The organism is Streptomyces sp. NPDC002623 (assembly GCF_053592635.1).
Window position 1 is genome coordinate 57285 of the sequence record NZ_JBSFWB010000023.1, and the last position, 56651, is coordinate 113935.

The window sequence follows — 56651 nt, forward strand, 5'->3', positions numbered from 1 at the left end:
CGCACGCCGTCGAAGTGGACCTGGGCGGTGGGTGAGCCCTTCAGCCCCATCTTCCGCTCGGGGGCCGCGGCGCTCAGGCCCTCGGCGTCGGCGGGCACCAGGAACGCCGTGATCCCCCGCGCGCCCTCGCCGCCGGTGCGGGCCATGACGGTGTAGAAGTCGGCGATCCCGCCGTGGGTGATCCAGGCCTTGGTGCCGGTGATCACCCAGTCTCCCCGGCCCTCCCGCACGGCCCGGGTCCGCAGCGAGGCCGCGTCCGAGCCGGCGGACGGCTCCGACAGGCAGTACGCGCCGAGCAGCCCGCCGCCGAGCACGGCCGGCAGCTGCGCGGCCCGCTGCTCCCGCGTGCCGTGGGCGGCCAGCGGATAGGCGGCCAGGGTGTGCACGCTCACCCCGAGTCCGACGGTGAGCCGGGCCGCGGCCAGCTCTTCGAGGACCTGGAGATAGACCTCGTAGGGCTGGTCGCCGCCGCCGTGCGCGGAGTCGTACGGGAGACCGAGCAGCCCCGATTCGGACAGGAGGGTGAACAACTCGCGCGGGAAGCGTCCGGCGTCCTCCTCCGCGGCGGCGGCCGGCGCGATCTCGCGGCGGGCGATGTCGCGGACCAACGTCATGAGGTGCCGGGCCTCGGCCGTGGGCAGGACGCGGTCCACCGGCGTCGGCGGGCGGTCGGGCATGGCGGCTTCCTCCTCCCTGACCGACTCGCGGCTTCGCGCTGTGAGTATGCGCGCGGAGCGCCGCCACTGCACGACTGATTGGTCCGAACCATTGACCTAACTGGTCTAGTCCACCTACCGTTTCGGTCCAACGCTTCCCCGCGTTCATGCCAATCGGCGTGCGATCCCCTCCCTGTCCCCTGCGAGGAGACACCCGATGCACAACCCGCTCCGCCCCCGCGCCCGGTTCCGGACGCTCCTGTCAGCCGCCTGTTGCGCCGCTCTCGGCGCCGCCCTGCTCGTCGGCGCGAGCACCGCCAGCGCCGGCGAGCCCGGCCCCGCCAAGGGGCACACCACCGGCGCGACCGGCTCGAACGTGGTCGGCTACTTCACCGACTGGGGCATCTACGACCGCCAGTACTACGTCAAGAACATCGAGACGTCCGGCTCCGCGAAGAAGCTGACCCACATCAACTACGCCTTCGGCAACGTCACCGACGGCAAGTGCGCCCTCGGCGACTCCTGGGCGGACACCGACAAGCCGTTCACCGCCGCGGAGTCCGTGGACGGCGTGGCCGACACCGCGGACCAGCCGCTCAGCGGCAACTTCAACCAGCTGCGCAAGCTGAAGAAGCTGCACCCGAACCTCAAGGTCATCTGGTCGTTCGGCGGCTGGAGCTGGTCGGGCGGCTTCGGCGAGGCGGCCAAGGACCCGGCGGCCTTCGCCAAGTCCTGCCACGACCTCGTCGAGAACCCCAAGTGGGCCGACGTCTTCGACGGCATCGACATCGACTGGGAGTACCCGAACGCCTGCGGCCTCACCTGCGACACCAGCGGTCGCGAGGCGTTCCGGGACGTCATGAAGGCGCTGCGCGCCAAATTCGGCAAGCGGGAGCTGATCACCGCGGCGATCACCGCGGACGCCACCGGCGGCGGCAAGATCGACGCGGCGGACTACGGCGGCGCGGCACGGTACGTCGACTGGTACAACCCGATGACGTACGACTACTTCGGCGCCTGGGCGGCCACCGGTCCGACGGCGCCGCACTCGCCGCTGACCTCGTACCCCGGCATTCCGCAGCAGGGCTACGACTCCGCCGCCACGATCGCCAAGCTGAAGAGCCTGGGCATCCCGGCCCGCAAACTGCTGCTCGGCATCGGCTTCTACGGGCGCGGCTGGACCGGTGTCACCCAGGCGAAGCCGGGCGGCACGGCCACCGGGCCGGCGGCGGGCACGTACGAGGCCGGCAACGAGGACTACAAGGTGCTCAAGACCAAGTGCCCGGCGACCGGCACGGTCGGCGGCACCGCCTACGCCAAGTGCGGGAACGACTGGTGGAGTTACGACACCCCGGCGACCATCGCCACGAAGATGAAATACAAGTCGCAAGCGGGCCTGGGCGGCACGTTCTTCTGGGAGCTGAGCGGGGACACCGCGAACGGTGAGCTGATCAGAGCGATCAAGTAGCCCACCGGGTAGGCCACTTGGGGCGAGGGACCACGAGCCTTCGCCCCAAGTCCCTTTGCCCGGTGGGTCAGTCCTCTTTGCCCGGCGGGTCAGTCCTCGCGCTGGGCCGGCTTCGGCGCGGGGAAGGCGGGGTCGATCTCCTCGATGGCGCGCATGGAGCCGCCCAGGGTCTTCACCAGCAGGTCGCCCATGACCTCGCGGGAGAGTTCGGGGCGGTCGATCCATGCCAGGGTGGCGCCCTCGACGCTGCACACCCAGGCCAGCAGGCCCATACGGGGCAGCGGCGGGATGTCGGCACTGCCGTACGCGCCCTCGGCGATGGTCGAGACGATGGCCGCGCGCACCCCGTCCCGGATGGCGTGCACCTCGGTGTCGAAGCCGACGCCGCCGCTGACGATCGTCCGGTAGGCGGCCTGGTTGTGCTCGGCGTAGCGCAGGTAGCTGTCGATGGTGCGGTGCACCCGGTCCACCTGGGGCAGTTCATGACCGCTCGCCGCGAAGGTGACCAGGTCGGCGACGGAGTCCTGGATGATCGCCAGGTAGTAGCCGCGCTTGGACTGGAAGTAGTAGTAGATCAGCCCTTTGGCGACATGCGCCTGCCGGGCGATGTCGTCCATCGAGAGCGCGTCGTAGGACGTGTCGGCGAACAACTTCCGCCCGATGGAGATGAGTTCGGCGCGACGCGCCAGTGAGCGCTCGGTGCCGCGTGCCCGGGGACGGGCGACTTCGCGCTGTTCACTGATATTCAATTTCGACCCTGGTCTCGGGCAGTCTGCGGGACATCCGCAGTATGTCAGGTCAACCGTGCGTCAGGTCCCACCCGTCACAGCAGTCCGAGCTGGGTGATCAGCATCGCGACGACCGCGACGAGTACCCAGCCCAGGACGTGTTCCAGGAGCTTCGGGCCGTCGGTCTCGGGACCGCCGGTGCGGGTGCGGGCGGCGGTGGCTGTCTGTGCGGTCATACGTCCACCTTGCCACCTGACGAGGCATTTGCGGCAGAGACCTTACTCACACGGGCTCACACGGGGACGCCCACCGCGGTGAGGGCCTGGCGCTGGCGCGCGGTCGGACGCGCCGGGAAGTAGAGGTAGCAGACGCCTCCGGTGCCGGAGACGACGTTGCCGCTCGCGTTGTGGCGCCTGGTCCTGAGCCAGATGTTCTCGAACTCCCGCCGCCGGTACACGCGCCGTACCGCCAAGTCGTCGGCCGAGAACGGATCGTTGGCGATCACATCGCCCGCGGCCGTGAAGCCGATCACGGCCATCAGATGCCCGGCGGTGCCGTAGCCCGCTCCGGTGAGCTCCTCCTTGAGGAAGGACTGGGACGTCATGGCCGGGATCCCGGCGGCGATCAGCGTCTCGAGGTCGGTGAGCGAGCCGAGCCGGGTGACCACGCCCTGCAGGCCGGCGAAGGTGGCCGCGTAGGCGGCGTTGAACGGCCAGTTGCCGCAGCCGCCGTACTGGTGGTCGTAGGTGAAGCGGGCCGCGTGGCACACCTGCGGGTCGGCGTAGGCGGGGTCGACCCACGCCAGCTGCTGGGCGCTGAGCCGGCCGCCCCAGTACTCGACGATCATCTGCGAGGAGGTCGGGCTGCACCAGGCCTCGCCGCCGCTGTCGTACTCGGGGTACTGGCCCTGGTGGATCTCCTGCGAATAGCGCGGGACGTCCAGCTCGTGCGCGAGGCCGGGCACGGAGGCCGGCACGGTGAAGCGGTCCGGTACATCGGAGCCCATCGCGCCCAGCCGCCACACGGTCGGGGTGAGCCGGGTGCCGGGCCGGCGGTACAGGGTGAGCCGCAGGCGGTACGAGACGACGCGCAGGCCTGTCGAGGCGTCGTCGATCGAGAGCGTGTCGGTCCAGACGGTGCTTCTGCCGTCCTTCTGGCCGTCGACAGAGGTCCGTTTGACGTCCTGGTCGCCGGAGGCCCAGCGGCCCATCACGTACCAGGGGGTGTCCGTGCCGTCGGAGTAGGAGCCCTTCAGCTCGACCTGGAGCCAGGTCCCGGCCGGGGTGCTCGCGTTCCAGGAGGCGATCACCTCCGTCGAGGGGACGGCGAGCGTGTGGAGCGGGGAGGTCCAGGTCGCGTGTTCCCAGGCGGCGGTGGTCCTGGTGTGCGGGTCGGTGTAGTCGACGACGCCGAGCGGGGTGGCGACGGCGACGCCCGGACGGTCGCCCGCGACGGCACGGGCGCCCCGGGCGGTGCCGGCGCTCCAGTCGGCGTAGGTGGTCCAGGCGTGGTGGTCGACGGAACGGGCCGGGGCCGTTTCCGCGTCCCCGGCGCCTGCGGAGCTCCCCGTGTCCACCGCGTCGGCGGCCGTCGCGGACGGTGTCGAGCCCCCTGCCAGTGCGGCGGCGACCACGGTGGCGAGGACCGATCTACGGGACGGCTGTTCGACTCTGCTCATGGGCGGGGACCCCCAAGGTGTCTGCACGGCTGTGCGCCCACTATGGACTCGCTCACCGGCACTTTTGCCGGTGCCACGCCCGCGAAGGCAGCGGGCCTGAGCCAGTCGTGTGGGCCGGCGGCCGTAGACTTTCGCGCCGTACCGACGCCTTCCCGCTCCCCCGCCCCCTCCAGGGCCCGCCCGCTCCCCGCTCCCCCGCTCCCCCACCCCAGGACCCGTCATCGACCAGCTCGCCGCCCGGCTCCGCCGCCTGCCCCCGTCCTGCGGGCCGGTGCGGCTGATCGCCGTCGACGGACACGCCGGCTCGGGGAAGTCGACCTTCGCCCGGCGGCTGGCCGAGGCGCTGGGCGGTGCGCCGGTGCTGCGCCTCGACGACATCGCCAGCCACGACGAGCTCTTCGCCTGGACCGACCGCCTGCTCGCCCAGGTGATCGAGCCCTTCGGCCGCGGCGAGAGCGCGCGCTACGCCTCCTACGACTGGCGCGCCCGCCGCTTCGGCCCGGCCGGGGCACTGCCCGCCGCGCCCGTCGTCCTGGTCGAGGGGGTCGGCGCGGGCCGCCGCGCCCTGCGGCCGTTCCTGGCGTGTCTGCTGTGGATGGATGTGCCGGCCGAGGAGGCCTGGGCGCGTGGACGGTCGCGGGACGGGGAGGAGCAGCGGGAGTTCTGGGACGGGTGGGTTCCGGCCGAAGTCGGCCACTTCGCCGAGGATCCCTCGCGACCGTATGCGGATCTGCTGGTGCGGCAGTTGCAGCAGGGGTACGAGGTGCTGCCGGGGCCCGTGGGAGGCATTGGTCCGCACCAGGATGTCACCCACCGTGAGGGGCCACCCGCGATGTGGTGAACCTGTGAAGGCTCCCACATTCGAAGTTCGCCAAGTGCTCCAACTCCGCTTGACCGGTGGCCCGTACAGGACTTACGTTCTGAATGTGCGGCATTCGAAGCCGCCCTCAGACGCGAAGCCCCCGGTTGTTCCCCCGTGATCGGGGGCTTCGTTCTGCCCTCAGCCCGTTCGCCGCCCCTTTTCCGGACGCGACGCGGCATGTTTCGCTCACCCTGGGTCACCGCCCGGTATGCGCCCCGTCCTGCTCCCACCTCGCCAAACGGCCTGTGCGGCACCCTACGGCGGGCCGTGCCGACGCAGGTACGATGCCCTCGGTGCGACCTGGACAGGGCTTACGCGCACCTGGCAACTCCGGTCCGCGGCACAGCGGTTCGACCAAGGCAGCCGGCGAGAGACGGCCCGGCTGTCTACCGACGGGGGCACGGTTCGTGGGGGACGTGATGGACTTCGGAACGCAGGGTCTGGAGGCCCCGGCCGACCTCGCCTGGCTACGCGGCGTGGACGCCTACACCATGGGCGCGTATCCGCAGGCGGAGGAGGAGTTCCGCACCGCGGTGCGGATCGACCCGGGGATGGCCGACGGCTGGCTCGGGCTGCACGCGCTGCGCGTCGACACGACGACCGCGCTGCTGCGGATGTTCCGGCACCGCGAGCGCTTCGGCGAGCAGCGGACCCGGCACCGCCGCACCCTCAACTCCTGGTACTGGCTGGGCTGGTGGGTCCAGCCGGTGCTGGAGAGTCCGCGCGATCTGCTCCTCGCGCACGCCTCGCACTGGCTGGACGGCCGTCATGTGCCCGAGCTGGACCGGGCGCTCGCCGGGCTCCCGCCCGTCGACACCGACCACCAGGTCCGCTTCCTGCACGCCTGCCGCGCCTACCTGGTCAAGGACTGGGAACAGCTGGTCCGGCACACCGACCCGCTGCTCGACGATCCGCTGCTGGGCATCGAGGCCGGGCTGTTCGGCGGGATGGCCCGGGTGCGGCTGGAGATGTACGGACAGGCCGAGCCGCTGCTCTCGGCGGCCCTGATGCGCTGCCGCAGCGAACAGCCGCAGCGCAAGGAGCTGCGGTACTGGCTGGCCCGGGCGCACGAGGGCACCGGCCGTTCGGCGGCCGCGCTCCCGCTGTACCGGGCGGTGCACCGCGTCGACGCCGCCTTCATGGACACCACGGCCCGGCTCGCCGCGATCGCCGAGGGCGACGGGTACGACGACACGGCCGACTTCGCGGCGATCACGCTCACCGGGGTCGGGCAGGACATGGTGGACGGGCCGGACGGCTTCGACCCGCTGTTCGGCACGGAAGGCCGGGACCTGCGGCTCACCGAGCCGGCCGACCTGCCTCCGGTCGTCCCGCTGCCGTCGGTGACCGACCCCGCGGTGCGCGAGAAGAACCTCGTCGCCTCCCCGCTGCCGGCCGGGCCCACCGACCCCGTGTTACTCGAGGAGGCGCTCGCCGAACTGGAACGCATGGTGGGCCTGGAGCCGGTGAAACGCCAGGTCAAGGCCCTGTCGGCACAGCTCAACATGGCCCGGCTGCGGACCGGGCAGGGCCTTCCGGTCCAGCCGCCGAAGCGGCACTTCGTCTTCTCCGGGCCCTCCGGCACCGGCAAGACCACGGTAGCCCGCATCCTCGGCCGCGTCTTCTACGCCCTCGGGCTGCTGGGCGGCGACCATCTCGTGGAGGCCCAGCGGGCCGACCTGGTGGGCGAGTACCTCGGCCAGACGGCCGTGAAGGCCAACGAGCTGATCGACTCCGCGCTGGGCGGGGTGCTCTTCGTGGACGAGGCGTACTCGCTCTCCAACTCCGGCTACGGCAAGGGCGACGCGTACGGCGACGAGGCGTTGCAGGTGCTGCTGAAGCGGGCCGAGGACAACCGGGACCACCTGGTGGTGATCCTGGCCGGCTACCCGGAGGGCATGGACCGGCTGCTGGCCGCGAACCCCGGGCTGTCCTCCCGCTTCACGACCCGCGTCGACTTCCCCTCCTACCGCCCTCTCGAGCTCACCTCCATCGGCGAGGTGCTGGCCGCGGAGAACGGTGACGTGTGGGACGAGGAGGCCCTGGACGAGCTGCGCTCGATCGCCGGGCACGTGGTCGACCAGGGGTGGATCGACGAGCTGGGCAACGGACGGTTCCTTCGGACCCTGTACGAGAAGAGCTGCGCCTACCGGGATCTGCGTCTGTCGACCTACCCGGGCGCACTGACCCGGGACGACTTGTCGACACTGCGGCTTCCGGATCTGATGCAGGCGTACGGCGAGGTCCTCTCGGGGAGGGGCCCACAGGATCCCTCCCCGACGTGACGGCCCGCGGAGCGTCAGCTCGCCAGCGCCTCCTCCGGATCGTCGCTCGCCCTCGGCTCGGTCAGTCGGACCTCCCGAATCTCCCGGTGGGCGGGGTCGGTGACCTCGCCGACCAGCAGCTCCAGCACGTCCTCCAGCGTGACCAGGCCGAGGACCTTGCCGGACGCGTCGGCGACCTGCGCCAGATGGGTCGCCGCCCGGCGCATGACCGTCAGGGCGTCGTCCAGCGGCAGGTCGGAGCGGAGTGTCGTCATCGGACGCCACACCTGCTGCGGCACCGCCCGCTCGGAGTCCTCCACGTCGAGGACGTCCTTCACATGCAGGTAGCCCATGTAGGCGCCGTTCTCCGCGGCGACCGGGAAGCGCGAGTAGCCGGTGCGGGCGGTCAGCTCGACGATCTGGCCCGGGGTGACCGCCGGGCCGACCGTGACCAGGGACTCACGCTTCAACAGCACGTCCGTCACCGGACGGGAGCCCAGCTCCAGCGCGTCCTCCAGCCGCTCCTGCTCCTCGGGGGCGAGCAGACCGGCCTGGCCGGAGTCCTCCAGCAGCCGGTTCAGCTGCTCGCTCGTGACGACGGCCTCCACCTCGTCCCGGGGCTCCACGTGGAAGAGCCGCAGGATGCCCTGGGCGCAGGCGCCGAGGGCCACGGTGATCGGCCGGCACAGCCGGGCGAAGGCGACCAGACCGGGGCCGAGCCACAGCGCGGCCTTCTCGGGGGCCGCCATGGCGAGGTTCTTCGGGACCATCTCGCCGATGACGAGGTGGAAGAAGACCACGGCCGCGAGGGCTATGACATAGCCCAGCGGATGGATCATCCCGTGCGGGAGGTGGATCCACTCGAACAGCGGCTCCAGCAGCTGGGCGACCGTCGGTTCGGCGACCGCGCCCAGGGTGAGGGAGCAGACGGTGATGCCGAACTGGGCCGCCGCCATCATCTGGGGCAGGCGCTCCAGGCCGTGCAGGACCTGGCGGGCCCGCGCGGTGCCCAATGGCTCGATCTGGCTGCGCCGGACGGAGACGAGCGCGAACTCGGCGCCGACGAAGAAGCCGTTGGTGAGCACGAGCAGTGCGGCGAAGACGAGTTGGAGGGCGCTCATCGGGAGACCTCCACGACCTGGCCGGTCCGCACCAGCCGGACCCGTTCGGCCCGGTAGTGGCCGACCCTGCGCACCGAGAGCCGCCAGCCGGGCAGCTCGGCCCGGTCGCCGACGGCCGGGATGCGCCCGAGCAGGTCGGCGACGAGCCCGGCCACCGTCTCGTACGGTCCCTCGGGGACCTCCAGGCCTATGCGCTGGAGGGTGTCGACGCGGCAGCTGCCGTCCACGTCCCAGGCGGGCCTGCCCTCCTCGGGCGGGGCCGCGGCGAGTTCGGGGGTGTCCTGGCCGTCGTGCTCGTCGCGGACCTCGCCGACGATCTCCTCGACGATGTCCTCCAGGGTGACCACGCCGGCCGTGCCGCCGTACTCGTCGACGACGACGGCGATGGGCTGCTCGCTGCGCAGCCGGGCCAGCAGGGGCTGGACGGGCAGGGTCTCGGGGACCAGCAGCGCCGGGCGGGCGATCCGGCCGAGCGGGGTGCGCAGCCGGTCGTGGACGGGGATCGCCAGGGCGTCCTTGAGGTGGACCATGCCGACGATCTCGTCGATCTTCTCGCGGTAGACCGGGAACCGGGACAGGCCGGTGGCCCTGGTCAGGTTGACCACGTCCTCGGCGGTGGCCGACGACTGCAGGGCGCTGACCTTCACCCGCGGGGTCATGACGTGCTGCGCGGTCAGCTCGGCCAGCGACAGGGTCCGCACGAACAGGTCGGCCGTGTCCTGTTCGAGGGCGCCGGCCTGGGCCGAGTGACGGGCCAGGGACACCAGTTCGCCCGGGGTCCGGGCGGAGGCCAGCTCCTCGGTGGGCTCGACGCCCAGCGCGCGCACCAGACGGTTGGCGACGGTGTTGAGAGCCGAGATCACCGGCCGGAACAGGCGTGAGAAGGCGGCCTGCGGGCCCGCGACGAACCGCGCGACCTGCAGGGGCTTGGACACCGCCCAGTTCTTGGGCACGAGCTCGCCGATCACCATCTGCACGGCGGACGCCAGCAGCATGCCGACGACCACGGCGACACCGGAGACGGCGCCCTCGGGGATGCCGATCGCGGTGAACGGGCCGTGCAGCAGCTCCGCGAGCGCCGGTTCGGCCAGCATGCCGACGACGAGGGAGGTGATGGTGATGCCGAGCTGGGTGCCGGAGAGCTGGAAGGACAGTTCCTTCAGCGACTCGACGACCGTACGGGCTCGTTTGTCGCCCTCGGCGGCGGCCTTCTCGGCCTCCGGGCGCTCGACCGTGACGAGGCCGAACTCGGCGGCGACGAAGAAGCCGTTGGCGAGGATGAGCAGGAACGCGGCTGCCAGGAGCAGCAAGGGGGTGGTCATGTTGCCGCCGCCTCCGAGCTATGTCGGATGGGGGCGGCGCAGGTACTACAGGACGAACCGTCCATCGCCGGAGAGGGTCACTCCTCGGGTAGCAGGAACCCCCGTGCGCCCGGCAGGGCACAACAGGGGCGGAGGCGCAAGGGGAACGCCTCCGTCACCAGATTAATCAAGACAGGGGCTTCTGCGGCAGGGTGGACGGCCCCGAGTCAGCCCTGATCTTGCTCGGAGTCCTTCTCGGGGTCCCGGATCGACCTGGCTTCGGCGAGCGCGCGCAGGGCCCGCGCGTCGGCGATGGCCTGCTGCTTGTCGATGCCCGGCTGAATGCCGAGCGCCGGCAGGCTGGTGCCGTCGCTGAGGTCGAGGAACACCCAGGGATCGCCCGGCCGGAGGTTCACCCGGAGGATTTCCGCCCAGGCCAGGCGTCGTTTGGAGGCGATGTTCACGACCGTGACACCGGAGTCGTCGGCGGCGACCCGCACCCGGGCGAGCTGGGCCAGCACCCAGAAGACGAGGGCGCCGGTGAGGATGAAGCTGAGCCGCTCCCCCGGGCCGAGCTGCTCCAGCAGCATCGCCACGGCGGAGATGACGAGCAGGATCGCGACTCCGGCCGTGAGCAGCACCACACGGGTGCGGCCCGGCCGGAACGTGACGGGGAGGGTGGGCAGGTCGCCACCCGGGGTATCGGGCATCTTCGCGTAGGTCTCTCGGGGCCTCAGAGGCGGCAGGCGTGGATGGCCGTGGTCAGGATGGCGCGGGCGCCGATGTCGTACAGGTCGTCCATGATCCGCTGGGCCTCCTTGGCGGGGACCATGGCACGGACGGCGACCCAGCCCTCGTTGTGCAGCGGGGAGACGGTCGGCGACTCCAGGCCCGGGGTCAGCGCGACGGCCTTCTCGAGCTGCTCGACCCGGCAGTCGTAGTCCATCATCACGTACGTCCGGGCGACCAGGACGCCCTGCAGGCGGCGCAGGAACTGCTGGACCTTGGGCTCCTCGACGTCCGCGCCGGTGCGGCGGATCACGACGGCCTCGGACTTCATGATCGGGTCGCCGAAGACCTCGAGACCCGCGTTGCGCAGCGAGGTGCCGGTCTCGACGACGTCCGCGATGACCTCGGCGACGCCCAGCTCGATGGCGGTCTCGACGGCGCCGTCCAGGTGGACGACAGCGGCATCGATGCCGTTGTCGGCGAGGTGCTTGGCGACGATCCCCTCGTACGAGGTGGCGACCGTCTTGCCCTTGAGGTCCTCGACGCCGGCCGCCGCGCCCGGCTTGGAGGCGAAGCGGAAGGTGGAGCGGGCGAAGCCGAGCGGCAGGATCTCCTCGGCGTTGGCGCCGGAGTCGATCAGCAGATCGCGGCCGGTGACGCCGATGTCGAGGCGGCCGGAGGAGACGTAGATCGCGATGTCGCGGGGGCGGAGGTAGAAGAACTCGACCTCGTTGACCGGGTCGACGATCCGCAGTTCCTTGGACTCCCGGCGCTGCTGGTAGCCGGCCTCATGCAGCATCTCCGCCGCAGGGCCTGACAGGGAACCCTTGTTGGGGACGGCGATGCGCAGCATGAGGTCGGCTTCCTTCGCTTGAAAGGGGGTTTGTCTGAAAGCGGTTTTACAGGTGGGCGTACACGTCGTCCAGCGAGATTCCGCGGGCGACCATCATCACCTGGACGTGGTAGAGCAGCTGCGAGATCTCCTCGGCGGCTGCCTCCTTGCCCTCGTACTCGGCCGCCATCCAGACCTCGGCGGCCTCTTCGACGACCTTCTTGCCGATGGCATGGACGCCCTTCCCGACGAGCTCAGCGGTGCGGGAAGTGGCGGGGTCGCCGGTGGCGGCCTTCTGCTGGAGCTCGACGAAGAGCTCCTCGAACGTCTTCTTGGACATGGTGATCCCACCCTAGCCGTTGTGTCGGCCGGCCTAGCGCCAGGGTTCAGATACTGAGCGGAGGGTGGCCGCGGTCGCCACGGCCGCCGTCACCGCCTCGTGTCCCTTGTCCTCGTTCGAGCCCTCGATGCCGGCCCGGTCCAGGGCCTGCTCCTCGGTGTCGCAGGTGAGGACGCCCATGCCGATAGGGACGCCGGTCTCCACGGAGACCTGGGTGAGGCCCTGGGTGACGCCCTGGCACACGTACTCGAAGTGCGGGGTGCCGCCGCGGATGACGACTCCGAGGGCGACGATCGCGTCGTAGCCGCGCCCCGCCAGCACCTTGGCGACGACCGGGAGCTCCCAGCTGCCGGGGACCCGCAGGAGGGTCGGCTCGTCGATGCCGAGGTCGTGCAGGGCGCGCAGCGCGCCGTCGACCAGACCATCCATCACCTTCTCGTGCCACTGTGCCGCGATGACGGCGACCCGCAGGTCACCCACATTGCGTACGGACAGTTCCGGTGCACCCTTGCCGCTCACGTCTCTCCTCAGTGCTGTTCTTACTGGTTGCCGCAGGGGGACACGGGAGCCGTGTCCAGCCAGGGCAGGTCGTGTCCCATCCGGTCCCGCTTGGTGCGCAGGTAGCGGATGTTGTGCTCGCCGGCCTGTACGGGCATCGGCTCGCGTGCGGTGATCTCGAGACCGTGCCGGACGAGGGCGTCGGTCTTCTCGGGGTTGTTCGTCATCAGCCGGACGCTGTGCACGCCGAGATCCTCGAGGATCTGCGCGCCCGCCCCGTAGTCGCGGGCGTCGGCAGGCAGGCCCAGTTCCAGGTTGGCGTCCAGGGTGTCGTGGCCCTGTTCCTGGAGCTCGTACGCCCGCAGCTTGGACAGCAGGCCGATGCCGCGGCCCTCGTGTCCGCGCAGGTAGACCACCACGCCCCGGCCCTCGCTCTGGATGCGCTCCAGGGACGCGTCGAGCTGGGGGCCGCAGTCGCAGCGCAGGGAGGCGAAGACATCGCCGGTGAGGCACTCGGAGTGGACGCGGACCAGGACGTCCTTGCCGTCGCCGATCTCGCCGTGGACCAGGGCGACATGCTCGACGCCGTCGACGGTGGAGCGGTAGCCGTACGCGGTGAACGTGCCGTGGACGGTGGGCAGTCGGGTCTCGGCCTCGCGCCGCACGGTGGGCTCGGCGCTGCGGCGGTAGGCGATCAGGTCCTCGATGGAGATGATCGTCAGGCCGTGCTTGCGGGCGAAGGGGATCAGTTCGGGCAGCCGGAGCATCCGGCCGTCCTCGCCGGCGATCTCGACGATCGCGCCGGCCGGGCGCAGCCCCGCGAGCCGGGCGAGGTCGACGGCGGCCTCGGTGTGGCCGTTGCGGGTCAGGACGCCGCCGGGCTTGGCGCGCAGCGGGAAGATGTGCCCGGGCCGGACGAAGTCCGTGGCCTGCGCCTGGCCGCCGGCCAGCAGCCGGAGCGTGGTGGCGCGGTCGGCGGCCGAGATGCCGGTGGTGACGCCATGGGCACTGGAGGCGTCGACGGAGACCGTGAACGCCGTCTGCATCGACTCGGTGTTGTCCGCGACCATCTGCGGGAGCTCCAGGCGCTCCAGCTCTTCGCTCTCCATGGGGGCGCAGATCAGACCGCGGCACTCGCTCATCATGAAGGCGATGATCTCGGGGGTGGCCTTCTCGGCGGCGACCACGAGATCGCCCTCGTTCTCGCGGTCCTCGTCGTCGACGACCACGATGGGGCGGCCGGCGGCGATGTCGGCGATGGCCTGCTCGACGGGGTCCAGCGCGAAGTCCTCGATGCCGTCCGTGCTGTAGAGGATCGGTGCGGTGCTCATGCCGGCGCTCCTTCCAGAGCGGGGTGCGAAGCCTTGCGGGAGCGCAGCCACCAGTCGCGCATGCCCCACAGGACGAGCGCGCCGTAGATGACGTAGACGAAGCCGGAGAAGGCGTAGCCGTTGGCGAAGTTGAGGGGGACGCCGACGACGTCGACGAGGAGCCAGGCGATCCAGAACTCGACCATTCCGCGAGCCTGGGCGTACATGGCGACGACGGTGCCGACGAAGATGTAGGCGTCCGGCCAGGGGTCCCAGGACAGGGTCGGATAGGCCTTGAAGAGCAGGGCGACGGCGACCGTGCCGACGGCGGCGGCGCCGACCATGCTCCCGCGTTCGGGCCAGCTGGCGAACCGGGGCGTGATCTGGCCGTCCGCGGACCGCCCCTTGCTCCGGTTCCACTGCCACCAGCCGTACAGGGCGACGACCATGACGACGACCTGCTTGCCGGCGCTGCCGGTCAGATGGCCGTAGAAGGCGCCGAACAGGACGAGCCCGGAGAGGAACTGCACCGGCCAGGTCCACAGGGAGCGGCGCCAGCCGAGGGCGAGGGTGATCAGGCCGAGGAGGTTGCCGATCATGTCCGACCAGAGGATGTGCTGGTCGAGAAGGGTGAACGCCTCGGAGTTCAGCGAGTTCACTGCCCTGCCCCCTGAGTGGTGGCCAGCAGCCGCTCGACGTACTTGGCGACGATGTCCACCTCGAGGTTGACCGGGTCGCCGGGCTGCTTGAGGCCGAGCGTGGTCAGGGCGAGGGTGGTGGGGATGAGGCTGACCGTGAAGTGGTCGAGACCCGCGTCGACGACGGTGAGGCTGATGCCGTCGACGGTGATGGAGCCCTTCTCCACGACGTACCGGGTGAGGTCGGCGGGGAGGGAGATCTTGATGATCTCCCAGTTCTCGGAGGGCTTGCGCTCCAACACCGCGCCGGTGCCGTCGACATGGCCCTGCACGATGTGCCCGCCGAGGCGGTCGCCGACGGCGGTGGGGCGTTCGAGGTTGACGCGGGAGCCGACGCCGAGGGCGCCGAGGCTGGAGCGGTTCAGGGTCTCCGCCATGACGTCGGCGGTGAATTCATCGCCCTCGTGCTCGACGACGGTGAGACACACGCCGTTCACGGCGATGGAGTCGCCGTGCTTCGCACCGTCGGTCACGACGGGGCCGCGCAGCCGGAAGCGGGAGGCATCGCCGAGGTTCTCGACGGCGGTGACTTCACCCAGCTCTTCGACGATTCCGGTGAACACTTCCCGGGTCCTCCTGCCACATAGGGGCACGGACTCCGGGGCCTGTCGAGGACGACAGAATGTACGAGCGACGACACCGGGAGCGACGCCGGACAGACCCGCCCCTACGGACGAGCACATACGGCGGCGCGCACGAATGCCCGCCCGCCGCGCACTGCCTCCCATCCGGACTTTAACCGTCGGTCCAGGAATTTCACCTGGTCAACCGGTCGCTGGAAGCGACCGGGTCGCGGACTATAACCGCCGGTTCGGACTTTCACCGACCCCGGAGTGCGCTGCTTTAGGTACAGGGCCAGTGTGCCACGCCCGATAGGGGTCCATACAGGTGAACCGTGTGGGTTGCCTCACAGAGCGTCAACCCGGGCCCGGTCCGCACCTATTGACGTGTTGGTCTAGTCCTTTCTAGGGTCGACGGGTGCGGCCCGGTGGCGGTGACGACGGCCCTTGCCCGCCGCCGGGCTCTTTCGGGTGCGGGCCGCGGCGAACCCGGGCAGGCTGGACCTCGTAGAGCGTCGGCGCGGAGTCCGAAGGGGCTGAACGGCATGACCACGATCCTGGTGACCGGAGCCACCGGAACCCTCGGCCGGCTCGTCGCCCCCCGGCTGCGGGCCGACGGGCACGAGGTGCGCGCGCTGAGCCGGCACAGCCGGCCGTACGCCGTGGACCTGCGCGAGGGCGGGGCCGGTCTGGACGCGGCCGTCACGGGCGCGGACACGATCGTGCACTGCGCGACCACCCCGCGCGGGGGCGACGAACAGGCCGCCGCGAACCTGATCGCCGCGGCGCAGCGGGCCGGGGTGGGGCATCTGCTCTACATCTCGATCATCGGCGTGGACCGGGTGCCGCTCCCCTACTACCGGACGAAGCTCGCGGTGGAGCAGCTGGTGGCGGAGTCGGGGCTGGGCTGGACCGTGCTGCGCACGACCCAGTTCCACGACCTGCTCGTCCAGCTCTTCCAGATCCTGGCCAAGGTGCCGGTGATGGTCCTGCCGGCCGGGGTCGGTGACCAGCCGGTGGAGGTCGCGGAGGTCGCCGACCGGCTCGCGGAGCTGGCGGCGGGCGCACCGGCCGGCCGGGTCGACGACATGGCCGGGCCCGAGGTCCGCACGTTCGAGTCGCTGGCCCGCGCGTTCCTGAAGGCGAGCGGCAGACGGTGCGCGGTGGCGAACGTACCCCTGTGGGGCACGGCCTACCGGGCCTTTCGCGAGGGCGGCCACCTGGCGCCGGAGCGGGCGGTGGGCAAGGGCACGTTCGAGGACTACCTGGCGACCCGCATCCGGCGCTGAGCGCTCCGCTGACCGTGTCGATATGCGGCTCCGCCGCGGGGCCGCGATGTGCCGTCGTTCCGGTGCGGCGCCATCGTGGCTGGTCGCGCAGTTCCCCGCGCCCCTTCAGGGCGCTGCCCAGCCGCAGCCGACTTCGCCCGACCGGCTCAGGACAGGTCCTGGGGAAGCCGCTCGGGCGCCGACCCGAACAACTCCTCCTGGGCGGACTCGCGGGCGGTGAGCAGCGCGCCGCGCAGCACCGCGCCGCCGCCCAGGGCGCTGGGGCGCACCTCCGTGGGCAGCGGCGCCATCTGGCGGAGCCGCCGCGCCACCCGGCCCGCGAGCACCTCGCCGCCGGCCTGCCCGACCTCCCCGCCGAGGACCACACAGCCCGGGTCGAGGACGGCGACGACGGAGGCGGCCCCGAGGGCGAGTCGGTCGGCGAGAGCGTCGAGGAAGCGGGCGGCGGGGGCAGTGTGGTTCGCAGGCTCCGCTTCCTGGGCCAGCGCCTGCCGGACCAGCGCCGCCGCCACCGGCTCGTCGGCGTGCGCGTCCGCCGTCAGGCCGTGCTCCGCCGCCAGTGCGGCGATCGCCGCCGAGCCGGCCAGGGAGTGGAAGCCGCCCTCGCAGTCCGTCGCCGAGGGCAGGCCGCTCGTGCCGGGGACCGGCAGGAAGCCGATCTCGCCGGTGCCGCCGGAGGCCCCGCGGCGCAGGGAGCCGTCCAGGACGACCGCCGCGCCGGTGCCGTGTCCCAGCCACAGCAGGACGAAGGTGTCGCGGTCCCGGGCGGCGCCCTCGCGCTGTTCGGCCAGGGCGGCGAGGTTGGTCTCGTTCTCGACGTTCACGCGCGCGTGGGGCAGTCGCTCCTGGAGGGCGGCCACCAGGCGGCGGTGCCACTCGGGCAGCCCGCTGGAGTCGCGCAGTTCGCCGCTCGCGGGGTCGATCAGGCCGGGCGCGCCGATGCCGAGCGTGTGCAGCCGGTCGGCGCCTGCCTCCTTCACCGCCCGCTCGACGAGCGTGACCGCCTGCTCCACGGCCGTCCCGGTGCCCGTGTCGCCGCCGATCGGCACGGACGCCTCGGCGAGCACCCGGCCGACGAGGTCGCTGACGAGCACCGCGACGCCCTCGGTGCGCACGTCCAGCGCGGCGAGGTGGGCGCGGTCCGCGACGATGCCGTAGAGCTTCGCGTTCGGTCCGCGGCGCTGCTCGCCCGTCTCCCCCGCGACCTCGATCAGGCCGGTGGCGGCGAGGCGTTCGACGAGGTCGGCGACGGTGGGCCGGGACAGGCCGGTGAGCTGCTTCAACTGCCCTGCCGTCAACGGGCCTTCCCGCTGCAGCAGCCGTAGGGCGAGCCGGTCGTTGATGGCCCGGGCGGTGCTCGGGGATGCGGGCATGCGCGGAATCCTCCCACGGCCGGCCGGTCGGGGCTCCGGACGGCCTCTATTTATCAGGCAGGGTTCCTGATAGTTTACGACGGCACCGCGGCCGGGCGGTACCGAGCAGGGAGTCAGGAGGGCCAGCAGAATGAGTGGAGTGGTCTGCGCACCGTCGGAGGCACGGCACGCCCGGTACGCCGTGGCGGCCGTGTTCACCGTGCACGGCGCGGTCACCGGTTCGTTCGCCACCCGGGTGCCGTGGATCCAGGACCACGCCGGCGTCTCCACCGGCCAATTGGGGTTCGCCCTGGCCTTCACGGCGTTCGGGGCGGCCTGCGCGATGCCGCTGGCGGGCTCGTTCACCCACCGCTTCGGCAGCCGGGCGACCCTGCGCGCACTGCTCGCGATGTGGACGCTGTCGCTGACCCTGCCCGCCCTCGCGCCGAACCTGCTCACCCTGTGCCTGGCCATGTTCACGTACGGGGCCAGCTCGGGCATGGCCGACGTCGCGATGAACGCCCTCGGCGTCGAGGTGGAGCGGCTGCTCGACCGGTCGATCATGTCGGGGCTGCACGGCATGTGGAGCGCGGGCGCCCTGATCGGCTCGGCCGGCGGGACGCTCGCCGCGCACCTGGGCTCGGACGCGCGGCTGCACCATGTGCTGGCGGCGGCCGTGCTCACCGCCCTCGGTCTGCTGGCCTGTCGCTGGGTGCTGGATCTGCGTCCCGCCGACGACGAGGAGCCGCCGCCGCGGTTCACGCTGCCGCCCCGCTCGGCGCTGCTGATCGGCGCGGTCGGGTTCTGCGCGGTGTTCGCGGAGGGCGCGAGTCTGGACTGGTCGGCCGTGTATCTGCGCGACGAGATCGGGTCGTCCGCCGGGCTCGCGGCGGCCTGTACGACCGGCTTCATGTTCACGATGGCGGTGGCCCGGATCGCGGGCGACGCGGCGGTGAACCGGTTCGGCGCGGTGCGCACCGTCCGGGCGGGCGGTGTCCTCGCCGTGCTGGGCGGGCTGCTGATCGTCGTCGCGGACGACCCGGCGGTGGCGATCGGCGGGTTCGGGCTGATGGGGCTCGGCATCGCGGTCGTCGTACCGCTCTGCTTCGCCGCGGCGGGGCGCAGCGGGCCGAATCCCAGCCAGGCCATCGCGGGCGTCGCGACGATCACGTACACCTCCGGTCTGATCGCCCCCAGCCTGATCGGCGGGGTGGCGCAGGCGACCAGCCTGGTGGTGTCGTTCGGCGTGGTGACGGTGCTGTCGTGCGGGCTGGTGGCGTTCGCGGGTGTGCTGCGGGGCGCCGAGCGGACTGCCGGTACGAAGGTCGCTCCGCAGGCCGAGACGGTAGCGCGCGGCTGAGCGGTCGTTCCGTCTCCGGTTGCACGTGAGAATGATCCGGACATCCGCATCCTCACGAAAGCGACCTCGCACCATCGCGACCCGGGTCTATTCGACGGCCGCCTACTGGGCCGCCGCCGGGTTCGCGCTCCTGTTCGGCCTGTGCCCGAAGTTCGGCGCGGTCGTCGCCGCGATCCCCGGGGGCGTCCTCGGCGGCATCACCGTCATCCTGTACGGCATGATCGGTCTGCTCGGCGCCCAGATCTGGCTCAACGCCGGGGTCGACCTGCGCAACCCGTTGAATCTGGTGCCGGCCGCGGCGGGCGTCGTCATCACCGGCTACCACGCGCTGCGCGCCTTCGCGCCCGCCCATCTCAGGTCGCAACGGCCGCTGTTGGACGAGGGCACGAGCAGCTACGACGAGGCCAGCTCGTAGGCGTACGACGGGCTGAACTCGCCCGCAGCCCCCTTGCAGCCGTCCGACTCCCCCGGCAGCTTCACCCACAGGTAGGCGTCGATCCGGTCCTCCCCGGTGGCGAACGTGGGGGCGCGGCCGATCTTCCGGCCGTCGGGGTCGCACCACTCGCCGTCGGCGGGCGCGCCGTTGCCGTTGCGGCTGGTGTCGATGACCGCGCCCAGGCCGGGCGGGCCGCCGAGGGCGTCCAGGACCCGCCGGTCGTAGGCGGCCTCGTCGGCGGTGTCGTGGAAGTTTGAGACGTTGCTGAAGATCCCGTCGGAGGACGCCGCCGAGGCCGCGCCGGCCTGTTTCAGCAGCGCGGCCTGCTCGGCCGGGGCGTTCCAGCCGGAGTGGCCCGCGTCGTAGTAGACGCGCGCCTTCGGGTTCGCCGTCTTGAGCACGCGCCCGGCGCGGGCCAGGGCGGCGAAGCGGTCGGCCCGTCCGCCCTCGTCGAGACAGCCGGCCTGGGCGATCGAGTCCGGTTCCAGGACGACCACGACCTCGCCGGAGCCGAGCCCGGCGGCGAACCGGTCGATCCAGTCGGCGTAGGAGTCGACGTCGGGCGCCCCGCCCTCGGAGGCGCCGCCGCAGTCGCGCTCCGGGATCGCGTACGCCACCAGGACGGGCACCCGGCCCTGGGCGGCGGCGCCCGCGGTGACCGCGCGGACCCGTGCGGTGACCGTGTCGGGGACGTAGTCGGCGATCCACACGGCCGCCGGCCGGCTCGCGATCCGCGACTCGATGACGTCGGCGCGCGGATCGGCCGGGTGGGCGCGCACCCAGTCGAGGATCTGGGACTCGGAGTGGCGGTAGAGGCTCACGGGCGCGGCGGCCGCCCGGGGTCGGCTCGTGGTGCGGGCGGCCGAGGGCGTCGGCTTCGCCGTCGAGGCGGAGACCGAGGGGGACGCGGACGGGGGCGGGGAGGGCGGCGGCGAGGGGGACAGAAGCGTCGCACCCGTCTTCGGGCGGGCCCGCTCGGTGTCGTGTCCGCCGTCGTCGGCGTCGTCGCCGAGCGCGGTCATCGTCCCGGTCGCGGCGCCCAGGGCGACCACGGCCGAGGCGACGGCGACCATGACACTCCGTCGGCCGGCCCGCCGCACACGTAAGCCTTGCACCGTGCTGTTCCCCCTCTCGCGCGGGCGGGCTCGTTCCCCCGTTCCGGGGAAGCGTCGGGCCCGCCGACACGCGGGCCAGCCTAGGGCTGCGAATCTGCCCCCATGCCGCAATCGGAACAGTTCACCGCTCCCGTCGAGACGGGCGTCGACGCGTTCGGCGCCGTCGCCACGAGCGTCGACGACGTGCTCGCCCGGATGCGCGCCCTCGACGCGGCCCTGCCTCCGTTCGACGGGGTCGCGGTCTTCAACCGCGTCTACCTCGCGGTCACCCAGGAGGTCGACCGGCGCATCGACAGAGGCCGGTTCAAGGACCCGCAGGCCGCGATCACGCTGGACGTACGGTTCGCGGAGCGCTACCTGGACGCGGTGGACCCGGCGTCGGCCGACCGGCGCGCACCGGCCTGCTGGCGCCCGCTGCTGCAGTTCCGCCGCCATCCCGGCGTACGTCCGCTGCAGTTCGCGCTCTCGGGCATCAACGCGCACATCGGGCACGATCTCGCGCTCGCCGTCGTGGACGCCTGTCGTAGCCTCGGCTGCGAACCGGTCGAGCTGGAGGACGAGTTCGACCGCGTGGGCGATCTCCTCGTCTCGCTGGAGGAGCGCATCCGCGAAGAGCTGATGCCGGGGCCCGATCTGCTGCAGATCGCCGATCCGCTCACCCATCTGCTGGGCTCCTGGAGCCTGGAGCGGGCCCGGGACGCCACCTGGACGGCGGCCCGCGCGCTGTGGGCGCTGCGCCGACTGCCGGACGTCGCCGAGGAGTTCACCGACCGGCTCGACACGGCCGTCGGGTTCGCCGGCCGCATGATGCTCACGCCGCTGTGAGGCCCGTCGGTCAGTCCTCCGGGAGTTCGACCGGCGCGATCTCGTCGTACACGTCGCCCGGGCCCGGGTTGGTCGCGTCGGTCGTCCCGCCGAAGTGGTGCATGACGCCCCAGACCGCGTTCAGCGCGGTCTGCACGGCGCCCTCGGCCCAGCCCGCCGTCCAGGAGATGTCGTCGCCTGCGAGGAAGACGCCCCGCTTGTCCGCGGGCAGCCGGTCCTGCATGAAGTGGGTGAACAGGCGCCGCTGGTAGCGGTAGTGGCCGGGCAGGTTCGCCTTGAACGCGCCCATGAAGTAGGGCTCGTTCTCCCAGGAGACGGTCACCGGGTTGCCGATGACGTGCTTCCTGATGTCGACCTTCGGATAGATCTCGCCGAGCGACTTCAGCATGACCTCCATCCGCTCGTTCGCCGACAACGGCAGCCACTTCAGGCTGTCGTCGCACCAGGTGTAGGAGAGGCAGATGACGGCGGGCTTGTCCGGGCCGTCGTCGAGGAGGTAAGTGCCGCGCGTCATCCGGTCGGTGAGCGTCATCGACATGACGTCGCGGCCCGTCGGGTTCCCCCTGTCGTCGACGGCCTTGTCCAGCCAGAACGGCCGGTCGACGGGCACGAAGAGCTTGCTGGACTCCATGTAGTGGGTGCGCTCGATCGCCGTCCAGTGGTCGATCGGGAAGAGCGAGTCGTCGCAGTCGATCTTCGACAGCAGCATCCAGGACTGGGCGGTGAAGACGGCCGCACGGTAGGTGCGGATGTCGCCGTTCGCGTCCGTCACGGTGATCCGGTCGCCCGCGGTGCGGTGCAGCCGGGTCACGGCCGGGCGGGGCTGCCGGTCCTCGTGCAGGCTCGCGAGCGAGGTCCCCTGGGCCCAGTGGACGATCTTCTCCGGCTCGCGCTCCCACAGCCGGAGCGGAAGCTGCTGGCTGCCGCCGACGATGCCGCGGTGGTGGTCGTCGGCCTCGGTGTAGACGACGCGGAGGATCTCCAGGATGGAGTTCGGGAAGTCCGTGTCCCAGCCGCCGGTGCCGAAGCCGACCTGGCCGAAGATCTCGCGGTGCCGGAAGGACTTGAAGGCCTCCGAGTCGCAGAGGAAGCCGTAGAAGGTCTGGTTGTCGAGCCTCTCGACGAGCTTCGACCAGATCTCGCGGATGCGCGGGACGTCGCGTCGGCGCAGGGCGCGGTTCATGTCGGAGAAGTCGGCGCCGTCCTCGAGGCACCTGCTCCAGGCCTCGGCGACGTCACGGTAGACCTGCGGGAGGTCCTCGGCCGTCTCGGCGTAGTGCGACTCGCCCTTGAGGTCGACGACCGTCGAGGGGGTCGCCTCCGCGAGGGGGTTGGGGAACGGCTCGGTCCGCAGATCCACCAGGTCGATGTAGTGCTGGAGTGCCGTCGAGGAGGGCGGGAAGCGCATCGCGCCCATCTCGGCGGTCAACGACGGGTCGCAGCCCTCGAAGCCCACCGTCCGCAGCCGGCCGCCGATCCGGTCGGCCTCGTACACGACCGGCTTCAGGCCCATCTTCATCAGCTCGTACGCGGCCACGATGCCGGACAGCCCGCCGCCGATGACGGCCACCTCGGCGCCGTGCTCGGTCGCGGGGATCTGGCCGAGGCCCGCCGGGTGCGCGAGGAAGTCGTCGTACGCGTACGGGAAGTCCGGACCGAACATGGTGATGGGCGGCTGCTGCGCGTCTGCGTGCTCGACGGCGTTGGGCACGGTGGACGTCATGGGGTGGGGACTCCTTGCGAAAGCTGCGAGGGAAGACGGGAGAAGACACGGGGCAGACGAGGGAGGTCAGACGAGGGACGCGTAGAGGCCGGGGCGGCGATCCGTCAGATACGGGTTCGCCTGGCGGGAGGCGGCCAGGGCGACCGGGTCGGCATCGGCGAACACCAGTTCCTCGCCCCGCCCCGCACGGGCCCGGGCGACCCCGTCGGGACCGGCCAGCGTGGAGAGCCCGACGAACTCGAACTCCCCTTCCCGGCCGACCCGGTTGACGTACGCGACGTACATCTGGTTCTCGAAGGCGCGCACCGGGATCATCGACTCGGCGACGAACTGGAACGGGTGCATCTGTGCCGTCGGCACGACCAGCAGGTCCGTGCCGGCGAGGGCGTGGGCGCGGACGTTCTCCGGGAACTCGACGTCGTAGCAGATCATGAGGCCGACGGTGAGACCGTTCAGCTCGGCCTGGACGACCGGCTGCTCCCCCGGCGTGAAGTGGTCGCGCTCGAAGCAGCCGAAGAGGTGGGTCTTGCGGTAGTTCGCGAGGCGGACGCCGTCGGCGGAGATCAGCTGGGCGGCGTTGAAGACGGTCTCGCCGGAGCGCTCCGGGTAGCCGTACGCGATCGCGAGCCCGTGCCGTCCGGCGATCTCCGCGACCGTGTCCGCCGAGTCCCCGTCGGCGGGCTCGGCGAGGCGGGGCACGTCGTCGCCGATCGCGTAGCCGGTGAGGAACATCTCCGGCGCGACGAGCAGCCCGGCGCCCGTGGCGGCGGCCCGGCCCGCGGCCTCGTCGAGGACCTCGAGGTTCTCGACGACCGATCCGGGGCGGCCGGAGCTCTGGAGCAGGGCGGTGCGCATGCGTGATCCTCACCGGGCGGAAGCCGATTGGCAGAGTGGTTGCGGGGGCCACCCAACGGTACGGGCGCGCCCGACGGGCCAACAAGCGGCACCCGTTGCGCAGTGGTGAACGATTCGTTGCGCGCGTGGGCCCTATCGCGGCGATTCATTGCGTACTCGCGCCTCGGCCCCTCCCCCGGGCCATCACCGCCGCCGTCACCAGGTACGGCACGGCGCACAGCGCGAAGACCGTGCCGTGCCCGAACGCCGAGCCGAGGCCGCCGTACGCGCCGTACACGGCGATGGTGAGCACCTCGGTGCCCAGGCTCGCGACCGAGGTCAGCGTGGCCCGGCCGGTGCCCTCGATACGGTGCTGGAGCCGGACGTCGGCCAGGACGGTCGCCAGCTGGAAGCCGCCGAAGGCGAGAGCGACCAGGGCGATGCCGGCGGGGGCGCCGGTCAGCGCGCCGAGGGCCAGGGCGAGCGCGGAGCCGGTGAGCACGGCGGCGAATCCGGTGCGGCCCAGCCGCTCGGCGGGCCCGGACAGCAGGCTGCCGGCCGTGACGCCGGCCCAGATCAGCATCAGCCAGTAGGGGACGGCCGGCTCGGGCACCCCCGTGTCCCGGACCAGCAGGGGCGTGTACTCGTCGAGGGCGCCCCACACCGCCGTCACGGCCGGGACGAGCAGCAGGGCGCCGCGCACCGAGCGGTCCCGGTGGGCGTCGGCGAGTCCGGTCCGCAGGGTCGCGGCCCAGCCGTCGCCGTCGCCCGGGGGCGGCCGGTGCTCGGGGAAGCGGGTCGCGAGCGCGGCGCACAGGACGCAGGCCAGCACGCTGGCCGCGCCGACGGCCCGGTAGCCGCCGGCCGCGAAGACCGGCCCGGCCAGCCCCATCGCCGCCATCGCGGCCGACTGGCCCACCGCGTGGGCGCGGCCCATGACGCGGGCGTACCGGTCGGCGGCGCCGAGCAGCTCCAGTTCCTCGTAGACGAGGGCCTCCAGCGCACCGGAGCCGAGCGCTCCGCGGATGCCCCACAGCACGAATCCGGCCGCGAACGCCCCGTACGACGGGAAGAGCACCCACAGCGCGAAGCCGGCCCCGCCCAGGAGCGGGCCCAGCCACAGCAGCAGCCGCCGGGAGACCGCGTCGGCCCAGGCGCCGGAGGGGATCTCGAAGAGGACGCCGGTCAGCGACCACAGCACGAAGAGGGAGGAGATCTGCCCCACCGACAGCCCGGTGTCCGCGAACAGCAGCGCGTACACCGGGTAGAGCAGCACGAACTCGTCGAGGAACGCGTACGCGTACAGCGTCGCGGTCAGTCGACGGACGTCGGGGCCGGTCGTGGATCAATGTCGCCAGGTCATGCCACCGATGTTAGACAACTCCGGCCGCGCCGCCCAGGGCATATGTGGTGATCACGGCCGCGTGGTCGGACGGCCAGTCGTTGTCCTCGACGTCCGGCCAGGTCCGGGGGACGCCGCTGACGTACGTCCGGGAGTCGAGCACTTTCAGAGCACCCTGCTGCCCGCCCCGGTGGAGCACGAAGTCGATCCGGTCCTGCGGTTCCGGGCGGCCGCTGCCGTCCTCGTGCTCGGTGTGCACCGGGGACCAGGTGTGGCCGGGGTCCCGTACCGGGTCGGGGTGGGCCGCGCGGTAGGAGTCGGTGAAGCCCGCGTCCTCGGCCGCCTTCGTCACCGGCCATTCGACGTCCGGCCGGTCCAGGTGGGAGGGGCTGTTGAAGTCGCCGACGAGGACGACGGGCACGCCGGTGTCCTCGCCGATCCGGTCCAGGACGTCCCGGAGCTGGGCGAGCCGGACCTCCTCGTGGGCGATCAGGTCGACGGCCGGCAGCCCGTCGAAGGCCTCCTCGTAGGGGCCGTACGGCGTGTAGTCGAGGTGCGCCGTCCAGACGTCGACCTCGATGGCGCCGATGCCGTCGGTGCCGCCTGTGCCGCCTGTGCCGCCGACCTCGATGCGGGCGCCGGCCGCCCCGTAGAAGCCCACGTCGGGGTCGCCGAGGGCGGCCGTGATCGGGTGGCGGCTGATGATCCCGAGGTTCTCCCCGGCCCGGTGGCAGTGCCAGCCGAGGGCCGCGGCGAGCTCCTCCGCGGCGGTGCCGTGGGTCTCCTGGAGGCCGATCACGTCCACGTCGGTCTCCGCGATGGCCTTGAGCTGCTTGGCCCGGTGGTCGCGGACCTTCGTGCCGCCGTACCAGAGGTTCCAGGTCATGACGCGGAGCCGGTGCGGCAGCAGGGCGCGCAGCCGCTCGGGGGTGACGCCCGCCAGACCGGCCAGGACGGTCCGGCCGGGGGCCGCGCCGATGGGCGCGAGGGACGGCACCGCGAGCACCGTGCAGCCGGCCGCCTCGGCGGAGGTCACTCCGGTCTCGGTGTCCTCGACGGCCACACAGGCCGCCGGGTCGACGCCGAGGGCACGGCAGGCGGCGAGGTAGGGGTCGGGGGCGGGCTTGGTGTGCTCGGTGTCGTCGGCGGTGACGGTGACGGCGAAGCGGCTCGCGCCGAGGGCCCGGAGCACGGTGTCGGCGACCGATCGGGGGGAGGCGGTCACCAGGGCCGTCGGCACGCCGTCGCGGGCGAGGGCGTCGAGCAGGTCGAGGGCGCCGGGGCGGGGCTCGATCCCGGCGTGGACGCGGTCGGCGAACTCGCGGTGGAGCGCGTCGGCGAGCGCCGGGGCGGCCCGGCCCGTGGCGGCGGCCAGCCAGCCGGCGGTGTGCTCGACGGGCCGGCCGAGCACCTCCGGCTGGTCCGCCTCGGTCAACGCCCGGCCGGCCACCTGCTGCACCGCCTCCCACCACAGTCGCTCGGTGTCGACGAGCGTGCCGTCCATGTCGAACAGGACGGCCTGGAGCGGGAGTCGGGTCACGGTTGCCTCTTTCGACACGGGAGTTGCGGGATCGTGGGATCAGGAAGTGCGGGCGGCGACGAGCACCGGACGGTCCGGCAGCGAGACGCGCACCGGGGCGCCCGCGGTGAGGGCGGCGGCCTCGTGGGCGGGCAGGTCGGCCTTGACCTCGGTGCCGTCGGCGAGCCGGACGGTGACGCGGACGGCCGCGCCCAGGAAGGACGTGCCGACCACACGCGCGTCGCCGTCCTCCTCGGGCCGCACGCCCATGGCCTCCGGGCGCACCAGCACATCCACCTCGGCGACGGCCGGCGCCCGGCCGTCGACCGGCAGCCGGCGCCCGAGCACCTCGACGGTGTCGCCGTCGAGCCGTCCCGGGATCCGGCTCATCGTGCCGACGAACTCGGCGACGAAGGCGGTGGCGGGCCGGCCGTACAACTCGGCCGGGGCGGCGCACTGTTCGAGCCGTCCGGCGTGCATGACGGCGACCCGGTCCGCCATGGACAGGGCCTCCTCCTGGTCGTGGGTGACGAACAGGGCGGTGATGCCGAGCTCCTGCTGGAGCCGCCGGATCTCCTCGCGGAGCGTGAGCCGCACCTTGGCGTCGAGCGCGGAGAGCGGCTCGTCCAGGAGCAGGACGCGGGGGCGCAGGGCGAGGGCGCGGGCCAGGGCGACGCGCTGCTGCTGGCCGCCGGAGAGCTGGTGCGGGAACTGCCCGCCCTTGTCGGCGAGGCCGACCAGCTCCAGCAACTCGGCGGCCCGCGCCCGGCGTTCGGGGGTGCGGACCTTGCGCATCCGCAGCCCGAAGGCCACGTTGTCGAGCGCGTCGAGATGGGGGAAGAGGCTGTACGACTGGAAGACCATCCCGGCGTCGCGGCGGTGCGCCGGGACCCGGGTGACGTCCTCGCCGTCCACCAACACCTCGCCGGAGTCGGGGTGTTCGAACCCGGCGAGCATCCGCAGCGCGGTGGTCTTGCCGCAGCCGGACGGGCCGAGCAGCGCGAGCAGCTCCCCGGGCCGGACGGCGAGGTCGAGGCCGTCGAGGGCCACGGTCGACCCGAACTGCCGCCGCAGGCCCCGGAATTCGACGGTGGCGGCACCGGTCCTCGTCGCGGTCTTCTCAAGCACGGTCATGGCAGTCATCCCCGGGATGCGGTACGGGCGCGTCCGCCGAAGCCGGCGAGCGCGAGGAGCAGGACCCATGTCACGAGCAGGCTGAGCACGGACACGGCGACGGAGAGCTGGGCCTGCGAGCCGCTGACGTTCACGATCCACACGGCGAACGGCTGGAAGCCCAGCAGCTGGGCGACGGTGAATTCGCCGAGGACCAGGGCCAGCGTGAGGAAGGACGCGTTGAGCAGCGCGCCGCGCAGATTGGGCAGGACGACCCGGAGGAGCGCCTGCGGCCAGCCGGCCCCACAGCTGCGGGCGGCCTCGACGAGGGTGCGCACGTCGACGGAGCGCAGCCCGGCGTCCAGCGCCCGGTACACGAACGGCAGCGCCATCACGACGTAGGCCAGGACGAGGACGACGGGGAAGTCGGGGTTCTGGATCGCGACGAACGTCTGGAACAGCGGGGTGCGGGACAGGTGCTCGGGCCCCCACTTGAGCACGGTGCCGAGGCCGGCGACGAACGCGATCGGCGGCACGACCAGCGGCAGCGAGCACACCACCTCGACGACCGGCCGCAGCCGGGGCGCGCCCAGCCGCAGCGCGACCGTCGCGGGCACCATCAGCAGCAGGACGACGACGATGGTGGCGAGCGCCAGTTCCAGCGAGAGCAGCAGGCTGGAGGCGAACCCGTCGGTGGCGAGGATCTGGCGGTAGGCGTCGAAGGTGATCCCCTGTCCGGGCACGTCGACCGTGAAGACGACCGACGCGGCCAGCGGCACCAGGAAGTACAGCCCGGCGAGGCCGAGGACGCCCCACCGCCACAGGGTCAGGCGAGCCATCGCGCGCTCCTCCGTTGCAGGGGCAGGTACACGGCCATGACCAGGCCCGCCACCAGGACCATGTCGAGGCTGAGGGCGAGCGCCACGTTCTCCTGGCCGACGAGCACGTTGCCGGAGATGGCGTCGGCGATCTGCAGCGTGACCAGCGGGATGGAGCTGCCCACCATGGCGGCGGCGGTGGCGTACGCGGCGAAGGCGCTGCCGAAGAGCAGCACCAGCCCGCCGAGGAGCGAGGGCAGCAGGACGGGGAGGGCGACGTGCCGCCAGTACTGCACGGGAGTCGCGCCGTTGTTCTGCGCGGCCTCGCGCCACTGGACGCGCAGGCCGTCCAGGGCGGGGGTGATGGTGAGGACCATCAGCGGGATCAGGAAGTACAGGTAGACGATGACCAGGCCCCAGAAGCTGTAGAGGTCCCAGCCCTTGTCCTTCAGGCCGAAGTGCCGGGTCAGCACACCGGCGTTGCCGAGCGTGGCGACGAAGGCGAAGGCCAGCGGGACGCCGCCGAAGTTGGCGAGCACCCCGGACGCGGTGAGCACGGCCTCGCGCAGCGTACGGAAGCGGGAGGTCACGACGGCCTGGGCGAGCGGCAGTCCGAGCAGCGCGCCGAGCGCCGCCGACACGGCGGACAGCTTCACGCTGCCGAGCAGGGCGGTCAGATACGCGCCGCGCAGGGAGGCCGTCAGGTTGTCGGCCGTGTACGACGTGGCGCCGGTCGCCGGGTCCTTGACGGTGAACGCGCCGTCCAGCATGGCCAGGGCGGGCAGCCCGAAGGCGAGCGCGGTGAAGGCGAGCAGCGGGACGACGGCCAGCCAGCCGGGGAGCCGCCGCCGCTTCACCTCGGCGGCGGCTCCCCGGTCGACCGGTACGGCGGTGGAGGTCATCCGGAGACGGCCTTCGCCCAGCCCTGCCCGAGGACCGTCTTGGCCTTGCTCTGCTGGGCCTCGGTCGGGAAGGCGGGGGTCCCGGAGACCTCGGGCAGCTTGGCGGCGGCCGTCTTGTCGAGGGTGCCGGCCTTCTCCATGGCGGTCATCAGTGCCGGTCGGGCGTAGCCCTTGAGCCACAGGTTCTGGCCCTCGGCGCTGTAGAGGTACTCCTGCCAGAGCCGGGCGGCCGCCGGGTGCGGGGCGTCCTTGTTGATCGCCTGGGAGTAGAACTGCGAGAACTGGCCGTCGCTGGGGACCGCGACCTTCCAGTCCACGCCCTTGGACTTGAACTCGTCGGCGTACCCGGCGTTGAGGTAGTCCCAGTCGATGCTGATCGGCGTCTCGCCCTTCTCGACGGTGGCCGGGGTCGACTCGACGGGCGTGTAGTTGCCGTTCTTCTTCAGCTTGGCGAAGAAGTCGAGGCCGGGCTGGATGTCGTCGAAGGAGCCGCCGCCGGCGAGGGAGGCCGCGTAGACGCCGCCGAAGGCGGAACCCGACTTGGTGGGGTTGCCGTTGAGGGCGACCTGGCCCTTGTACTGCGGCTTGAGCAGGTCGGCGAAGGTGGTCGGACAGGTCTTGACCCGCTTGGCGTCGCAGCCGATGGAGATGTAGCCGCCGTAGTCGTTGTACCAGCGGGCCTGCGCGTCCTTCTGCCCCTCGGGGAGGTCGGCGTACGCGGCGACCTTGTACGGCGCGAGCAGCCCCTGCTGGGCGGCGCTGATCGCGAACGAGCTGCCCAGGTCGAGGACGTCGGGGGCCCGGTCCTGGCCCTTCCTCGACGTGACGGCGTTGATCTCGTCCTGGCTGGAGCCGTCCGGGTTCTCGACGGTGATCTTGATGCCGTACTTCTTCTCGAAGCCGTCGATGAGGGCGCCGTAGTTGGCCCAGTCGCGGGGCAGTGCGATGGCGTTGAGCTTGCCCTCCTTCTTCGCGGCCTCGACGAGGGCGTCGAGGCCGCCGAAGTCGGCGGCGGAGGCGGCCGTGGCGGCGTTCTTGCCGTCGGCGGTGGTGGAGGTGTTGTCGGGAGCGGCGCCGCACGCACTCAGGGCGAGGGCGGCGATGACGCCGAGGGCGGCGGTTCTCGGCAGGGACACGGTCACGGCTACTCCAGGGGACGCGTGAGAGTGCGGGAGGAGAGGCAACTTGTCTGAACAAGTTGGCCTCAGTACGCCTGCCGCTGGTGTCCCCTCCGTAAACTCTGGCGAAACCCTGAGCCCTGATTTCTCGCACAATCCGAGTCGGCGGCCGCCCCGTACCGGAGTCGTCTAGGCTGGTCACGCTGTGCACAGGGGCTTGATCAGAGGGGAAGCATGGCTGCGCGACATGAGGAGATCGCCGACGAGCTGCGTCGGGCGATCGACCGCGAGGAGTACACCGTGGGCGCGCTGCTGCCCGCCGAGACCGACCTCGCGGCCCACTACGGCGTCTCCCGCGGCACGGTCCGCCAGGCGGTCGCCGCCCTCACCGCCGAAGGCCTCATCGGCTCACGCCAGGGCGCCCGCCGCGTGGTCCTGGCCAGCCGCCGCAGCCAGAGCTTCGCCGAACTGCGCAGCTTCGCCCAGTGGGCGCGCGCGATGGGCCGCGAGGCGACGGGCCTGGTGGTCGCGCAGGAGTACCGCCCGGCGAGCACGGAGGACACGGTACGGCTCCAACTCGCCCCGGGCGCACAGGTGTTGCAGGTGCTGCGGGTACGCGGTCTGGACGGCGAGCCGGTGCTGCTCGAACGGACCGTGTACGCCGACTGGATCGCCCCCGCCGTCGAGCCGATCGAGCCGGACTGCCCGTCCGTCACCCAGCGGCTGCTGGACGACACCGGGCTGGTCTTCGCCTACGGCGAGCATGTGATCGACGCCGTGGCGGCGGGCGCGCAGGACGCCGAACTGCTCGGCATCCGCCGCACCAGCCCGCTGCTGCGGGTCCGCCGGGTCACCACGACGTACGAGGGCCGCCCGGTCGAATGGTCGGACGACCGCTACCGCTCGGACGCGGTGAGCTTCAGCGTGCACAACTCGATCGACAACAACGCCCTGGCCCGCAAGCCTGCGACCTGAGCCCGCGACCCGAAGGGGCGCGGGGAACTGCGCGACCGGCCACGACGGCGCCGCAGCAGAACGACGACACATCCCGGCGCTCTCAGCGGAGCGCTTACGTCGGCGAGAAGCGACGGAGCAGCGGGGAGAGGACCAGCACCGACTTCGTGCGCTCCACGAAGGGTTCCCCGGCGATCCGCTCCAGGACTCTCTCGAAGTGGCGCATGTCGGCGGCGAAGACCTGGGCGACCGCGTCCGCCTCGCCGGTGACGGTGGAGGCGGCCACGACCTCCTGGTAGCGCTCCAGGCCCCGCTGGATGGTCTCCGGGGAGGTGTTGCGCCGACAGTAGATCTCGACGAACCCCTCGGTCTCCCAGCCGAGGGCCGCCGGGTCGACCCGTACGGTGAAGCCGGTGATGGCTCCGGTGGCCCGTAGCCGGTCCACGCGCCGCTTGACGGCGGGCGCGGACAGGCCGACCAGTTGCCCGATGTCCGCGAAGGAGCGGCGGGCGTCCTCGGCGAGGGCGTGGACGATGCGTTCGTCGAGATCGTTCAGCACGGCTTACCAGCTCGAGTGCAGCGGCTTGCCCTCGGCGTAGCCGGCCGCGCTCTGGATGCCCACGACGGCCTTCTCGGCGAACTCCTCCAAGGAGGCCGCGCCGGCGTACGTGCAGGAGGAACGGACGCCCGCGATGATCGAGTCGATCAGGTCCTCGACGCCCGGCCGGGCCGGGTCGAGGAACATGCGGGAGGTGGAGATGCCCTCCTCGAACAGCGCCTTGCGGGCGCGGTCGTAGGCCGACTCCTCCGACGTGCGGTTGCGGACCGCGCGCGCGGACGCCATGCCGAACGACTCCTTGTAGGGGCGGCCGTTCGCGTCGTGCTGAAGGTCGCCCGGCGACTCGTAGGTGCCCGCGAACCAGGAGCCGACCATCACGTTGGACGCGCCCGCGGCCAGCGCCATGGCGACATCGCGGGGGTGGCGGACACCGCCGTCGGCCCAGACGTGCTTGCCGTGCTTCCTCGCCTCGGCCGCGCACTCCAGGACGGCCGAGAACTGCGGCCGGCCCACGCCGGTCATCATGCGGGTGGTGCACATCGCGCCGGGGCCGACGCCGACCTTGATGATGTCGGCGCCCGCGTCGATCAGGTCCTTGACGCCCTCGGCCGAGACGATGTTGCCGGCGACGATCGGCACCTGCGGGTCGAGCGCGCGCACGGTGCGGACCGCGCTGATCATCGACTCCTGGTGGCCGTGCGCCGTGTCGATGACGAGCGTGTCCACGCCCGCGTCGAGCAGCTGCTTGGCCTTGCCCGCGACATCGCCGTTGATGCCGACGGCCGCGGCGATGCGCAGCCTGCCGTCCCGGTCGACGGCCGGCGTGTACAGCGTGGCGCGCAGGGCGCCCTTGCGGGTGAGGATGCCGGCGAGCCTGCCGCCGCTGTCGACGGCGGGGGCGTAGCGCCGGTTGGCCGCGTCGAGCGTGTTGAAGGCCTCGCGCGGGTCGATGTCGGCGTCGAGGAGCAGCAGGTCCCGGGACATGACGACCTCGAGCTGCGTGAAGCGGTCGACCCCGCTCAGGTCCGCGTCGGTGACGACGCCGACCGGACGGGAGTCCTCGTCGACGACGACGCCCGCGTTGTGCGCGCGCTTGGGCAGCAGCGCGAGCGCGTCGGCCACCGTCTGGTGCGGGGCGAGCACGATCGGGGTGTCCAGCACCAGGTGCCGGCTCTTGACCCAGGCGACCACGTCGGCGACCACGTCGATCGGAATGTCCTGCGGGATCACCACGAGCCCGCCGCGCCGGGCCAGGGTCTCGGCCATCCGGCGTCCGGCCACGGCGGTCATGTTCGCGACGACCAGCGGAATCGTGGTGCCCGTGCCGTCCGGGGCGCCCAGGTCCACGCCCTGACGCGACCCGACGGCGCTGCGGCTCGGCACCATGAAGACGTCGTCGTAGGTGAGGTCGTACGCGGGCTGGATGTCGTTGAGGAAACGCACGTGCTGCACATCCCAGTCGTTCAGAGGTGACCCCCGGACAGGTCAGCCAGGGGGAGAAGCACGTACTTGATTGTCCCACGCCGACCGTGCTGCGCTGCCCGGACCGAACGTCCAAGCAGCTCACCGGGGTCCTAGGAGGTTCCTCCGAGAGCGAGCACGATCGACAGGGCGGCCACCTGGTTCACCGCCGAGGAGAACACCTCCTGCGCGATCTCCCACTCCTCCGGCCGCGCCTTCGCGTACGGCCGCCAGTTCCGTACGACGACCAGCACCGGCCCGGACTCGGGTCCGTCCGGAAGGTCGGTGAGGCTGTCGGCGAGGGCGTCCCAGTTGCGCCCGAACCAGTCGGGCAGCTCCAGATGCTTGGCGCAGCGGTCCATCAGGGCCGCCTTGTCAGTGACCCCGTCGAGGTCCAGCGTGAGCACGTGCTCCGTCATCCGGCACCGTCCTGAAGCGATCGTGGTTGTGGGGGGGGGAAACGAGCGATGTGGGGAACGAACCATGCGGGGGAACGAACCATGTGGGGGGGACGAACCATGTGGGGGGACGAACGAGGGGACGGCCGTGGCGACCGCCCCCTCATGACCTGCGGCAAGGGCCGGTCAGACCCCGTCCGGGTCCGTCCGGTTGAGGGCGGGCTTGGGCGTCGGGCCCGCCGTCATCAGATAGTCGGCCGCGGACGTGTCCGTCACCAGGCTGGTGACGAGCCCGGACCGCAGCACCGCGTCGATCGCGGCCGCCTTGCGCTGACCGCCCGCGATCGCGACGACCTCGGGGACCCTGCGCAGCTGGTCGGCCTTGACCGTGATGCACCGCTCGCCCAGGTCGCGTCCGACCCTGCGGCCCTCGGAGTCGAACAGGTGCGCGGACATCTCGGCAGCGACCCCGAGCGAGGCGTAGTGGCCCCGTTCCTCGTCGCTGAGCATGTCGTGCACCGTCGAGATGCCCGCCTCCCAGGAGCCGATGGAGACACAGGCGACCGTGACCTTGTCGAAGTACTCGAAGGCCCGGGCGATCCCCGTCTGGTGGCGCAGCGCGATCGCGGTGGCCGCGTCCGGCAGCAGCATCGGCGCGTAGATGGGGTGCGCGTCGCCGCCGGACACCTGGGCGGCGCGGCGGACGGCCTCGACCGAGCCGCGCTCGGCGGTGCCGGCGTCGTACACACCCGTCAGCTGCACGACCGTGCAGGGCGGCAGCCGGTCCAGCGCCGCCGCCATGTGAATCGTGGACCGGCCCCAGGCCAGCCCCAGTACATCCCCCTCGTTGACCAGTTCGCCGAGCAGGTCGGCGGCCACTTCCCCGAGGTTCTCGGGGTCCGTGGTCTCCTCGGCCTCGGCCGGGGACTCGACCACGACGGCGTGCCTGAGGCCGTAGCGGGCGCGGAGCGCGTCCGAGCGCTCCGCGTCCAGTTCGGCCGGCACGCGGATCTCGATCCGTACGAGATCCCGTTCGAGGGCGGTCTCCAGGACCCGGGCCACCTTGAAGCGGCTGACGCCGAACTCCTCCGCGATCTGGATCTTGGACTTGCCCTCGAGGTAGAAGCGGCGGGCCATGGCCGCCGCCTGCACCAGCTCAGCGGGCCCCATCCGCATGGCTGACCGGCCCGCCGACATACCCGACACGGCGTTCTCCTCACTGCTGTTCACACTCTGGATACGCCGTTCATCCTCGCAGATCCGGCGCAGTTGATCAGCTCTGATGGGAGCCGTTCACATTCCTGTCGGTAAGTGGTTGGTTCAGTGTTCACAAGCCCAGGAGGCCCCGGCGGTCGCCGCCTCCGCCTGAGCCCGCAGGCCACGGACCGCCGCGGCCGGGTCATCGGCCCCGTATACGGCGGAACCGGCCACGAACACATCCGCGCCCGCCTCGGCGCAGCGCTCGATCGTCGCGGCCGAGACCCCGCCGTCGATCTGGAGCCACAGGTCGAGGCCGTGCTTGCTGATCAACTCGCGGGTGCGGCGGATCTTCGGCAGCATGATGTCGAGGAACGCCTGGCCCCCGAAGCCCGGTTCGACCGTCATGATCAGCAGCATGTCGAGTTCGGGCAGCAGGTCTTCGTACGGCTCGATCGGCGTCGCGGGCCTGAGCGCCATGGAGGCACGGGCGCCCTTCGCCCGGATCTCGCGGGCGAGTCGCACGGGCGCGGCAGCCGCCTCGACGTGGAACGTGACGGACGAGGCACCCGCCTCGACGTACTGCGGGGCCCAGCGATCGGGGGCCTCGATCATCAGATGGCAGTCCAGCGGAGTGTCCGTCGCACGGGCCAGCGACTCTACGACCGGCACACCTAGCGTGAGGTTCGGGACGAAATGGTTGTCCATGACGTCGACGTGGAGCCAGTCGGCTCCTTCGACCGCCTTCGCCTCGTCCGCAAGGCGGGCGAAGTCGGCGGACAGGATGCTGGGGTTGATCTGCACGGCCATGCCCCAAGCCTGCCATGCCCTCCGGGGGTCGGCGGCATCGGTCCTGGATGGTTGCGGTCAGTTGTCGGCACACGGCCGTCCGTGGCTGGTCGCGCCCGCGCGGCGGAGCCGCAGATGTCTCAGCCCCGCGCCCCTTACGGGGCACTCGTGCCGAGGTGGCCATGACTGGGAACCGTGGGGTCGGGCATCTTGTCTGTGGGCGGCGGGCGAAGTGGGTGGTGCTGGGGTTGTGGGTGGTGCTGCTGTTTCTGACGGCGCCGTTCGCCTCGAAGCTCACCGACGCCCAGGACAACGACGCGGCCTCCTGGCTGCCGGGATCGGCCGAGTCGACCCAGGTGCTGGAGATCTCGGAGGACTTCCGGCCCGAGCAGATCCCCGCGGTCGTCGTCTATGCCCGTGATGCCGGTCTGACGGCACAGGACCGGGCGCAGATCGACAGGGCCGTCGTCCAGCTCAGGCAGCTCACCGACCACGGCATCCGGGGCGCCGAGACCCGCGGCCCGGTCTACGACCGCCCGGCCGACCCGCGCGCCGCCCAGATCCAGGTGCCGATCACCATGGACGAGAAGGGCTGGGAGCGGATCGCCCCGGCCGTCGACTCGATCCGGGACGTCGTCGGCGACGGCGGGGCCGGACTGGCGGTGCACATCACCGGACCCGGCGGCACCTCCGCCGACTTCTCCGAGGCCTTCGAGGGCATCGACTCGACCCTGCTGCTGTCGGCGATGGCGGTCGTCGTCGTCATGCTCCTGATCACCTACCGCAGCCCGACCCTGCTCATCGTCCCGGTGCTGGCGGTGGTCGCCGCGCTGTTCACCGCGCAGGCCCTCATCTATTTCCTGGCCGAACACGCGGGCCTGACGGTGAACGGCCAGAGCGCCGGGATCCTGACCGTGCTCGTGTTCGGCGCGGGGACGGACTACGCCCTGCTGCTGGTGGCCCGTTACCGGGAGGAGCTGCGCCGTCACGAGGACCGGCACGAGGCGATGGCCCTGGCGCTGCACCGGGCGGGCCCCGCCGTGCTGGCCTCGGGGGCCACGGTCGTCCTGAGCATGCTGGTGCTGCTGGCCGCCGAGATGAACTCCACCCGCGGTCTCGGCCCCGTCGCGGCCATCGGGGTGGCGGTGGCGCTGCTGGCGATGATGACGCTCTTCCCCGCCCTGCTGGTGATCTGCGGCCGCTGGATCTTCTGGCCGGTGATCCCGCACTTCGGCTCCGCCGACCCCACCGAGCGCGGCGTCTGGGCCCGCACGGGCCAGGGCATCGCCCGCCGCCCGCGCATGATCTGGGCCGTGACGGCGCTCGTCCTGGCGATCTGTTCGCTCGGTCTCATCCAGCTGCGCGCGGAGGGCATCAGCAACGCGGACGCCTTCACCGGCACACCCGACTCGGTCACCGGCCAGGAGGTGTCCGAGAAGTACTTCCCGGCGGGCAGCGGCGATCCGCTCGTCATCGTCTCCAACCAGGCCCAGGCCCGGCAGGTGGGCCAGGCGGTGGCCGCCACGGAAGGCGTCGTGCCGACCTCGCTCGGGCTGCCGCCGGGCACGAAACCGGTCCACGACGGCCAGGTGCTGTTCGAGGCGACGATGACCGACCCGGCCGACAGCGAGGCCGCGAAACAGACCGTGGAGCGGGTCCGGGACGCCGTGCACGCGGTGCCCGACGCCGACGCGCAGGTGGGCGGCGGCACGGCGGCCCTGCTGGACATGGACAAGGCGACCACGCACGACAACCTGCTGATCATCCCGCTGGTCCTGGTCGTGGTCCTGCTCATCCTCTGCGGTCTGCTGCGCGCCCTGATCGCCCCGCTGCTGCTGGTCGGGACGGTGATCCTGTCCTTCGCGGCGGCCCTGGGCATCAGCGCGCTCGCGTTCCGTCATGTCTTCGACTACGCGGGCGAGTCCACGGACTTCCCGCTCTTCGTCTTCGTCTTCCTGGTGGCCCTGGGCATCGACTACAACATCTTCCTGACCACCCGTATCCGCGAGGAGGCCGGCCACCAGGGCACCCGGCAGGGCGTGGTGACGGGCCTGGCGGCGACCGGCGCGGTGATCACCTCGGCGGGTCTGGTGCTGGCCGGCACGTTCGCGGCCCTCGGCACACTGCCCATGGTCGCCTTCGCGGAGATCGGCTTCGCGGTGGCCCTGGGCGTCCTCCTGGACACCTTCATCGTGCGATCGGTGCTGGTCACCGCGCTGTTCCTGGACATCGGAGCAAAGGTGTGGTGGCCGAACCGCCGGCTGTCGGAATCCGAGGAATCCCGAGGATCCCGAGACTCTTTGCATGACCATGCGAGTTGATGCATAATCTTCCTATGTCCAAGGTCCTCACCTCCCTTCCCGCCGGCGAGCGCGTCGGCATCGCCTTCTCCGGCGGGCTCGACACCTCGGTCGCGGTCGCGTGGATGCGCGACAAGGGCGCCGTCCCGTGCACCTACACCGCCGACATCGGCCAGTACGACGAGCCCGACATCGCCTCGGTGCCCGGCCGCGCGATGAGCTACGGCGCCGAGATTGCGCGCCTGGTCGACTGCCGCGCCGCGCTGGTCGAGGAGGGCCTTGCCGCGCTCACCTGCGGGGCGTTCCACATCCGCTCGGGCGGGCGCGCCTACTTCAACACCACGCCACTCGGCCGTGCCGTCACGGGCACCCTCCTGGTCCGGGCGATGCTCGAGGACAACGTCCAGATCTGGGGCGACGGCTCGACCTTCAAGGGCAACGACATCGAGCGGTTCTACCGCTACGGCCTGCTCGCCAACCCGCACCTGCGGATCTACAAGCCCTGGCTGGACGCGGACTTCGTGACCGAGCTGGGCGGGCGCAAGGAGATGTCGGAGTGGCTGGTCGCCCATGACCTGCCCTACCGCGACAGCACGGAGAAGGCGTACTCCACCGACGCCAACATCTGGGGCGCCACCCACGAGGCCAAGACCCTGGAGCACCTGAACACCGGCGTCGAGACCGTCGAGCCCATCATGGGCGTGCGGTTCTGGGACCCGCTGGTCGAGATCGCCCCCGAGGACGTGACGATCGGCTTCGACCAGGGCCGCCCGGTCACGATCAACGGCAAGGAGTTCGCCTCCCCCGTCGACCTGGTGATGGAGGCCAACGCCATCGGCGGCCGGCACGGCCTGGGCATGTCGGACCAGATCGAGAACCGCATCATCGAGGCCAAGAGCCGCGGCATCTACGAGGCCCCGGGCATGGCCCTGCTGCACGCCGCCTACGAGCGTCTCGTCAACGCGATCCACAACGAGGACACCCTCGCCCAGTACCACAACGAGGGCCGGCGCCTGGGCCGCCTCATGTACGAGGGCCGCTGGCTGGACCCGCAGGCGCTGATGATCCGGGAGTCGCTGCAGCGCTGGGTCGGCGCGGCCGTCACCGGCGAGGTCACCCTGCGCCTGCGCCGCGGCGAGGACTACTCGCTCCTCGACACGACCGGCCCCGCGTTCAGCTACCACCCGGACAAGCTGTCGATGGAGCGCACCGAGGACTCGGCGTTCGGCCCGGTGGACCGGATCGGCCAGCTCACCATGCGCAACCTCGACATCGCCGACTCGCGCGCCAAGCTGGAGCAGTACGTGGGCCTCGGCCTGATCGGCACCGGCAGCCCCACCGTCGGCGCCTCCCAGGCGGCCGCGACCGGGCTGATCGGCACCATGCCGGAACTGCCGGAGGGCGGCGCCGAGGCCATCGCCTCCCGCGGCGAGGTCTCCGAGGACGACGCGCTGCTGGACCGCGCGGCGATGGAGTTCGGCACGGACTGACCCCCGAGGGGACGGACCACGACGGCAGAGGCCGGCTCGAACGCCCAGGGCGTTCGAGCCGGCCTCCGCCGTTGTGGTGCCCGGCCCTCAGCCGGTCTTCCTGATCAGTGCCAGGTACATGGCGTCGGTGCCGTGCACATGCGGCCACAGCTGGATGTCGGGCCCCTCCCCCAACGCCGGCACGCCGGGCAGCAGGGGCCGCGCGTCGATCAGCTCGGCCTCCGGGTACTGCTTGAGCACATCGGAGACGACGGCCCGGGTCTCGGCGAGATGCGGCGAGCAGGTCGCGTACCCGACGACGCCCCCGACCCGGACGGAGTCCAGCGCGGTCCGCAGCAGCCCGCGCTGCAACGGACCGAACCCGTCGAGGTCCTCCGGCCGACGCCGCCAGCGCGCCTCGGGCCGCCTGCGCAGCGCGCCCAGCCCGGTGCACGGCACGTCCATCAGCACCCGGTCGAACGACCCGGGCCGCCACGGCGGCCGCGTCCCGTCGGCGGCGATGACCTGATACGGCCCCGGGTTACCGGCCAGCGCCTTGGCGACGAGCCCCGCCCGGTGCGGCTGCTTCTCGGAGGCGAGGAGGGCGGCCCCGCGCTGGGCGGCGAGGGCGGCGAGCAGCGCCGCCTTGCCGCCGGGCCCGGCGCATCCGTCGAGCCACTTCTCGTCACGGCCGTCGAGCGGTGCGTTGGCCAGCGCGAGCGCCACCAGCTGACTGCCCTCGTCCTGCACGCCGGCCCGCCCGTCCCGGACGGCGTCGATCGCGCCGGGCTCACCGCCCTCGGTGAGCCGCACCGCGTAGGGCGACCAGCGCCCGGCGACCGCGGCCTCCTCCCGGAGCAGTTCATCGGTCGTGGCGCGCCCGGGCCGGGCGACGAGCGTCACCTCGGGCCGCTCGTTGTCGGCCTCCAGCAGGTCCTCGATACCGGCCCGCCCGCCGCCGAGGGAGTCCCACAGCGCGGAGACGACCCACCGCGGGTGCGAGTGCACGACGGCGAGGTGGTCCTCGGGGTCGTCGTCGTAGGGCGGAGCGACCTTCTCGATCCATTCGTCGAGATCGTGCGCCGCGACCTTGCGCAGCACGGCGTTGACGAACTTGGCCCGTCCGTCGCCGAGCACGATCCGGGCGAGGTCGACGGAGGCGGAGACGGCGGCATGGGTCGGGATGCGCGTCCCGAGCAGCTGATGCACGCCGAGGCTCAGCACGTCGAGGACCGGCGGGTCGACCTCGCGCAGCGGCCGGTCGACACAGGCGGAGATGACGGCGTCGTACGTCCCCTGCCGGCGCAGCGTCCCGTAGACCAGCTCGGTGGCGAGGGCCGCGTCCCGCGCGTCGAACTTCTCGGGCCCCTCCTTCTCGCGCGCTTTGCGCAGCAGCGGCGGAAGCACGAGGTTGGCGTACGCGTCCCGCTCGTCCACCGCCCGCAACGCCTCGAAGGCGAGCAGTCGGACGGGGTCCTTCTGGGGCCGGCGGTAGGGCTTGCCCGGCGTGCGGGAACGGTGGGGCTGATCGCTCACGAAAAGGTGCTCCGGATTGCAGGATGAAAGATGCGTCCAGCGTACGTCGGCGGCGACGCGGAGGGGGTTCGCGGGTTCGCCGGTGCTACGCGCCGACGACCTCGTCGTCCCCGATGCGGACGCCCCGCGCCCAGTCCGCGGCGCGCATCGGCTTCTTGCCCTGCGCCTGCACCCACAACAGCTCGACGGCGTACGAGCCCGTGCCGACGTGCACGCTGTTCTTGCCCACGGAGAGCGCGCCCGCGGCGAGATCGGTCCGCTCGGGCACCGGCTGAACGTGGATGAGCTTGAGCCGCTCGCCGCGGAAGACCGTCCAGGCGCCGGGAGCGGGGGTGCAACCGCGCACGACGCGGTCGACGCGGAGAGCCGGGGCGGCCCAGTCGACCTGGGCGTCCTCGACGTTGATCTTCGGCGCGAGGGTGATCCCCTCGGCCGGCTGCGGGACGGCCTTCAGGGTGCCGTCCTCGATCCCGTCCATGGTCGCGGCGAGCAGACCGCTGCCGGCGAAGGCGAGCCTGGTGAGCAGGTCACCGCTGGTGTCGGTGGGCCGGATCTCCTCGGTGACCGTCCCGTACACCGGCCCGGAGTCGAGCCCCTCCTCGATGAGGAAGGTGGAGGCGCCGGTGATCTCGTCCCCGGCCATGATGGAGTGCTGCACGGGGGCCGCCCCACGCCAGGCGGGCAGCAGCGAGAAGTGCAGGTTGACCCAGCCATGGGCCGGGACGTCCAGCGCCACCCTGGGCAGCAGCGCGCCGTAGGCCACCACGGGACAGCAGTCCGGCGCGATCTCCCTCAGCCGCTCCAGGAACTCCGGATCCCGGGGCCTGACCGGCTTCAGCACCTCGATCCCGGCCTCCTCGGCCCGCTGGGCGACAGGAGAGGCGACCAGCCGCCGCCCCCGCCCGGCCGGCGCGTCGGGCCGCGTGACGACGGCGGCCACCTCGTGCCGCCCGGAGGCGATGAGAGCGTCCAGAGCGGGAACGGCGACCTCGGGGGTGCCGGCGAAGACGAGCTTCATGAGTGGGCGGGACCTCTCGGGAAAACGGACGACGGGCAACGCACAAGTTTAGGACGGACGAGCGGAACGGCCCCTGTCGGCGAGAACCCCCACGGGAGCCGCGTGCATCCCGCCCCAGGGGGCGTACGCATATGCCCATACGCCCCCACACCGTGACCAGCGGAGCGAACCCGCGTTGGTCAAGAAAGAGTTGACCACACCTTCTTCAACGCCGGTTCGAGAGGCTTGTTCATGGCCGACCATGCAACCCACGACGCCCAGGCCCGGGCCAGCCTGCACTTGCTGGTGCGGGACATCGAGCGGGTCCGCCGGCAGGTGGACGCACTGCGCACCCTCACCGCCCAGCTGGGCAACGTCTACCGCCCCCGCCGCTCCGGCCCCTCCACGGGCTTCGTCGTCTACGGACGCGCCCCCGCCCCGACGGTCCGCCTCGCCCAGGAACTGCGGGACAGCGTCGAGACGCTGGTCACCGCCGCGGTGGACTTCGACCGTTCGCTCGGCTTCTCGTGGGACGCGGTGGGCTCCGCGCTCGGGGTCACCAAGCAGGCGGTCCACCGCCGCTACGGCGCCCGCCGCGCCACCGCCACCGCCACCGCCTCCGGCACCGCGACGGCGACCGCGACCGAGGCCGAGCGGCCGACGGAGCCGTCCGGCGCCCGCACGGTCAGCGTGGGCACGGGCATCCCGACGGTTCCCACGGTCCCCGCCGCCCGCTCGATGCCGACCCAGCCGACGGCCGGCAGCCCGTCCCTCAGCCCGTCCCTGCGCGACGAGGTGCGGCCGACCGCCTTCCCCGGGCCGCGCAACGGCTGACGCACCCCACACCGGCCCACCCCCACACCGCCCCTGCCCTCTCGGCCCTGCCCGGGAGGGCAGCCGCACACCCGCCGCCGAATACGCCCGCCCTCACCCGATGTCCGGCGGATCGATCCGCACCCGCACCCGCGCGGTCTCCTCCCCGCCCCGAGCCATCCGGGCCGCCTGCGCCGCCTTCAGGGCGGCGGCCAGCGCGGCCCCCCGCCCCGGCGGCACCCGGACCAACGCCCGCTCCCACTCCTCCCCGGGGGGCGGCGCCCCCGGCCGCCGAGGCCGCCCCGCAGGGCCGGCCGGCACCGGAACCGGCCCCAGCACCTCCGCCTCCCGCGGCAGTTCGACGGCGCCCAGGAACCCGGCCACCGCCTCCGCCGTCCCCGACACCGCCGCCATCCGCGACACCGGCGGGAAGCCCAGCTCGGCCCGCTCCGCGAGCTCGCGCACCGCATGCCCCACCGGGTCCCATCGCACCAGCGCCTGCACGGGCCGCAGGGTCGGCTCGGCGACGACGACCACGGTTCCGCCGTCCCCCTGCGGCCGGACGAGCGCGGCGGCCGCGATCCAGCGGCGCAGCGCGTCCTCCCCGGCCCGCAGGTCGGGCCGCCCCAGCATGGCCCAGCCGTCCAGCAGCAGCGCGGCCGCGTAACCGCCCTCGGCGACGGGCTCCGCCCCGGGCGTGGACACGACGAGCGCGGGCGTCCCGGGCACGGTGTCCAGCACCTGTTCGCGCCCCGACGTCCGCACCGGGACGGCGGGAAACGCCCGGCCCAGCTCCTCGGCCGTCCGCCGCGCCCCCACGATCTGAGCGCGCAGCCGGAACGACCCGCAGTCGGGACAGTGCCAGGCGTTCTCCTCCCGCCCGCACCACCCGCACCACAGTGCGCCCCCGTCGCGGCCGCCGTCCCGCGCCTCCAGCGGTCCGGAGCAGTGCCGGCACCGGGCGGCGGCGCGGCACTGCGCGCACGCCATCCGCGGCACGTACCCCCGCCGGGGCACCTGCACGAGCACCGGGCCGTGCCGCAGCCCCTCCCGCACCGCCTGCCAGGCGAGGGTGGGCAGCCGGGCGGCGCGGGCGGCCTCGTCGCGGGCGAGGTCCTGGTCGCCCACGGTCCGCACCAGCGGAGCGCTGCGCCGCACCTCCTCCCGTGCGGCGACCAGCGGCCGCGCCCACCCGCTCTCGACGAGTTGGGCGGCCTCCACGGTGCAGCTCCAACCCCCCAGCAGGAAACCGCACTTGTCCTGCGCCGCCCGCAGCAGCAGTACCTCCCGGGCATGGGGCTGCGGCGCGTGCAGCTCGCTGTGGCTGTCGTCCCCGTCGTCCCAGAGCGCGACCAGCCCGAGGTTCTGCACCGGTGCGAACATCGCGGCACGCGTCCCGACGACCGCCCGCACCGACCCGCGCCGCACGGCGAGCCACTCCCGGTACCGCTTCTCCGGCCCGGCTTCCGCGGTGAGGTGCGCATGACGGCCCGCGCCCAGCAACGCGGTCAGCGCCGCGTCGACCCGCGCGGCGACCCGCCCGTCCGGGACGACGACCAGCGCCCCGCGACCGGAGGCGAGGGTCGCGGCGACGGCCCGGGCGAGCCCCTCGCTCCACTCGGGCCCGGGCAGCGCGTTCCACACCGCCCGGGGCGCGCCCCCGGACGCCAGCGACTCCACAAACGCGCCTCCCCGCTCGTACCGCTCCCAGGTGCCGGGCTCCGGCGCCTTCGGCGGCGGCAGCAGCGCGGGCGAGGGCTTCTGCTCGGCGCGGGCGTTGCGCGGCGGCACGGCCAGTTGCAGCACATCGGCCAGGCTTCCCGCGTACCGGTCGGCCACGGCCCGCGCCAGCCCCAGCAGCTCCGCGCCGAGCACCGGCTCGGGCGACACCACCTGGGCGAGCGCGGCGAGCGGCCCGGGGTAGTCCGAGGCGGCGAGCCGCTCGACGAGGAACCCGTCGATGAGTCCGCCGCCCTCGCGCCGCCCTTCCCGGACCCGCCCGCGCCCGGCGCCGAAGCGCACCCGCACCCGCACGCCCGGCTGCGCGTCGGCGTCCAACTCGGCCGGCACCGCGTAGTCGAAGTACCGGTCCAGATGCAGCACGCCCTTGTCGACGAGCACCCGCGCGACCGGCAGCTCCCCGGCCAGCGCGGCCCCCCGCCAGGTCCGGGGCTTGGCCCGGGGCACCTTGGCCTGCCGCACGCTCTCCCGGATCAGCGCGAGCTGCTCCGGCGGCGCGCCCTCCCCGGCCGCGCCACCGCCCCCCTGCCCGTTCTCGCTGCTCACACCTGCATTCCTACCAAACACCACTGACAGACGCCGAAGCCCGGCCTCCCCAAGGAGGCCGGGCCCCTGCGTCGATGCAGGCAGAACACCGTGGGCGTGTGGTCCTACAGCCCCGCGGCCTTGCGCAGCGCGTCCACGCGGTCCGTGCGCTCCCAGGTGAAGTCGGGCAGCTCACGGCCGAAGTGGCCGTACGCGGCGGTCTGGGCGTAGATCGGACGCAGCAGGTCGAGGTCACGGATGATCGCGGCCGGGCGGAGGTCGAAGACCTCGTCGATGGCCTTCTCGATCTTCTCGGCGTCGACCTTCGCGGTGCCGAAGGTCTCGACGAAGAGACCGACCGGCTCGGCCTTGCCGATCGCGTAGGCGACCTGGACCTCGCAGCGGGCCGCGAGACCGGCCGCCACCACGTTCTTCGCCACCCAGCGCATCGCGTACGCGGCCGAGCGGTCGACCTTGGACGGGTCCTTGCCCGAGAAGGCGCCGCCGCCGTGCCGGGCCATGCCGCCGTAGGTGTCGATGATGATCTTGCGACCGGTGAGGCCGGCGTCACCCATCGGGCCGCCGATCTCGAAGCGGCCGGTCGGGTTGACCAGCAGGCGGTAGTTCTCGGTGTCGAGCTTGATGCCGTCGTCCAGGAGAGCCTTCAGCTCCACCTCCACGACGAACTCGCGGATGTCGGGGGCCAGCAGCGAGTCCAGGTCGATGTCGGACGCGTGCTGCGAGGAGACGACGACGGTGTCCAGGCGGACCGCCTTGTCGCCGTCGTACTCGATGGTGACCTGGGTCTTGCCGTCGGGGCGCAGGTAGGGGATGGTCCCGTTCTTGCGGACGTCCGACAGACGCTTCGACAGCCGGTGCGCGAGGAAGATCGGCAGCGGCATCAGGGTCGGCGTCTCGTCGGAGGCGTAGCCGAACATCAGGCCCTGGTCGCCGGCGCCCTGGCGGTCCAGCTCGTCCTCGTCGCCCTCGACCCGGGACTCGTACGCGGTGTCGACGCCCTGGGCGATGTCCGGGGACTGCGCGCCGATGGACACCGAGACGCCGCAGGAGGCGCCGTCGAAGCCCTTCTTGGAGGAGTCGTAGCCGATCTCGAGGATCTTGTCGCGCACGAGCTGGGGGATCGGCGCGTAGGTCTTGGTGGTGACCTCGCCGGCCACATGCACCAGACCGGTCGTGATCAGGGTCTCCACGGCGACCCGGGAGGTCGGGTCCTCGCGCAGCAGGGCATCGAGGATGGTGTCGCTGATCTGGTCAGCGATCTTGTCGGGGTGACCTTCGGTCACAGACTCCGAAGTGAACAGGCGACGGGACACAACGCTCCCTGGGGTTGCAGCGGCTGCTGGCTGATCATTGGCGGACGCGACGGGAGCTGCGCCCGGCGTCGTCCGAGAACAGTTTATCGGTCCTGCCCTGCCACCGGCCCACCTGTCTCGCCTCTCGGGAGTGCTGTGACCTGCGGCACGGGCATTCTGCCGAATGCCCAACGCCCTTGGCCAGGGCACCACACCCCTGATCGAGCGCGGTGACCGGCAACGGCGAAGCGCATCAAACAGTCAGCTCAGCCGCTGCGCCACCAGGTCCCACACGGTTTCGGCCAAGGCTTCCTTGGGGCCGTGCGCCACGGGGGTTTCGCTGCCGTCGGCTCCCAGCACGAGGGCCTCGTTCTCCTCGGAGCCGAACGTCTTGCGCTCCCCCACCTCGTTGACCACCAGCAGATCGCACCCCTTGCGGCGCAGCTTGGCCCGGCCGTTGGCGAGGACGTCGTCGGTCTCGGCCGCGAAGCCGACGACCACCTGATTGGGTCGCGCCCGGTCGGCCGATATCTCCGCGAGAATGTCCGGATTACGCACAAGAACGATCGGGTCCGGTTCCTGTCCGTCCTTCTTCTTGATCTTTCCGGCCGCGTATGTCTGCGGACGGAAGTCGGCCACTGCGGCGGCCATGACGACGGCGTCGGCGTCGGCGGCCGCCTTCAGGACCGCCTCGCGCAGTTGTACGGCCGTGCCGACCTGGACGACGTCGACCCCGGCCGGGTCGGGCAGGCCGGTGTTCGCCGCGATCAGGGTGACCCGGGCGCCGCGCGCGGCGGCGGTGCGGGCGAGGGCGTAGCCCTGCTTGCCCGAGGAGCGGTTGCCGAGGAAACGGACCGGGTCGAGGGGCTCGCGGGTGCCGCCGGCGCTGACCACCACATGCCGGCCGGCCAGGTCGGGTTCGCGCACTCCGCGGGCCAGCACCCGGCGGCAGACCTCGAAGATCTCGCCCGGGTCGGGCAGCCGGCCCTTGCCGGTGTCGACGCCGGTGAGGCGGCCGACGGCCGGCTCGATCACCACGGCGCCCCGGCGGCGCAGCGTGGCCACGTTCTCCTGGGTGGCCGGGTGCTCCCACATCTCCGTGTGCATCGCGGGGGCGAAGACGACCGGACAGCGGGCCGTGAGGAGGGTGTTGGTGAGGAGGTCGTCGGCGAGCCCGTGGGCGGCCTTGGCGAGCATGTCGGCCGTGGCCGGGGCGACGACGACCAGGTCGGCGTGCTGGCCGATGCGGACGTGCGGGACCTCGTGGACGTCGTCCCAGACCTCCGTGGAGACGGGGTGGCCGGAGAGGGCGGACCAGGTGGCGGCGCCGACGAAGTGCAGTGCGGAGGCGGTGGGGACGACATGGACGTCATGCCCCGACTCCGTCAGTCTGCGCAGCAGCTCGCAGGCCTTGTAGGCGGCGATTCCACCACTGACCCCCAGGACGACCTTGGGCTTGTCCACCGTCTCTCCCCGGCTCGGCAACGTACGGGTCCATCACACACCACAGGCCCGGCAGGAGCACTGCCGGGCCTGTGGACAAGTCACACGCGATCTGAAAGTACTACTGCGCGGGGCCCTCAACGGCCTCGGACGTCAGCAGCCCGGCGTTGATCTCGCGCAGGGCGATGGAGAGCGGCTTCTCGTGGACGTGGGTGTCCACGAGCGGACCGACGTACTCGAGGAGGCCCTCGCCGAGCTGCGAGTAGTACGCATTGATCTGGCGGGCCCGCTTGGCCGCGTAGATCACGAGGCTGTACTTCGAGTCGGTGGCCTCGAGGAGCTCGTCGATCGGCGGGTTGATGATGCCCTCGGGCGCGGAGATGGAAGAGGACACGCTCTACCTTCCGATGGATGGGAAAAGATCGGTCGTGATCACCACACCGATGGTTTCGGTACTAGCGATCACACAACATCCATCAAGGCTAGCAGCTCACGGGCCACGTCCTCGACGGAGGTGTTGACAAGGGTCACGTCGAACTCCGGCTCGGCCGCGAGTTCGATCTTCGCGGCCTCGAGCCGGCGCTCGATCACCTCGGGCGGCTCGGTGCCCCGCCCGGTCAGTCTGCGCACCAGCTCCTCCCAGGAGGGCGGAGCCAGGAACACCAGTTGGGCCTCCGGCATGGACTCGCGGACCTGCCGGGCGCCCTGGAGGTCGATCTCCAGGAGCACCGGCTCGCCCGACTCCAGGCGCTCCAGCACCGCAGTGCGCGGAGTCCCGTAGCGGTTGCCGGCGAACTCGGCCCACTCCAGCAGTTCGCCGTTGGCGATCAGCTTGTCCATCTCGTCGTCGGAGACGAAGAAGTAGTGGACGCCGTGCTTCTCACCGGGCCGGGGCCTACGGGTCGTCGCCGACACCGAGAGCCAGACCTCGGGGTGTTCCTTGCGCATATGGGCGACGACCGTGCTCTTGCCGACCCCTGAGGGGCCGGAGAGCACGGTCAGCCGCGGACGTACGTCCGGGGGCTCGGGGGTCGTCCCCCGGAATGTTGCAGCCATGCAGCGATTATTCCAGCAATCCCGGAGTGCCCGGGACTCCCTTCCCGCAGGACCCGGGAATCAGGAGCCGGTGCTGCCGAACTCACGCTCCAGGGAGGCGATCTGGTTGGAACCGAGGCCGCGCACGCGGCGGCTCTCGGAGATGCCGAGTCGCTCCATGATCTGCTTGGCGCGGACTTTGCCCACGCCCGGAAGCGACTCCAGGAGGGCGGAGACCTTCATCTTGCCGATGACGTCGTTTTCCTGACCCTGCTTGATGACCTCGTGAAGCGAGGCGCCGGAGTGCTTCAGTCGATTCTTGACCTCGGCCCGCTCCCGGCGAGCCGCGGCGGCCTTTTCGAGCGCGGCTGCGCGCTGTTCGGGGGTAAGGGGCGGAAGAGCCACGCCTACGTCACCTCGGATGTCGAACTGTCGGATACGGACCGGTGAGGAACCTAGTCGCCCCACACCTGGTGAGCTACGAGCAACACGCTGCCCGTTCACTCTCCGTCGGAGACTAGCGGCCAACTCCGCCAGAGTCAGCGAGAACAGAGGAAAAGTCCTGGTCAGCCTCCGTAGGGCCAGACATTTCAGACATACTGCCCCGGATTTGAGGATGTATCCAGACTCAAGTCGGCCGAGGGCCGCCCGACCGAGCCCCCGGTCGGGCGGTCGGCGCCCGTCAGGCGGCGGCCACCGCGACCCTGACCGCTTGCGCGAACCGATCCACGGCGTCACGCAGAGCGACGATGTCGGGGCCGTGACGCAACACACCCCGACTGACGTTCGGCACGACATTGCGCACCGCGGACCCGAAGACCCGGGGAAGGTCGGCCGGGGTCGCCCCCTGGGCGCCGACGCCCGGCGCGAGGAGCGGGCCGTTGATGTCGAGGTCGTAGCTCGAGAGGTCGCCCAGCGTGGCCCCGACGACCGCGCCGAAGGAGCCCAGCGGCTCCTCCCCCACGTTCTCGGCGGCCAGGTGCGCCAGCATCGTCGCGCCCACGTCGCGCCCGTCCGCCCGCACCGCGTGCTGGACCTCGCCGCCCTCCGGGTTGGAGGTCAGCGCCAGCACGAACAGTCCGGCGCCGCTCTCGCGGGCCAGTGCCACCGCCGGCGACAGGGACCCGTAGCCGAGGTACGGCGAGACGGTGAGGGCGTCGGAGAACAGCGGGGCGTCCGGGTGCAGGAACGACTCGGCGTACGCGGCCATGGTCGAGCCGATGTCGCCGCGCTTGGCGTCCATCACGACCAGGGCGCCGGCCGCCCGCGCCTCCTGCACCGACTTCTCCAGGACGGCGACCCCGCGCGAGCCGAACCGCTCGAAGAACGCGCTCTGCGGCTTCAGCAGGGCGACCCGGTCCGCCGTCGCCTCGACGACCGTGCGGCTGAACCGCTCCAGGCCGGCGACGTCGTCGTCCAGGCCCCACTCGGCGAGCAGGGAGGCGTGCGGGTCGATGCCGACGCAGAGGGGCCCGCGCTCGTCCATGGCACGACGCAGCCGCGCGCCGAAGGGCTCCAGGGTCATGCCGTCTTCCTCACGTCGGCGCCGACGGCGTCGGCGAGGGTGGCATAGGGGCTCGTCCGCAGCCGGGCGGCCAGGCCCTTGTGGATCGCGCGGCCCCAGAAGGGGCCCTCGTAGATGAAGGCGCTGTACCCCTGGACGAGCGTGGCGCCGGCCAGGATGCGCTGCCAGGCGTCCTCGGCGTCCTCGACGCCGCCGACGCCCACGAGCGTGATCCGGTCGCCCACGCGTGCGTAGAGGCGGCGCAGTACCTCCAGGGAGCGGTCCTTGAGGGGCGCTCCGGACAGCCCGCCGGCCTCCTTCACCAGGGAGGGTTCGGATGTCAGACCGAGGCCTTCGCGCGCGATGGTGGTGTTCGTGGCGATGATCCCGTCCAGGCCCAGCTCCACGGCCAGGTCGGCGACCGCGTCGACGTCGTCGTCCGCCAGGTCCGGGGCGATCTTCACCAGCAGCGGGACCCGGCGCGCGGTCACCGCACGGTCGGCGGCCTCGCGGACGGCGCTCAGCAGCGGTCGCAGCGCCTCGGTGGCCTGGAGGTTGCGCAGCCCCGGCGTGTTCGGCGAGGACACGTTCACGACCAGGTAGTCGGCGTAGGGCGCGAGCCGCTCGGCCGACTTCACGTAGTCGCCGACCGCCTCCTCCTCGGGGACGACCTTGGTCTTGCCGATGTTCACGCCGACCACGGGCTTGAAGACGGCCGTACGGGAGGCGAGACGCGCGGCCACGGCCAGCGAGCCCTCGTTGTTGAAGCCCATGCGGTTGATCAGTGCCCGGTCCTTCACGAGCCGGAACAGCCGCTGCTTGGGGTTGCCGGGCTGCGGCTCCCCGGTGACCGTGCCGATCTCGACATGGTCGAAGCCCAGCATCGACATCCCATCGATCGCGACCGCGTTCTTGTCGAAGCCGGCGGCGAGCCCGAACGGGCCGTGCATGCGCAGCCCGAAGGCCTCCGTGCGCAGCTCCTCATAACGGGGGGCGAGGGCGGCCGCGACGAACGTGCGCAGCACCGGGATGCGGGCGGCGAGCCGGATCCAGCGGAAGGCCAGATGGTGGGCCTGCTCCGGGTCCATCCGCCTGAACACGAGGTTGAAGAAGATCTTGTACATGGTTCCCTCACGAAGAGGGGGACACCGTCTGCCGGTGTCCCCCTCTTCGGCTGCTAGTCGCGGGCCGCGGTCAGGTGCTGCGCGTGTTCCTGGAGCGAGCGGACGCCCACGTCGCCGTGGTTGAGGGCGTCGATGCCCTGGACGGCGGCGGCGAGCGCCTGGACCGTCGTCAGACAGGGCACGGACCGCGCCACGGCCGCCGTACGGATCTCGTAGCCGTCGAGGCGGCCGCCGGTGCCGTACGGGGTGTTGACGATGAGGTCGACCTCGCCGTCGTGGATGCACTGGACGATGGTCTTCTCGCCGTTCGGGCCGACGCCCTCGGACTGCTTGCGCACGACCGTCGCGTTGATGCCGTTGCGCTTGAGGACCTCGGCGGTGCCGGAGGTGGCGAGCAGCTCGAAGCCGTGCGCGACCAGCTCGCGCGCCGGGAAGATCATCGACCGCTTGTCGCGGTTGGCGACCGAGATGAACGCGCGGCCCTTGGTGGGCAGCGGGCCGTACGCGCCCGCCTGCGACTTGGCGTACGCCGTGCCGAAGACGGAGTCGATGCCCATGACCTCGCCGGTGGAGCGCATCTCCGGGCCGAGGACCGTGTCGACGCCGCGGCCGGAGGTGTCCCGGAAGCGGGTCCACGGCATCACGGCCTCCTTGACGGAGATCGGCGCGTCCAGTGGCAGCTCGCCGCCGTCGCCGGTGGCCGGGAGCAGGCCCTCGGCGCGCAGTTCGGCGACGGTCGCGCCCAGCGAGATCCGCGCGGCGGCCTTGGCCAGCGGCACCGCGGTCGCCTTCGAGGTGAAGGGGACCGTTCGGGACGCGCGCGGGTTGGCCTCCAGGACATAGAGGATGTCGCCGGCCATCGCGAACTGGATGTTGATCAGGCCGCGGACGCCGACGCCCTTGGCGATGGCCTCGGTGGAGGCCCGCAGCCGCTTGATGTCGAAGCCGCCGAGCGTGATCGGGGGCAGGGCGCAGGCCGAGTCGCCGGAGTGGATGCCGGCCTCCTCGATGTGCTCCATGACACCGCCGAGGTAGAGCTCCTCGCCGTCGTAGAGCGCGTCGACGTCGATCTCGATGGCGTCGTCGAGGAAGCGGTCGACGAGCACCGGCCGGGTGGGGCTGATCTCGGTCGACTCGGCGATGTAGGACGACAGCCGGGTCTCGTCGTAGACGATCTCCATGCCGCGGCCGCCGAGCACGTACGAGGGCCGGACCAGGACCGGGTAGCCGATCTCGTCGGCGATGGCCTTGGCCTCGGCGAAGGTGGTGGCCGTGCCGTGCTTCGGGGCCGGCAGGCCGGCCTCGTCGAGCACCCGCCCGAACGCGCCCCGGTCCTCGGCCGCGTGGATGGCCTCGGGCGGGGTGCCGACGATCGGCACGCCGTTGTCCTTGAGCGCCTGCGCCAGGCCCAGCGGGGTCTGGCCGCCGAGCTGGACGATCACGCCCGCGATCGGGCCGGCCTGCGCCTCCGCGTGCACGACCTCCAGCACGTCCTCCAGCGTCAGCGGCTCGAAGTACAGGCGGTCGGAGGTGTCGTAGTCGGTGGAGACGGTCTCCGGGTTGCAGTTGACCATCACGGTCTCGTACCCGGCGTCGGACAGCGCGAAGGAGGCGTGGACGCACGAGTAGTCGAACTCGATGCCCTGGCCGATGCGGTTGGGGCCGGAGCCCAGGATGATCACCGCGGGCTTCTCGCGGGGCGCGACCTCGCTCTCCTCGTCGTAGGAGGAGTAGAAGTAGGGCGTCTTCGCGGCGAACTCGGCGGCGCAGGTGTCGACGGTCTTGTAGACCGGGCGGACGCCCAGCGCGTGCCGGACCTCGCGCACGACGTCCTCGCGCAGGCCGCGGATCTCGGCGATCTGCTGGTCGGAGAAGCCGTGCCGCTTGGCCTCGGCGAGCAGCTCGGCGTCCAGGCGGTCGGCGGCGGCCAGGTCGTCGGCGGTCTCCTTGATCAGGAAGAGCTGGTCGACGAACCAGGGGTCGATCTTCGTGAACTCGAAGACCTCCTCCGGTGTGGCGCCCGCGCGGATGGCCTGCATGACGGTGTTGATCCGGCCGTCGGTCGGGCGGACCGACTCGCGCAGCAGCTCGGCCTTGTCGCCGGGGTCGCCGACGAAGGTGAACTGGCTGCCCTTCTTCTCCAGCGAGCGCAGGGCCTTCTGGAAGGCCTCGGTGAAGTTGCGGCCGATGGCCATGGCCTCGCCGACCGACTTCATGGTCGTCGTCAGCGTGGAGTCGGCGCTGGGGAACTTCTCGAAGGCGAACCGCGGGGCCTTCACGACCACGTAGTCGAGCGTCGGCTCGAAGGAGGCCGGCGTCTCGCGCGTGATGTCGTTCGGGATCTCGTCGAGGGTGTAGCCGACGGCGAGCTTGGCCGCGATCTTGGCGATCGGGAAGCCGGTCGCCTTGGAGGCGAGGGCCGAGGAACGCGACACGCGCGGGTTCATCTCGATGACGATGACCCGGCCGTCCGCGGGGTCCACCGCGAACTGGATGTTGCAGCCGCCGGTGTCCACGCCGACCTCGCGGATCACGGCGATGCCGATGTCGCGCAGGATCTGGTACTCGCGGTCGGTGAGCGTCATGGCGGGCGCGACGGTGATCGAGTCGCCGGTGTGCACGCCCATGGGGTCGAAGTTCTCGATGGAGCAGACGACCACGACGTTGTCGTGCTTGTCGCGCATCAGCTCCAGCTCGTACTCCTTCCAGCCGAGGATGGACTCCTCCAGGAGCACCTCGGTGGTCGGCGAGAGGGTGAGGCCCTGCCCGGCGATGCGGCGCAGCTCCTCCTCGTCGTGGGCGAAGCCGGAGCCGGCGCCGCCCATGGTGAAGGAGGGGCGGACGACGACCGGGTAGCCGCCGAGCGTGTCGACGCCCGCGAGAACCTCGTCCATGGTGTGGCAGATCACGGACCGGGCGGACTCGCCGTACCCGATCTTCGCCTTGACGGCCTCGACGACGCCCTTGAACAGGTCGCGGTCCTCGCCCTTGTTGATGGCCTCCACGTTGGCGCCGATCAGCTCGACGCCGTACTTCTCCAGGACGCCGTTCTCGGCCAGCGAGATCGCGGTGTTGAGGGCCGTCTGGCCGCCCAGGGTGGGCAGCAGGGCGTCGGGGCGCTCCTTGGCGATGATCTTCTCGACGAACTCCGGGGTGATCGGCTCGACGTAGGTGGCGTCGGCGATCTCCGGGTCGGTCATGATCGTCGCCGGGTTGGAGTTGACCAGGATCACCCGCAGGCCCTCGGCGCGCAGGATGCGGCACGCCTGGGTGCCGGAGTAGTCGAACTCGGCGGCCTGGCCGATGACGATCGGGCCGGAGCCGATGACCAGGACGGACTGGATATCGGTGCGCTTAGGCACGCTGGCCCTCCATCAGGGATACGAAGCGGTCGAACAGGTAGGCGGCGTCGTGCGGGCCCGCTGCCGCTTCGGGGTGGTACTGGACGGAGAAGGCCGGCTGGTCGAGCAGCTGCAGCCCCTCCACGACGTCGTCGTTGAGGCAGATGTGCGAGACCTCGGCGCGGCCGAAGGGCGTCTCGCTGACCTTGTCGAGCGGCGCGTCCACGGCGAAGCCGTGGTTGTGCGCGGTGACCTCGACCTTGCCGGTCGTACGGTCCTGGACCGGCTGGTTGATGCCCCGGTGGCCGTACTTCAGCTTGTAGGTGCCGAAGCCGAGGGCGCGGCCGAGGATCTGGTTGCCGAAGCAGATGCCGAAGAGCGGAGTCTTCCGTTCCAGGACGGCGGTCATGAGGGCGACCGGGCCGTCGGCCGTGGCCGGGTCGCCGGGGCCGTTGGAGAAGAAGACCCCGTCGGGGGCGACGGCGTACACGTCCTCCTCGGTCGCCGTGGCGGGGAGCACATGCACCTCGATGCCGCGCTCGGCCATGCGGTGCGGGGTCATGCCCTTGATGCCGAGGTCGACGGCGGCGACGGTGAACCGCTTCTCGCCGACCGCCGGGACGACGTAGGCCTCCTTGGTGGCGACCTCCTCGTACAGGCTCAGCCCCTTCATCTGCGGCTGGGTCTGCACGCGCGCGAGGAGATCGGTCTCGGAGCCGATCGCCTCGCCGGAGAAGATGCCGGCGCGCATCGAGCCGCGCTCGCGCAGATGGCGGGTGAGGGCGCGGGTGTCGATGCCGGAGATGCCGACGACGCTCTGCTTGACCAGTTCGTCGTCCAGGGACCGCTTGGCGCGCCAGTTGGACGGCACGCGCGCGGGGTCGCGCACGACGTAGCCGGAGACCCAGATGCGCCCGGACTCGTCGTCCTCGTCGTTCCAGCCGGTGTTGCCGATCTGCGGGGCGGTCGCGACCACGATCTGGCGGTCGTACGACGGGTCGGTCAGGGTCTCCTGGTAACCGGTCATGCCGGTGGAGAACACCGCTTCGCCGAAGGTCTCCCCCACGGCCCCGTAGGCGCGGCCGCGGAAGATCCGGCCGTCCTCCAGGACGAGTACGGCGGGAACCTTGGCGGTTCCCCTGGTGGAGGTCGTCATCGTGCGCCTTCCGTTTCCGTCGGTGTTTCCGTCTTGTCGATCATGGAGTTGAGGGTGGCGACCCACTCGTTGTGCTCGGCCGCGCGGTCGGAGCGGAAGCCCGAGTCGAGCAGCTTGTCGCCGTGCGCCCAGGTCACCACCAGCAGTCCGCCCTCGGAGAGGACCTTGCCGGCGATGCCCTTGTCGAGCCGGGCCTCGCGCAGTGC

The 56651-nt window shown here is 71.9% G+C and carries 51 protein-coding genes, 1 pseudogene and 1 riboswitch (2 of these 53 cut by a window edge); of the genes and pseudogenes, 11 read left to right on the forward strand and 41 right to left on the reverse strand.

All coding sequences use genetic code 11. From position 1 onward, the window contains the following. On the reverse strand, positions 1–677 hold the 5' portion of the coding sequence (locus ACWD4O_RS33665; protein ID WP_451285740.1) for an acyl-CoA dehydrogenase family protein. It extends 499 nt beyond the left edge of the window; the window shows 677 of its 1176 coding nt (coding positions 1–677); its start codon is at positions 675–677; its stop codon lies off the left edge, out of view. Between the two features lie 196 nt (positions 678–873). Here ACWD4O_RS33665 and ACWD4O_RS33670 point away from each other — a divergent pair, with 196 nt between their 5' ends. Further along, complete coding sequence (locus tag ACWD4O_RS33670; RefSeq protein WP_451285742.1) at positions 874–2124, forward strand: glycoside hydrolase family 18 protein; 1251 nt, start codon at positions 874–876, stop codon at positions 2122–2124. Positions 2125–2213: 89 nt separating this feature from the next. Here the strand turns inward: ACWD4O_RS33670 and ACWD4O_RS33675 are convergent, their stop codons facing one another. The 3 genes from ACWD4O_RS33675 to ACWD4O_RS33685 all read right to left on the reverse strand — a co-directional run bounded on the left by ACWD4O_RS33675 (position 2214) and on the right by ACWD4O_RS33685 (position 4530). After that, positions 2214–2873, reverse strand: a complete 660-nt coding sequence (locus ACWD4O_RS33675) for a TetR/AcrR family transcriptional regulator (protein WP_451285744.1) — start codon at positions 2871–2873, stop codon at positions 2214–2216. 74 nt (positions 2874–2947) lie between these two features. Continuing rightward, entirely contained in the window at positions 2948–3088 is a 141-nt protein-coding gene (locus tag ACWD4O_RS33680) for an SCO1431 family membrane protein (protein WP_450948736.1), read from the reverse strand. Between the two features lie 56 nt (positions 3089–3144). Then, positions 3145–4530, reverse strand: a complete 1386-nt coding sequence (locus tag ACWD4O_RS33685) for a peptidase C39 family protein (RefSeq protein WP_451285746.1) — start codon at positions 4528–4530, stop codon at positions 3145–3147. 220 nt (positions 4531–4750) lie between these two features. Between ACWD4O_RS33685 and ACWD4O_RS33690 the strand changes: the two genes are divergently transcribed. Together ACWD4O_RS33690 and ACWD4O_RS33695 are read left to right on the forward strand one after the other, a co-directional pair. Next, complete coding sequence (locus ACWD4O_RS33690) at positions 4751–5371, forward strand: uridine kinase family protein (RefSeq protein ID WP_451285872.1); 621 nt, start codon at positions 4751–4753, stop codon at positions 5369–5371. A 440-nt stretch (positions 5372–5811) separates the two neighbouring features. Beyond that, positions 5812–7677 carry an AAA family ATPase gene (locus tag ACWD4O_RS33695; protein ID WP_358807493.1) on the forward strand — a complete coding sequence of 622 codons (1866 nt, stop codon included), beginning with the start codon at positions 5812–5814 and terminating at the stop codon, positions 7675–7677. 14 nt (positions 7678–7691) lie between these two features. Here ACWD4O_RS33695 and ACWD4O_RS33700 read toward each other — a convergent pair whose 3' ends face one another. The 9 genes from ACWD4O_RS33700 to ACWD4O_RS33740 all read right to left on the reverse strand — a co-directional run bounded on the left by ACWD4O_RS33700 (position 7692) and on the right by ACWD4O_RS33740 (position 15048). Then, positions 7692–8777 carry a hemolysin family protein gene (locus ACWD4O_RS33700; RefSeq protein ID WP_451285748.1) on the reverse strand — a complete coding sequence of 362 codons (1086 nt, stop codon included), beginning with the start codon at positions 8775–8777 and terminating at the stop codon, positions 7692–7694. Next, positions 8774–10099 (reverse strand): hemolysin family protein, encoded by a 1326-nt coding sequence (locus ACWD4O_RS33705; RefSeq protein ID WP_358807491.1) that lies wholly within the window; start codon positions 10097–10099, stop codon positions 8774–8776. The genes ACWD4O_RS33700 and ACWD4O_RS33705 overlap by 4 nt, the downstream gene beginning before the upstream one ends. A 206-nt stretch (positions 10100–10305) precedes the next feature. Beyond that, on the reverse strand, positions 10306–10788 hold the full coding sequence (locus ACWD4O_RS33710) for a PH domain-containing protein (protein WP_451285750.1): 483 nt from the start codon (positions 10786–10788) through the stop codon (positions 10306–10308). 23 nt (positions 10789–10811) lie between these two features. Then, the gene (gene hisG, locus ACWD4O_RS33715; RefSeq protein WP_451285752.1) at positions 10812–11660 is read right to left on the reverse strand and encodes an ATP phosphoribosyltransferase; all 849 of its coding nucleotides are present in this window, start codon (positions 11658–11660) and stop codon (positions 10812–10814) included. Between the two features lie 46 nt (positions 11661–11706). After that, positions 11707–11979 carry a phosphoribosyl-ATP diphosphatase gene (locus tag ACWD4O_RS33720; protein WP_450948731.1) on the reverse strand — a complete coding sequence of 91 codons (273 nt, stop codon included), beginning with the start codon at positions 11977–11979 and terminating at the stop codon, positions 11707–11709. Positions 11980–12012: 33 nt separating this feature from the next. After that, positions 12013–12498 (reverse strand): 6,7-dimethyl-8-ribityllumazine synthase, encoded by a 486-nt coding sequence (gene ribH / locus ACWD4O_RS33725; protein ID WP_171144229.1) that lies wholly within the window; start codon positions 12496–12498, stop codon positions 12013–12015. Between the two features lie 20 nt (positions 12499–12518). After that, complete coding sequence (locus tag ACWD4O_RS33730; protein WP_451285754.1) at positions 12519–13808, reverse strand: bifunctional 3,4-dihydroxy-2-butanone-4-phosphate synthase/GTP cyclohydrolase II; 1290 nt, start codon at positions 13806–13808, stop codon at positions 12519–12521. Next, positions 13805–14446 carry a nicotinamide mononucleotide transporter family protein gene (locus ACWD4O_RS33735; RefSeq protein ID WP_451285756.1) on the reverse strand — a complete coding sequence of 214 codons (642 nt, stop codon included), beginning with the start codon at positions 14444–14446 and terminating at the stop codon, positions 13805–13807. The genes ACWD4O_RS33730 and ACWD4O_RS33735 overlap by 4 nt, the downstream gene beginning before the upstream one ends. After that, complete coding sequence (locus ACWD4O_RS33740; protein WP_451285758.1) at positions 14443–15048, reverse strand: riboflavin synthase; 606 nt, start codon at positions 15046–15048, stop codon at positions 14443–14445. Before ACWD4O_RS33740 ends, ACWD4O_RS33735 begins: the two co-directional genes overlap by 4 nt. A gap of 147 nt (positions 15049–15195) precedes the next feature. Continuing rightward, a riboswitch (FMN riboswitch) is annotated at positions 15196–15326 on the reverse strand. A gap of 264 nt (positions 15327–15590) precedes the next feature. Here ACWD4O_RS33740 and ACWD4O_RS33745 point away from each other — a divergent pair. Continuing rightward, positions 15591–16334 carry an SDR family oxidoreductase gene (locus ACWD4O_RS33745; protein ID WP_451285760.1) on the forward strand — a complete coding sequence of 248 codons (744 nt, stop codon included), beginning with the start codon at positions 15591–15593 and terminating at the stop codon, positions 16332–16334. Between the two features lie 146 nt (positions 16335–16480). Here ACWD4O_RS33745 and ACWD4O_RS33750 read toward each other — a convergent pair whose 3' ends face one another. After that, a complete protein-coding gene (locus tag ACWD4O_RS33750; protein ID WP_451285762.1) occupies positions 16481–17707 on the reverse strand; it encodes an ROK family transcriptional regulator in 1227 nt (408 codons plus the stop codon). Positions 17708–17837: 130 nt separating this feature from the next. On the opposite strand from ACWD4O_RS33750, the gene ACWD4O_RS33755 reads away from it, so the two are divergent. Then, a complete protein-coding gene (locus ACWD4O_RS33755; RefSeq protein WP_451285763.1) occupies positions 17838–19046 on the forward strand; it encodes an MFS transporter in 1209 nt (402 codons plus the stop codon). Positions 19047–19122: 76 nt separating this feature from the next. Beyond that, positions 19123–19461: pseudogene (locus ACWD4O_RS33760) on the forward strand (solute carrier family 23 protein); the annotation flags it as partial. On the opposite strand, the gene ACWD4O_RS33765 reads toward ACWD4O_RS33760, so the two are convergent. Continuing rightward, a complete protein-coding gene (locus ACWD4O_RS33765; protein ID WP_451285764.1) occupies positions 19440–20555 on the reverse strand; it encodes a glycoside hydrolase family 6 protein in 1116 nt (371 codons plus the stop codon). The pseudogene ACWD4O_RS33760 and the gene ACWD4O_RS33765 sit on opposite strands and share 22 nt — an antisense overlap. A 144-nt stretch (positions 20556–20699) precedes the next feature. Here ACWD4O_RS33765 and ACWD4O_RS33770 point away from each other — a divergent pair, with 144 nt between their 5' ends. Beyond that, on the forward strand, positions 20700–21422 hold the full coding sequence (locus tag ACWD4O_RS33770) for a DUF5995 family protein (protein WP_451285766.1): 723 nt from the start codon (positions 20700–20702) through the stop codon (positions 21420–21422). 10 nt (positions 21423–21432) lie between these two features. On the opposite strand, the gene ACWD4O_RS33775 is transcribed toward ACWD4O_RS33770, so the two are convergent. The 8 genes from ACWD4O_RS33775 to ACWD4O_RS33810 form a co-directional block, all read right to left on the reverse strand. Then, the gene (locus ACWD4O_RS33775; protein WP_451285768.1) at positions 21433–23145 is read right to left on the reverse strand and encodes a flavin monoamine oxidase family protein; all 1713 of its coding nucleotides are present in this window, start codon (positions 23143–23145) and stop codon (positions 21433–21435) included. A 66-nt stretch (positions 23146–23211) separates the two neighbouring features. Further along, on the reverse strand, positions 23212–24000 hold the full coding sequence (locus ACWD4O_RS33780; protein WP_451285769.1) for a carbon-nitrogen hydrolase family protein: 789 nt from the start codon (positions 23998–24000) through the stop codon (positions 23212–23214). A gap of 145 nt (positions 24001–24145) precedes the next feature. Then, positions 24146–25297 carry an MFS transporter gene (locus tag ACWD4O_RS33785; RefSeq protein WP_451285874.1) on the reverse strand — a complete coding sequence of 384 codons (1152 nt, stop codon included), beginning with the start codon at positions 25295–25297 and terminating at the stop codon, positions 24146–24148. A 55-nt stretch (positions 25298–25352) separates the two neighbouring features. Next, positions 25353–26861, reverse strand: coding sequence for an HAD-IA family hydrolase (locus tag ACWD4O_RS33790; protein WP_451285771.1), 1509 nt, complete (start codon positions 26859–26861; stop codon positions 25353–25355). 39 nt (positions 26862–26900) lie between these two features. Next, positions 26901–27974, reverse strand: a complete 1074-nt coding sequence (locus ACWD4O_RS33795) for an ABC transporter ATP-binding protein (RefSeq protein ID WP_451285773.1) — start codon at positions 27972–27974, stop codon at positions 26901–26903. 5 nt (positions 27975–27979) lie between these two features. Beyond that, positions 27980–28792, reverse strand: coding sequence for an ABC transporter permease (locus tag ACWD4O_RS33800; RefSeq protein ID WP_451285774.1), 813 nt, complete (start codon positions 28790–28792; stop codon positions 27980–27982). Continuing rightward, on the reverse strand, positions 28780–29673 hold the full coding sequence (locus ACWD4O_RS33805) for an ABC transporter permease (protein ID WP_451285776.1): 894 nt from the start codon (positions 29671–29673) through the stop codon (positions 28780–28782). The genes ACWD4O_RS33800 and ACWD4O_RS33805 overlap by 13 nt, the downstream gene beginning before the upstream one ends. After that, a complete protein-coding gene (locus ACWD4O_RS33810) occupies positions 29670–30815 on the reverse strand; it encodes an ABC transporter substrate-binding protein (RefSeq protein WP_451285778.1) in 1146 nt (381 codons plus the stop codon). The genes ACWD4O_RS33805 and ACWD4O_RS33810 overlap by 4 nt, the downstream gene beginning before the upstream one ends. A gap of 210 nt (positions 30816–31025) precedes the next feature. Here ACWD4O_RS33810 and ACWD4O_RS33815 point away from each other — a divergent pair, with 210 nt between their 5' ends. Then, positions 31026–31766, forward strand: a complete 741-nt coding sequence (locus ACWD4O_RS33815) for a GntR family transcriptional regulator (RefSeq protein WP_358807473.1) — start codon at positions 31026–31028, stop codon at positions 31764–31766. Between the two features lie 94 nt (positions 31767–31860). Here ACWD4O_RS33815 and ACWD4O_RS33820 read toward each other — a convergent pair whose 3' ends face one another. The 5 genes from ACWD4O_RS33820 to rpe all read right to left on the reverse strand — a co-directional run bounded on the left by ACWD4O_RS33820 (position 31861) and on the right by rpe (position 36170). Next, positions 31861–32304, reverse strand: a complete 444-nt coding sequence (locus ACWD4O_RS33820) for an Lrp/AsnC family transcriptional regulator (protein WP_351920614.1) — start codon at positions 32302–32304, stop codon at positions 31861–31863. 3 nt (positions 32305–32307) lie between these two features. Then, entirely contained in the window at positions 32308–33747 is a 1440-nt protein-coding gene (locus ACWD4O_RS33825; protein WP_451285876.1) for a GuaB1 family IMP dehydrogenase-related protein, read from the reverse strand. A 131-nt stretch (positions 33748–33878) separates the two neighbouring features. Further along, complete coding sequence (locus ACWD4O_RS33830; RefSeq protein ID WP_450948713.1) at positions 33879–34184, reverse strand: barstar family protein; 306 nt, start codon at positions 34182–34184, stop codon at positions 33879–33881. Between the two features lie 165 nt (positions 34185–34349). Next, the gene (locus tag ACWD4O_RS33835) at positions 34350–35393 is read right to left on the reverse strand and encodes a sugar-binding transcriptional regulator (protein WP_451285779.1); all 1044 of its coding nucleotides are present in this window, start codon (positions 35391–35393) and stop codon (positions 34350–34352) included. A 90-nt stretch (positions 35394–35483) separates the two neighbouring features. Then, a complete protein-coding gene (rpe, locus tag ACWD4O_RS33840) occupies positions 35484–36170 on the reverse strand; it encodes a ribulose-phosphate 3-epimerase (protein WP_351920608.1) in 687 nt (228 codons plus the stop codon). A gap of 161 nt (positions 36171–36331) precedes the next feature. Between rpe and ACWD4O_RS33845 the strand changes: the two genes are divergently transcribed. Together ACWD4O_RS33845 and argG are read left to right on the forward strand one after the other, a co-directional pair. After that, positions 36332–38470 (forward strand): MMPL family transporter, encoded by a 2139-nt coding sequence (locus ACWD4O_RS33845; RefSeq protein ID WP_451285781.1) that lies wholly within the window; start codon positions 36332–36334, stop codon positions 38468–38470. Positions 38471–38484: 14 nt separating this feature from the next. Then, the gene (gene argG, locus ACWD4O_RS33850) at positions 38485–39939 is read left to right on the forward strand and encodes an argininosuccinate synthase (protein WP_451285783.1); all 1455 of its coding nucleotides are present in this window, start codon (positions 38485–38487) and stop codon (positions 39937–39939) included. An 87-nt stretch (positions 39940–40026) separates the two neighbouring features. Here the strand turns inward: argG and ACWD4O_RS33855 are convergent, their stop codons facing one another. After that, positions 40027–41454 carry an RsmB/NOP family class I SAM-dependent RNA methyltransferase gene (locus ACWD4O_RS33855; protein ID WP_451285785.1) on the reverse strand — a complete coding sequence of 476 codons (1428 nt, stop codon included), beginning with the start codon at positions 41452–41454 and terminating at the stop codon, positions 40027–40029. 85 nt (positions 41455–41539) lie between these two features. Continuing rightward, positions 41540–42472, reverse strand: coding sequence for a methionyl-tRNA formyltransferase (fmt, locus tag ACWD4O_RS33860; protein WP_451285786.1), 933 nt, complete (start codon positions 42470–42472; stop codon positions 41540–41542). Between the two features lie 231 nt (positions 42473–42703). Between fmt and ACWD4O_RS33865 the strand changes: the two genes are divergently transcribed. Then, entirely contained in the window at positions 42704–43285 is a 582-nt protein-coding gene (locus tag ACWD4O_RS33865) for a hypothetical protein (RefSeq protein ID WP_451285788.1), read from the forward strand. 93 nt (positions 43286–43378) lie between these two features. Here the strand turns inward: ACWD4O_RS33865 and ACWD4O_RS33870 are convergent, their stop codons facing one another. The 11 genes from ACWD4O_RS33870 to ACWD4O_RS33920 form a co-directional block, all read right to left on the reverse strand. After that, on the reverse strand, positions 43379–45550 hold the full coding sequence (locus ACWD4O_RS33870; RefSeq protein ID WP_451285790.1) for a primosomal protein N': 2172 nt from the start codon (positions 45548–45550) through the stop codon (positions 43379–43381). A 104-nt stretch (positions 45551–45654) separates the two neighbouring features. Beyond that, the gene (gene metK, locus ACWD4O_RS33875; RefSeq protein ID WP_351919869.1) at positions 45655–46863 is read right to left on the reverse strand and encodes a methionine adenosyltransferase; all 1209 of its coding nucleotides are present in this window, start codon (positions 46861–46863) and stop codon (positions 45655–45657) included. A gap of 240 nt (positions 46864–47103) precedes the next feature. Beyond that, a complete protein-coding gene (coaBC, locus tag ACWD4O_RS33880) occupies positions 47104–48306 on the reverse strand; it encodes a bifunctional phosphopantothenoylcysteine decarboxylase/phosphopantothenate--cysteine ligase CoaBC (RefSeq protein WP_451285792.1) in 1203 nt (400 codons plus the stop codon). Between the two features lie 100 nt (positions 48307–48406). Then, positions 48407–48679, reverse strand: coding sequence for a DNA-directed RNA polymerase subunit omega (gene rpoZ, locus ACWD4O_RS33885; RefSeq protein WP_003988945.1), 273 nt, complete (start codon positions 48677–48679; stop codon positions 48407–48409). A gap of 68 nt (positions 48680–48747) precedes the next feature. Further along, a complete protein-coding gene (gene gmk / locus ACWD4O_RS33890; protein ID WP_451285795.1) occupies positions 48748–49341 on the reverse strand; it encodes a guanylate kinase in 594 nt (197 codons plus the stop codon). Positions 49342–49401: 60 nt separating this feature from the next. Continuing rightward, complete coding sequence (locus ACWD4O_RS33895) at positions 49402–49725, reverse strand: integration host factor (protein ID WP_003977346.1); 324 nt, start codon at positions 49723–49725, stop codon at positions 49402–49404. Between the two features lie 277 nt (positions 49726–50002). Continuing rightward, a complete protein-coding gene (gene pyrF / locus ACWD4O_RS33900; RefSeq protein ID WP_451285797.1) occupies positions 50003–50845 on the reverse strand; it encodes an orotidine-5'-phosphate decarboxylase in 843 nt (280 codons plus the stop codon). Next, positions 50842–51948, reverse strand: a complete 1107-nt coding sequence (locus ACWD4O_RS33905) for a quinone-dependent dihydroorotate dehydrogenase (protein ID WP_451285799.1) — start codon at positions 51946–51948, stop codon at positions 50842–50844. The genes pyrF and ACWD4O_RS33905 overlap by 4 nt, the downstream gene beginning before the upstream one ends. Before the next feature lie 53 nt (positions 51949–52001). Next, positions 52002–55310 (reverse strand): carbamoyl-phosphate synthase large subunit, encoded by a 3309-nt coding sequence (carB, locus tag ACWD4O_RS33910; RefSeq protein ID WP_451285801.1) that lies wholly within the window; start codon positions 55308–55310, stop codon positions 52002–52004. After that, positions 55303–56445 (reverse strand): glutamine-hydrolyzing carbamoyl-phosphate synthase small subunit, encoded by a 1143-nt coding sequence (carA, locus tag ACWD4O_RS33915; RefSeq protein ID WP_451285803.1) that lies wholly within the window; start codon positions 56443–56445, stop codon positions 55303–55305. Before carA ends, carB begins: the two co-directional genes overlap by 8 nt. Beyond that, a protein-coding gene (locus ACWD4O_RS33920) for a PH-like domain-containing protein (RefSeq protein WP_451285805.1) crosses the window boundary here: on the reverse strand, positions 56442–56651 show its final stretch. The gene runs 372 nt beyond the window's last position; the window shows 210 of its 582 coding nt (coding positions 373–582); its start codon lies beyond the right edge, outside the window; its stop codon occupies positions 56442–56444. Before ACWD4O_RS33920 ends, carA begins: the two co-directional genes overlap by 4 nt.

Bases quoted from the DNA above. Each gene is read 5' to 3' on its own strand.
- ACWD4O_RS33670 (WP_451285742.1), top strand. From the start codon at position 874: ATGCACAACCCGCTCCGCCCCCGCGCCCGGTTCCGGACGCTCCTGTCA.
- ACWD4O_RS33680 (WP_450948736.1), bottom strand. From the start codon at position 3,088: ATGACCGCACAGACAGCCACCGCCGCCCGCACCCGCACCGGCGGTCCC.
- ACWD4O_RS33685 (WP_451285746.1), bottom strand. From the start codon at position 4,530: ATGAGCAGAGTCGAACAGCCGTCCCGTAGATCGGTCCTCGCCACCGTG.
- ACWD4O_RS33695 (WP_358807493.1), top strand. From the start codon at position 5,812: ATGGACTTCGGAACGCAGGGTCTGGAGGCCCCGGCCGACCTCGCCTGG.
- ACWD4O_RS33700 (WP_451285748.1), bottom strand. From the start codon at position 8,777: ATGAGCGCCCTCCAACTCGTCTTCGCCGCACTGCTCGTGCTCACCAAC.
- ACWD4O_RS33705 (WP_358807491.1), bottom strand. From the start codon at position 10,099: ATGACCACCCCCTTGCTGCTCCTGGCAGCCGCGTTCCTGCTCATCCTC.
- ACWD4O_RS33710 (WP_451285750.1), bottom strand. From the start codon at position 10,788: ATGCCCGATACCCCGGGTGGCGACCTGCCCACCCTCCCCGTCACGTTC.
- hisG (WP_451285752.1), bottom strand. From the start codon at position 11,660: ATGCTGCGCATCGCCGTCCCCAACAAGGGTTCCCTGTCAGGCCCTGCG.
- ACWD4O_RS33720 (WP_450948731.1), bottom strand. From the start codon at position 11,979: ATGTCCAAGAAGACGTTCGAGGAGCTCTTCGTCGAGCTCCAGCAGAAG.
- ACWD4O_RS33730 (WP_451285754.1), bottom strand. From the start codon at position 13,808: ATGAGCACCGCACCGATCCTCTACAGCACGGACGGCATCGAGGACTTC.
- ACWD4O_RS33745 (WP_451285760.1), top strand. From the start codon at position 15,591: ATGACCACGATCCTGGTGACCGGAGCCACCGGAACCCTCGGCCGGCTC.
- ACWD4O_RS33750 (WP_451285762.1), bottom strand. From the start codon at position 17,707: ATGCCCGCATCCCCGAGCACCGCCCGGGCCATCAACGACCGGCTCGCC.
- ACWD4O_RS33755 (WP_451285763.1), top strand. From the start codon at position 17,838: ATGAGTGGAGTGGTCTGCGCACCGTCGGAGGCACGGCACGCCCGGTAC.
- ACWD4O_RS33765 (WP_451285764.1), bottom strand. From the start codon at position 20,555: ATGGTCGCCGTCGCCTCGGCCGTGGTCGCCCTGGGCGCCGCGACCGGG.
- ACWD4O_RS33770 (WP_451285766.1), top strand. From the start codon at position 20,700: ATGCCGCAATCGGAACAGTTCACCGCTCCCGTCGAGACGGGCGTCGAC.
- ACWD4O_RS33775 (WP_451285768.1), bottom strand. From the start codon at position 23,145: ATGACGTCCACCGTGCCCAACGCCGTCGAGCACGCAGACGCGCAGCAG.
- ACWD4O_RS33780 (WP_451285769.1), bottom strand. From the start codon at position 24,000: ATGCGCACCGCCCTGCTCCAGAGCTCCGGCCGCCCCGGATCGGTCGTC.
- ACWD4O_RS33795 (WP_451285773.1), bottom strand. From the start codon at position 27,974: ATGACCGTGCTTGAGAAGACCGCGACGAGGACCGGTGCCGCCACCGTC.
- ACWD4O_RS33800 (WP_451285774.1), bottom strand. From the start codon at position 28,792: ATGGCTCGCCTGACCCTGTGGCGGTGGGGCGTCCTCGGCCTCGCCGGG.
- ACWD4O_RS33805 (WP_451285776.1), bottom strand. From the start codon at position 29,673: ATGACCTCCACCGCCGTACCGGTCGACCGGGGAGCCGCCGCCGAGGTG.
- ACWD4O_RS33815 (WP_358807473.1), top strand. From the start codon at position 31,026: ATGGCTGCGCGACATGAGGAGATCGCCGACGAGCTGCGTCGGGCGATC.
- ACWD4O_RS33830 (WP_450948713.1), bottom strand. From the start codon at position 34,184: ATGACGGAGCACGTGCTCACGCTGGACCTCGACGGGGTCACTGACAAG.
- rpe (WP_351920608.1), bottom strand. From the start codon at position 36,170: ATGGCCGTGCAGATCAACCCCAGCATCCTGTCCGCCGACTTCGCCCGC.
- ACWD4O_RS33845 (WP_451285781.1), top strand. From the start codon at position 36,332: ATGACTGGGAACCGTGGGGTCGGGCATCTTGTCTGTGGGCGGCGGGCG.
- argG (WP_451285783.1), top strand. From the start codon at position 38,485: ATGTCCAAGGTCCTCACCTCCCTTCCCGCCGGCGAGCGCGTCGGCATC.
- fmt (WP_451285786.1), bottom strand. From the start codon at position 42,472: ATGAAGCTCGTCTTCGCCGGCACCCCCGAGGTCGCCGTTCCCGCTCTG.
- ACWD4O_RS33865 (WP_451285788.1), top strand. From the start codon at position 42,704: ATGGCCGACCATGCAACCCACGACGCCCAGGCCCGGGCCAGCCTGCAC.
- gmk (WP_451285795.1), bottom strand. From the start codon at position 49,341: ATGGCTGCAACATTCCGGGGGACGACCCCCGAGCCCCCGGACGTACGT.
- pyrF (WP_451285797.1), bottom strand. From the start codon at position 50,845: ATGACCCTGGAGCCCTTCGGCGCGCGGCTGCGTCGTGCCATGGACGAG.
- ACWD4O_RS33905 (WP_451285799.1), bottom strand. From the start codon at position 51,948: ATGTACAAGATCTTCTTCAACCTCGTGTTCAGGCGGATGGACCCGGAG.
- carA (WP_451285803.1), bottom strand. From the start codon at position 56,445: ATGACGACCTCCACCAGGGGAACCGCCAAGGTTCCCGCCGTACTCGTC.